The sequence below is a fragment of the Micromonospora polyrhachis genome (genome assembly GCF_014203835.1).
Taxonomy (GTDB): Bacteria; Actinomycetota; Actinomycetes; order Mycobacteriales; family Micromonosporaceae; genus Micromonospora_H; species Micromonospora_H polyrhachis.
Genome location: NZ_JACHJW010000001.1, coordinates 6,122,091 through 6,179,761 on the forward strand (window position 1 = coordinate 6,122,091; position 57,671 = coordinate 6,179,761).

Here is a 57,671-nt window from a genome sequence, read left to right on the forward strand (position 1 = left end):
GTGAGTCGTTCGTCGCCGCACAGCGCGATGCCGTCGCCGGCGACTCGGCGGTCGGACTTATCCTCAACGCGGTCCTGCTCGGCTACCTCGCGATCGCCGTGGTGAACACCCTGGTGATGGCGACCGCCGCACGCTTCCGGGAATTCGCCCTGCTCCAACTGGTCGGCGCCACCCGTCGCCAGGTGTACGCGATGATGCGCAGCGAGGCGCGGATCATCATCGTCGCAGCCGTGCTCATCGGTACCCTGGCCGCGATCCCATCGTTGGTCGGCACCAGCCTCGGGTTGACCCGGACGCTGATTCCGTCCATCCCACCGCTCAGCTACCTGGGAATCGTCGCGGTCGCCGCGCTGCTCGGCTGGGCTGCCATCATGTGTGCGACCCGGATCGCCATGCGTTCGCAGCCGGTCGACGCGATGGGCGGTCGCGAGTGATGTCGGTGCACTACAGCCTGCTGTACCACATATCCGGTGGCACGAGGTATCGGTCCACGTCGACGCCGCTCCTAACGTCAGTGGCATGCGATTGAACAGCAGGAACCTGTCGAGGCGGCGGGTCGCGCTGGCCGCGGTGGCGGGACTTGTCGCCCTCACGGTCACGGTCACCGGACTGAATGCGGCCGAGAAGGTCGGGAACGGTGCCGACCCCGCCGTCACCCGGTTGCAGCGGGACACCGACGCGATCCACGCCCTCGGGGTGACCGGGGTGCAGGCCCGGGTGACCACCTCCGACGGTCGGGACCTCGTCGCCACCAGCGGCGTCGTCGATCGTGGCACCGGACGTCCGGTGCCACCCCACGGACGCTTCCGGATGGCGAGCACCCGCAAGGCGTTCGAAGCCACCGTCGTCCTGCAACTGGTCGAGGAGCACCGACTGTCCCTCGACGACACCGTCGAGCGATGGCTGCCCGGAATGGTCCGGGGCAACGACAACGACGGCCGCCGGATCACCGTGCGTCACCTTCTGCAGAACACCAGTGGTATCCACGACGACCTGCCCGGCTACACGACGCCCGAGGAGTACCGTCAGCGGCGATACGACGTGTACACCCGCGAGCAACTCGTGGCGCGGGCGATGAACCACCGGCCGGATTTCGAACCCGGAGCGGGCTGGGCCTACTCCAACACCGGCTTCGTCCTGGTCGGCATGATCATCGAGCGGGTTACCGGCCGGTCTCTGCAACAGGAGGTCACCGACCGGATCGTCGGTCCGCTCGGGCTGCACCACACCACCTGGCCCGGGACCTCGCCGTTCGTGCCCCAGCCGCACGCTCGGGCATATCAACTGTTCGAGACCGGTGAGCTGGTGGACGTCACCGAGCAGGTGCTGGTAGATCCGGACTCCATGATCTCCAGCACCCGGGACCTCGACCGGTTCTTCCGGGCGTTGCTGGGCGGCCGGCTGCTGCGCCCCGCGCAACTGGCCGAGATGAAGCGAACGGTCGAGATCAACGAGGACATCAACGTGATCTGGCCGGGTGGCCGCTACGGGCTCGGCCTGGCCAGCCGTCCGCTGCCCTGCGGTGGCGTCTACTGGGGCCACGACGGCGGCGACGGCGGCTACATCACGGTCAACGGCGTCACCGACGACGGCCGGCGCAGCGCCGTGGTCTCCATGTCCGCCTCGCTCGGCGACTCGATGGACCACCAACTCCAGCAGCAACGCGGTGCCGACACGCTGATCCAGAACGCGCTGTGCGGCCAGGTCTAGTCGCACCGCGCAGCGTGTCGTGAACGATCGGCCCTGACCGGCGATCGCCACGCCGGCCAGGGCCGATCCGGAGGGGAACGGGTGGTGTGACTTGCGGCGGCCCGGACAGCAGCCCACAGCCGAGCGGATGACGTTGTCGAGAGCGGACCAGATCCAGGGAGAACTCACAGCGGGTGCCTTCTGCTCGATCGAGGCGCAGCAGGCGTTCTCTGCCGGTAGCCAGCCGTGGGGGGAGAGGCACTTGCCATCATGAGGTGTGTTACTCGACGAGCTCGGCCAGGTCGTCAATGGTGAGGCGAAGCCCGGCTGCGGCGATGTTGTCAGTCAGGTGGTCGAGCGAGCTGGTGCCGGGGATGGCCAGGGTCACCGGTGACGTCGCGAGTAGCCGCGAGGACCGTGAAGCGTTCGGCGAGTGATTCGTCGCCGGCTTTGCCCATACCGCCCACGCGTAGGTAGACCAGGTCGAGGTGGTCCTGGCCGAGGCGGCGCAGATCCTGTTCGACCAGACCGCGCAGCTGAGCGGCGGATGCCTCGTCAGCGGAGCTGACCTTGGTGGCGATCACCAGGTCTTTCGGATACGGCGACAACGCTTGCCGGATCAGCTCGTGCGCATGGAGGTCACCGAACCCATAGGTGCCGGCGGTGTCGACGTGGTTCACGCCGAGTTCCACGGCACGGCGCAGCACCGCGACGGCCACCTTTGGGATCGCGAGTGGAGCCACCGAGGGCCTCCCACGGCATGTCCGGATACCGGGCCGTGAGCTCGCGAAAACTGAAGGACGGCCGCGCCGCACCCGCGGGTCCGTGCACCCTTTCCAGCCTGCGGCATCCGTGGCTCACGGTAACCGTAGGGGCTGGATACGGAGCGATAGGTGTGGACGCGGGTCGCGGTGATACTCGGATGACGGCGATGGAACGGTCGAGGACGATGGCGCGGTGGATGAGCAGCAGGACGCCGAGCGGAGCCGCTTCCGCGATCCCTTGACCCCTCTGTACGCGCTGGCGGCCGAGGAGATCTACGTCGTGTGTCCCCGGTGCGGCCGTCGCGCCGTTGATGCTCCACGTCCGAACGGGACCAGGTGGGTGTTGACGTGGCCGCGCCGCCTCGCTTGCCGGAAGTGCGGCTACTCCGCGTCCTGGGCGCCCAGCAACCAGCAAGGTTCTGCCTGGGGCGGACCAGTGGATCCGTTCTTCCAGTTGCCGCTGTGGTTGAAGGCCGAGTGCTGCGGCGGGCACGTGTTGTGGGCGTTCAACCCTGCGCATTTGGACCTGTTGGCGGACTACGTCGCCGCGCGGCTGCGCGAGCGCGGGCCGGTGCCCGGCCGCATGAGTTTGGTGGAACGGCTGCCGGTGTGGCTGAAGGCCGCCAAGAACCGTGATGAGGTTCTGCACGTTATCGGCCGGCTGCGCGCATCGCTCGGTGAGTGCGAGGCGTAGTACCGGTAGATAGCCGTAGATATGCATGGTGGAGATGTGGGCATGAAGAGGGCTCCAGAACACGGTGAGGGTGGGTTCAGCGCCGTCGTTGGGCGCTTGGCGCAGCCGGCCACGTGCTCGCGGCGAGTGTGGCCGCCGCGATTCGGGTCGCCCTCCACCGATGGGCACAGCCAAGCGCCGCGAACCCCTCGACCGGTGGGCTCGTCGTGCCCTCCGGTTCACTGGCCGACCTGTTCACAAGGGCCGGAATGCGACAGGGCTCGAATACCGTCACTTCACCAGGTTTCGCAAACCCGGTCGGAGTGGGTACGGCGGGAGTGGGTACGGCGGAAAAGGCGGGGACCCGGCCGCCTGTCGACGACCGGGTCCCTGGAACCGGGGTGTTGATCAGACGTTCACCGGCTCGCGCTCCGGCTCCGTGCTCAGGTGCTCGCGGAGCCGCTCACCCTCGATGTCGACGTTCGGCAGCACCTTCTGCAGCCAGCGCGGCAGCCACCATGCGGCCTTGCCGAGCAGCGACATCACCGCTGGCACCAGCGTCATCCGGACGATGAAGGCGTCGATCGCCACGCCGACCGCGAGGGCGAAGCCCATCGACTTGATGATCGGATCCTCGACCAGGATGAAACCGGCGAACACCGCAGTCATGATCAGCGCGGCGGCGGTGACCACCCGACCACCGTGCCCCATGCCGTTGATGGTGGCCTGCCGGGGAGTGTCGCCGTGTACGAAGTCCTCCCGCATGCGCGACACCAGGAAGACCTCGTAGTCCATCGCCAGGCCGAACAGGATGCCGATGAGCAAGATGGGCAGGAAGCTCACCAGCGGACCCGGGGTGTCCAGGCCGACCAGGTCGCTCAGCTCGCCCGTCTGGAACGTCAACACGGTGAGGCCGAAGGTGGCGCCGACCGTCAGGAGGAAGCCCAGCGCGGCCTTCAGCGGCACCAGGATGGACCGGAACACCAGCATCAGCAACAGCACCGACAGGCCCACGACGAGCAGCAGGTAGACGGGCATCGCGTCGGAGAGCTTCTCGGACACGTCGATGCCGACTGCGGTCTGACCGGTCAGCGCGATGTCGGCACCATCGATCTTCGCGACCTTGGCCCGGATGTCGTGTACCAGAGTCTCGGTCGCCTCGTCGGTCGGACCGGTCTTCGGGATGACCCCCAGCAGGGCGGTCCGCTGATCGCGACTCAGATTCGGCGGGGTGAGGGTGAGCAGGTTATCGGTACCCTGCACCGCTGCGGTGACGGCACCGACGGCTGTTGCGGTCTGCTCCGGTGAGTCACCCGACACGATCATCGCCAGTCGACCGTTGAAGCCCGGGCCGAAACTCGCGGTGGTCAGGTCCGCGGCCTCGCGGGCCGGGGTGCCTTCGGCGCTGTTACTGGCGTCGGGCAGCGCCAGGCGCATGTCGGCGGCCGGGATGGCGAGTGCGCCGAGACCGAGCACGCCGACCAGGAGTACCGGTACCCGCAGCCGGATGACGATCCGCGCCCAGCGGAACCCGAAGCCTTCGGCGCGTATCGGGGCGTCGGTGCGCCGCTGCTTGCGGGACAGGACGCGTGGGCCGACGAACCCGAGCAGGGCGGGCAGCAGGGTGATGGCGACCAGGACAGCGATCGCAACGGTGGCGGCGGCAGCCAGACTCATCAGGGTCAGGAACGGGATGTTCACCACGGCCAGGCCAGCCAGCGCGATGACGACGGTGGCACCGGCGAAGACGACGGCGGAGCCGGCGGTACCCACCGCCCGACCAACCGCTTCCTCAGGCGACAGACCCTCGGTGAGGTACTCCCGATACCGGGAGGTGATGAAGAGCGAGTAGTCGATGCCGACCGCCAAGCCGAGCATGAGTGCGAGCACCGGCGTGACACTGGTCATTTCGATGGTGCTGCTCAACGCGTACAGGCCGGCCATGCCGACACCGACACCGATCAGCGCGTTGAGCATCGTCATGCCCGCCGCTACCAACGAGCCGAACGTCACGATCAGCACGACCAGGGCGATGACGACACCGATGGCTTCGGTTCCACCGATCTCCGGCTCGGTGGTCATCACCTCGCCGCCGTGCTCCACCTGGAAGCCGGCCGCCTTCGCCGCCGCACCGCTGCGCTGGTACGCCTCGCGCTGCGCGTCGGTGACCCCGTCCGCCCCCTCGATGAACTGCACCTGGATCATTGCGTGCCGCCCGTCCTGCGAGACGGCACCGGTCTGGAACGGGTCGAGCGCGGCCAGCACGCCGGGCAGGGAGTTGGCTTCCTGCACCAGGGCCTGCACCTGTGCCTGCACCGCTGCCGTCTCCATCGGCTTGGTCGGCTCCTGGCTTTCCGGCGCGGCCACCACGATTGTGCCGGTAGCACCGCTGGCCTCGGGGAACTCCTTCTTCAGCTGATCGATCGCGCGCTGGGACTCGGTGCCCGGCATCGTGAAGTTGCTTGCCGTCGGTCCCATGAACGTCAGCGCTGCGGTGCCGAGCGCCGCCAGCGCCGCGAGCCAGAGAACCAGCACCAGCTTCCGGCGTCGGAATGAGGCTCGGCCAAGCCGATAGAGCAAAGTTGCCATGTCTCTTCCTTGTCGAGGGACAGGGTTCGGTCGGTCGAAGTTCAGGTGCGGGGCAGCAGCGCCCGTCTCGCCACGTCGACGAGGATCGGGCGCAAGTCGGCGTCGCGCTCCTCGTCTCGGTCGATGACGATCGCGGCGATCCCGGCGAGCAGTACCTCGGCGGAGATCCGTGCCGCCGGGTCGGTCGATCGGCCGGCGACCACGTGGGTCAGGTTGTCGACCAGTGGCCAGTAGCCTTCGAACGGGGCTTGCTGGAACAGTTGTCGCGCGGTGTCGTAGATGAGCGCGACTTCCTGCCGATACCGGAGGACCAGGTCGACGAAGCCTTCGATGGCGGCCTCGCGAGCCGCCTCGACGTCAAGCTGACGTAGCCGTGTGTCGAGTTCGACAAAGTCTCTTGCGGCCGGTTCCATCAGCGTGACGAGGATCGCTTCCTTGCTGTCGAAGTGGTAGAGCAGGGTCGCCTTCGAACAACCGACCTCGACCGCGATGTCGTGCAGTGAGGTGCCCCGGAACCCGGTGTGCGCGAACTGACGGGCCGCGGCGGCCAGGATCCTGTCGCGGGTCTTACTCGGGACCATCGCGTCCACCTCCACCACGAAAGCATGCCTGACCGATCGGTCAGCAGCTGACCGATCGGTCAGAATGTGAGCTAGGTAACGGTGGGTAGTGGAACTTGTGGGGGCCGGTCCTTTTTTGGATCGATGGATATCATCCCCTCGGGGCGCCGATCGTCCTGACTGCTCCGTCCGCCTGCCAGGGGGTGCCCTGTGGTCCACCGCTCCTGTGACACTCCGCGTACGTCTGCCAGCCGGACCCTGTTGGCTGTGCTGCTGGCTGCGGTCGTCGTTCCGCTGGCCCTGGTCGCCGGGCCGGTCGACGCGTCGGCCGTTACCGTCGTCGACGGCAGTAGTAGCGTTCTGTTTCTCCGGCCCAACCTGGATCCGGTGCCGGACTCGGCCTATGCCGCGCCGGACCCGGGCAAGAACGGACCCCAACTCGGGGCCTATCAGGATCCTCGGCTGCGTGACGAAATCGCCGCGTTGGTCAATCTCACTGATCCGGGCTCCACCCTGTACGCCTCGCTGTACACCTTCAGCGATCAGGGAATCACCGACAACCTGCTGGCCGCCCACGCCCGAGGCGTCAAGGTCAGGTTGCTGGTCGAAGCCTGCACCGGCGGGGACCCGGCCACCTGCCGCCAGTCGACCCAGGTCGGTGCCCTGGTCGCCGGACTGCCCAGCTACACCCCCTCGGCGGTCGGCTCCTGGGTGAAGCAGTGCTACGCGTCCTGCGCGGGGGGTGGTGTGGGGGTCAACCACAGCAAGTTCTGGGTCTTCAGCGAGCTGTCCGACGGTCGTACCGACGTCACCGTCGTCACCTCGGCCAATCCCACCAAGCCACAGCAGCGGATGTGGCAGGACCAGCTACAGATATCCGGCAACAGCGCCTTGGCCGCCGCGTACCGCAGCTACGCCCATCGAAAACTCGCCGTTACCGGCACCAGCAAGGTGTACGAGACCGGGCACGTGGACGCCGGTGCCTTTCGGGTCTGGTTCTCGCCCCGCAACTCGCCGAGCGCTGCGGAGGACGCGACGATCAACGCGTCGTTCAACCCGCAGAGCATCCGGCACGACGTCTTCGCGGCGGCAATCGACGACGTACAGTGCTCCAGCAGCCGTACCGACGACATCATCCAGCTCGCCATGTGGGGGTTCCGCGCGGCCCGGCCCGAGGTGATCGACGCATTGGGGGACAAGCTGGCCGCCGGCTGCACGGTAGAGGTAGCCGCCGGTGAGCATCAGGACGCGCTACCCGCCCTGACCGCTCGCGGTATCCCGGTCTACTCGATGAATCCCGGCGGATGTCGACAGTCCTTCTTCGCAGTGGGCACCACAGTCAACTCGGAGTGTTCGGACGGCAGCATCCATTCGAAGTACCTGGTGGTCCAAGGGGTGTCGCGAAAGGACCAGCAGCTGCATCGGTACGTCTACACCGGCTCGCACAACCTCACCAACGGGGCGCTGAAGAAGAACGACGAGATCCTGATGCGAGTCGACGACCAGAGCCTCTTCGACGCGTACGTCGCGGACTTCACCGCGATCAGGCAGGCTGCGGTCGTCATCGCCCCGAACCGGTACCCGGACGCCACCTTCGCCACTGCCAACGCCGTCGACACCGGTGACCAGTTCGCCCCGGCAGTCGCCGCGTACCAGGACGCCGATGGCCGGCACCGGTCCGTGGCGGCCTATGCCTCCGGTTCCCGAAGCACGCTCAACAACGAGATCCGGTTGGGCCGGTTCGTCGACGGCGTACGCCAGTCCGACGTCGTGGTGCGCACCGGTGGCAGCAGTACGGCGTGGAACTATCGGACCCCGGACGTCGGCATCACCTCGACCGGGGATGCCGTGGTGGTGTGGGCCGACGACGGCAACGGCAACGGCGGGTACGAGATCCGGGCCCGTCGGGTGCGCGCGGACGGCACCATGGGCCCGGTGCTGAATGTCAACAGCCAGGCCGACGGCGACCAGAGCGAACCCTCCGTCGCGGTGCTGCCGGACAGCCGGTTCGCGGTCACCTGGCAGGACCGCTCCACGGCCGGCGCGAGTTCCATCCGGTACGCCAGTTTCTCCGCCACCGACAGTCGGCTCTCCCCGGTGGCCGGGGGCTACGACGTTCCGGTGCAGGCGGTCATCGGGGGCACCTACCGTAAGCCGGACCTGGCGGTCGACGCGGCCGGTACCGCGGTGGTGGCCTGGGAGGACGACGCGGACGGCAACGGCGGCTACAGCATCCGGGCCGCCACCGGCACCCTCGACGGGGTGTTCGGCGGCATCATCGCCGTGCACACCGGGACCTTCTCCGACGGGCAGCAACTCGAACCCGTGGTGGCCGCTACGGCATCCGGCACCTGGTATGTGGCCTGGACGGACTACTACGACCAGCGGACCGGGTACGACGGCCGACCCCAGTCGATGATCTACCTACGCGCCTTCGCCGGTTCGACGGCCCTCTTCGCGCCGAAGACGGTCAGTGGGCCGATCTACCGGTGGACCACGAGCACCTCCGGGCAGTACGTGGTGACCAGCCAGACGCCGTACCAGTCGGACCGGGTCGGCCGGCAGTCCCACCCGGACATAGCGGTGGACGCCGCCGGCAACGCGGTGCTGGTGTGGCAGGAGAGCGGCCAGTCCACCGGGCTGACCAGCGCCCGCAGCGGCACCGAGGTGTGGGCGCGAGGGATCGACGCGACCGGCAGCACCGACAACCTCTTCCCGGAGTACCGACTGAGCGTGTTCACCGCGAACCAGCAGGACGCCCCGGTGGTCGGGATGGACCAGTCGGGCATGCTGACCGCCGTGTACGTCGATGACTGGGACGGCAACGGCGGCACCCAACTGAAGATCAGGTACGGGTTCCGCAACTGTGCGCAGCGCTGCTGAGCCGGCTCGCGGCGGGCGCTGGTCGTTGATGGCGTGCACCACATCACCGCCCTGGACTTTGCCGAACTCCGCTGGTCGTCGTTTCCTTGACCGATGGACTATTCGTGGCTTCGCCGGCCAGCCGGCGAGGTGCCCGAGGCCGCACGGACCCTACTCGGTTGGGAGGTTTCGGCCGGCGGTGTCCGGATCAGGCTGACCGAGGTCGAGGCGTACGCCGGAACGGGGGAAGATCCGGCCTCGCACGCCCACCGGGGACCGACGCCCCGGACCAAGGTCATGTTCGGGCCGGCTGGACACGCCTACACCTACTTTGTGTTCGGCGTCCACTGGTGCCTGAACGTCGTCTGTGGTGACGACGGTGAGGCGGCGGCGGTGCTGCTCCGAGCGGGTGAGGTCATCGATGGACTGGACGTCGCCCGCGAGCGTCGCGGGGCGGTGGCCGACCGGGATCTGGCGCGGGGACCGGCCCGGCTGGTGGTGGCGCTCGGGATCACCTCGTCCGCGAACGGCACCTCCATGATCGACGGAAGCGGCCCCCTTCTGTTGACCCCGCCGACCCGGCCGGTCGACCCGGCACTGATCGTCGCGGGGCCCCGCGTCGGGGTGGCCGCCGCCCACGACGTGCCCTGGCGATTCTGGATCAGCGCCGACCCGACGGTCAGCCCATACCGACGGCACGTGCCCCGTCGGCGGGTCGCGAGACAGTCCGGTGGGGTTGCGTAGTCCGGTTTACTCGCCCAGCTCCGTAGCCGGACGGGCCAGGACATGGCGGCGCCGGTACTCGCTCGACCGTGACGCCGGCTGGCTCGACCCCATGCTGCTGCGCGGCGAGCGAAGCGTGCTGAACGACCATCTGACGATCGTGGACGACGGGCCGCTGCCGGTCGACGGTCCCAACACGCTCTTCGAGGTCGGCGACGAACGGGTGGCGGGGCGTGAGCTGGCCGGACGTGACCTCAACGGCGTCGAATGGCGGGTGGAGCGGATCCGGGTGGCGACGGACGGCACCCGCGAGGACGCGCTGCGGATCACGACGGAGATCGAGGACGCGGGCGACATCTACGTCGACAAGGAGCCCGACGACAACCCGATCGGTATCGGCGAGATAGTGACCGTGTGGGAGGACGAGCACGGGCAGTGGGACCTGGCCCTGGTCCGACTCTGACCGGCAACACACAAGTCCCGCCCTCGCGCAGCCGATGGCTGGGGGGTGTGTACCGCTAACGGAGCAGGTTTGTGACCTGGCGGAGGTAGTCGTCGACCTGGGAACGGTCGTACCCCCGGAACTTCACCAGCAGTCTGGTGTTGCTCAACTCGGACAGCACCGCAGACCGCTGGGCGGGGTCGGTGGACACTCGCGCTTCGGCGGCACGCCGTACGACCGCGTCTACCTGGGCGGGGTCGTAGCCGCGCAGCACGATGGTGAAGTTGGGCAGGGCATCGACAGGCATGGCGCAACGTTACCGGGTGAGCAGGCCGACCAGTTGCGCCGCGTCCAGCAGATCGACCCGGTTGGCATCCAGTTCCGCCCGGTGCAGGGCGTACACCTGCGCGCCGTCGGCCAGTTCGACGTCACCGCGCACCAGGGCGGCGAAGCCGGGCAGCGGCGCGCCGTCGGTGGTCTGCGGTCCGGCGGCGGCGGGATGGGGCTCATTGCCGGTGGGTACGCCGTCGGCCGGGCCGAGTGCCGTGAGTCGATGCGCGAACGCTGGCACGGATTCGTCCTCGCCTCGCCGGTAGGTCACCAGGCCGCCATCCCGGTGTCGTACGTGCACGGTTCGGGCACGGGCCGCCGCGTGCCAGCCGGCCACTTCCCAGAGGCTGATCCGGTGGCCGGCGGTGAAGTACCGGTTCACGGCGGCGGTGAGTCGCCCGAGGGTTCGCGAGTAACGGGCCACGCTGTGCTGGCCGCCGGTACCGCTCATGGTGGCGTCGATCCAGCGCAGGGTCTGGGTCTGCAGGTCGACGAGGAGCGGGGTGGCGATCTTGACGTTGCCGGTCAGGTCGAATCGCTGCTCGACCGCCTTCGGCTCGAATGGCTGGCCGCCCCGACCCGGGTCGCCCATGAACCCGGCGAACGCGTCGGTCATGGCCTCGAACGCGACACCGTCGTAGCTGAAGACGATCATCGTGAGGTACCGGATACCGCGCTTGCGTAGCGCGGGCAGGTCGAGGTCGACGAACTCGCTGGCGCCGAGCGGAGCTGGGGCCGAGGTGAGGTCACCGGAGTGCACGGCGGCGGTGCCGGCGAACCGGAGCCGGGTGTAGTCGCACCAGCCGACGAAACTCCCGCCACCGTCGAACAGCGCCACCGACAGGTCCAGGTCGACCCGGGTCCGCGCCGGCTCGGTCCAGTGCACGAACAACCGGACGATCCGGCCCCCCGGCAGCGGCTGACAGCTACCCCGGGGCAGCCGGACCAGCGACGGTGAGGCATTCCGTTCGGTAAAGGGCGCGACCAGGTCGGCCAGGGCCGCGTCCAGCAGGGCCGCCTCGACCGCCGGCAGGGTGCCGGCGCGAGCGAGTAGTTCGTCGGCCAGCAACAGGTCCAGTTCACCGCCGAGGTCGGCCGCAAGCCGGGGACGGCGGTCCGGCTCGGTGAACAGCCGGGCACTGCCGCCACGCGGGAAGTAGAGCCGGGTGCCGGCCGGCCAGGTCGCGGCGCGTACCGCCCCGAGCGCGGCCAGCAGCACGCCGGGCGCGACGGCCGGCACGGCCTCGGCGACCGCCGACACCAGGGCGTCACCATCATCGGTACGACCGGCCAGCGCCACCAGTCGGCGGAGCAACTCGCCCGGACGTTGCGCGGCCAGTCGTAGGGCGCTCGCCAGATCGTCGGCCGCCATGGCCGCCTCGACCTGTCCCGCCCAGCCGATCAGCCGCAGCCGCGTTCCGTCCCGGCGCAGCGCCCCCGAGTGCTTGTAGGCGGTTTGCGTCAGGAGCCGCCCGAGCGGGGTCGACTCGTCGATGGTGGTACGGCGTAGGACGGCGAAGGCCACCGCCGCCCGGGGGTGCCGGTGGGCCTGTTCGAACGGATGTAGCTGCTCGGTGGCGTGCAGCCAGGCGACATGGTGCCGGCGCAGGTCCGCCGCAACCGCGGGCAGCGGCAGTGCGTCGAGCCGGTCGAGTAGCGCCCGGCGTACCCGACGCGGCAGCGATCGGTGCCGTTGTGGCGGGTCGACCAGGCCGGGGTCGCCGCCGTGCAGCACGTACAGCAGGCGCAGTACGTCGGTGGCCGTACCGATGTGGGTGGCCAGGAGGTCGGGCAGTCGGTCGGCGAGGGCCGGGTCGGCGACCAGCCGACCGAGCACCACCGCCCGGGTCTCCCGGACGGGGATCCGCTCCGGCAGCCAGCCCAGGTCGCCGTGCCCCACCTGATCCAGCAGTACGGTCAGGTCGGCCCGGTCCTGCGGGGCCAGCGGGGTCTGCCGGTCCAGCAGCCCGGTGATCAGCTGGTACACGGAACGGTTCAGGTCGACGGCGAGTTCCAGTACGGCGGCCCGGCGCGGCATCGGGATCGGCTTGCCGCCCTTCGGCAATGCGGTGACCGGTAGGAACGGCTCCGCCAGGTCGATGCGGCGCTGGCACAGCGGGCAGCCGGAATAGTCGGTCATGTCCCAGCATGCGTGGCAAATCAGGTGGGCACAGGGTGCCACCGGCCGAACGGTGGAACACTTCCCACACAGGACACAAGGCTGGTGCGGTTCCTGGAGGAGCAGGGTGAAGACCCGCTGGACGTAGAGGTCGTAGGTGTCGGCCGGGACGCTACGCGGAAACCTCCGGAACAGGGGGACGTGCGGTACGTCCGCGCCGACCAGCCTCTCCAGTACGACCAGCAGGCCCAGCCCGGTGGCGGCGAGCTGCTCGGCCGGCTGCCCGGCCAGGTGGTCGCGAAGCCGAGGACCCATGAGCCAGCCCATCGACAGCAGGTCGGCTTCCAGCGCCAGCAGGCCCTCGGCGGTCAACGCGGAGCGGCGACCCGACTGCTTGGCCTTCTGGCCACCGCCGGTCAGTAGTCCGGGAGCGACCAGACCCGTCCGGCGGAGCAGGACCGCCGCCAGCGGATCACCCTTGGCATCCGTCGTCCAGGTCGCGATGGCCAGGCCGGACACGGTCAACCTCCGCTCACACGGGACGGACATGGGACGGACATGGGACGGCGAGGGCGGAGATCGGGCGTACTAGTTTTTTAAGAGAAAAAATAGAAGGAAGCACGCCCAGGAGCCGCCCTCGCCGTAGCACGGAAGGCTACCGGTGGACGCGGGACAGGCGCATCCGGGTATCTGGCCCCGGTTCTTCGGGACTCCCAGATTCCACTCGTACCGGTAGCATCCCGTTGCATGCCAGACGACCCTCCCGTCGCGGATGGGAGCAGTCCGGGTTCGACCATCCGGGTGGCGACGGCAACTGACCGGCGATACCTGCCGTACGCCGCGGCCATGGCACAGTCGCTGGCCGCCCACCGCGACCCGGCCACCCCGGTCGAACTGACGATCCTGCATGCGGACGTTTCCGCTGCCGAGCAGCGGCGGGTGGAGTGCGGAGCCGAGGGAATCACCGTCCACTGGATCCGGATGGACGCCGACGGCTACCAGCGGTGGGGGATCGACCCGGACCCGATGCTGCTGGCCCCGCAGTACTTCAGATGCCTGTTGCCCAGGATCCTTCCGGTCACCGTGCAGCGTGTGATCTACATCGACGCCGACACCCTCGTTCTCGACGATCTCCGTCCGCTCTGGAACTGGCCGCTGGACGGCCGGCCAGTGGCGGCCGTCGGCGACCTCGTCTCGGTCATCCGCGATGCCATCAGCCACTGGCAGGAGCTTGGCCTCGACGGGGGCGCCCCCTACTTCAACTCCGGGGTCATGGTGGCCGACCTGGCGATCTGGCGGAACGAGGGCATCGGCGAACGCGTGCTCCGCCGATGCCAGCTCGACCGGGACCGGCTCCTGATCCGGGACCGCTGGCCGCAGTACGACCAGTACGGCTTCAACGTGGTCCTGCAGAACCGGTGGAGCCGGTTGCCCGACCGGTGGAACCACTTCCCGGAGCGGGCCGCCACCCGCCCCGGGATCGTGCACTTCCTGGGGGACACCAAACCCGGGGCACCCCGGACCCGGCCGGAATTCACCCGCCTCTTCATGCGGGCGGTGGATCTGACCCCCTGGGCGGGCTGGCGTCCGACCCCGAAACCACCTGCTCTCTCCGTGCCCTGACCGCAGCGCCAGGGTGGATCACGGGACCGGCTCGTCCTGGTCGGTCTCGGCGAGGCGGTCCGGCTCTGCCGGAGAGAATCCGTTCTGGCCGGTCGGGGTGGATCTGCCCGGCCCGGCAGGGGCGAACTGGCCGGTGACCTCGTCGAGGATCAGGGCCGTGCCATTGCCGATCTCGAACATCATCCCGACCAGACGCAGCCGCCCCTCGGCTTCGGCACGTTGGACCGCCGGCAGTCGACGCAGGTTCTCCAACTGCTGCACCACGTTCAGCCGGCCGAGTTGGTCGACCGGGTTCTGATCGCAGTGGACCCGCCGGGCCCGCTGCACCGAGGGCAGTCCGTGTCGCAACCATCCGTCCACCGACGGCATGGCGGATCGGTCCTGGGCGCTGGCGAGTAGCGCCGTCATCGCCCCGCACCCGGAGTGTCCGCATACCACGATGGTGCGGACCCGCAGGACGTCGAGGGCGTACTCCACCGCTGCCAGGGTGGAGTCCCCGACCACGTGCGGTCCCGGGACGAGCGGACCGAGGTTGCGAACGGTGAACAGGTCGCCGGGCCCGCTGCTGGTGATGACGTTGGGTACGACCCGGGAGTCGCTGCAGGTCAGGAAGAGGGTGGAAGGCTCCTGACCGTCCTTCAGCTCACCGAGTACGTCGAGGATCAGTGGGGCGGTCCGACGATGGAACTCGTCCACCCCGGTGAGCAGTTGGTCCACCCCCTCCCGATGGCAGGCGGACTGCCAGCGGGACCAGGGTGCCAACCATCGGGGGACCGGAGCCTGACTTGCCCGACCCCGGGGTGGCCGACCGGCCCGGATGCTGCTGAAGACCGGGGAGGCCACCTCGTCGATGAACACGTCGCCACCACCGCGCTCGTGGCTGCGGATCCAGTTGTCCAGCATCTCGTACGCGGCGTGGTCCAGGTAGTCCACCAGCAACTCCAGGCATACCCGGCTGCCGGCCGGGATGGTGGCGAGTTGCCGGGCCAGACGGGGCAGGGAGAGGAAGGTCAGATTTCCCGCCACCACGACCCGCCACGAGGCGGTCGTGTTCTCCGGGGAGACGACCTGCACCGGGGCGTGCAGCGCGCGGTGCAGCGCGAAGAGCAGGGCCGCCGCGATGCCCAGCAGGATTCCCTGGAGCAGGTTGAGCAGCACCACGCCGAGCAGGGTCACCAGGTAGACCACCAGTTCGCCGTGCCTCGCCAGGGTTCGCATGTGGGCCCAACTCACCGCCAGCCGGAATCCGATCACGACCAGCAGACCGGCCAACGCGGCCAACGGAATCTGCCGGACCACCGGGACCAGCGCCAGGGCGAAGATGGCGATCCAGATGCCGTGCAGGATCGCGGAGCCGCGGGTGCGGGCTCCAGTCAGTACGTTCGTGGTGCTCCGTACGATCACCCCGGTCACCGGCAGCCCACCGGCCAGGCCGGACAGGGTGTTGGCCGCTCCCTGCCCGATCAGTTCCCGGTTGAGGTCGCCTGGTGGCCCCTCGTGCATCCGGTCCACCGCCATGGCGGAGAGCAGCGACTCCACGCTGGCGACCAGGGCGACGGTGAGGATGGCCAGCAGGATGGCACCCCATTGGCTGTCGGGTAGCTCCGGTAGGGCCAGCGAACTCAGCAGCTCCGTCGGCAGGGAGACCCGGGGCAGTGCCATCGGTAGCGAGACGAGGGTCATCACCGTGACCGCTGCCAGGGGCGGTGGGACCAGGTTCAACGGTCGGGGCAGGATCGGCCACAGTACGGTGAGCGCGACCGTGCCCAGGCCAACGATCGCGGCGGCCGGAATGTGCGCGGTGAGCTGCCCGGGCAGTTCGAGTAGGTTCGCCCGGGCGGAGGTGAACGGGTCGCCGCCGAGCAGGACGTGTAGCTGGCTGAGGACGATCGTGATGCCGATTCCGGCCAGCATGCCGTGGATGACGGCGGGACTGATCGCCATCGCCGCCCGGGCGAGCCGGCTGAGGCCGAGCAGGATCTGCACCACACCGCTGGCAAGGGTGATGAAACAGGTGACCCGCCAGCCGTAGAGGAACACCAGTTCGGCGACGACCGCGGTGAGGCCGGCGGCCGGGCCGGAGACCTGTAAGGGGACACCGCCGAGGACACCGACGACGATGCCACCGATCACGGCGGCGATGATGCCCGCCTCGACCGGTGCGCCGGAGGCGACCGCGATGCCCAGCGACAGGGGCAGCGCTACGAGGAACACGACCAGGGACGCGCCGAGGTCCGGTCGCCACGGCCAGTGACGGAACCTGGACCAGGCGGTGGCGTAGGACTGGCTGAGGCGACGGGCGATACGTGGTGGTGAAGCGGCGGTCACGGCAGCTCCTTCCAGGAATGGCGGGCCAGACCCGCCGAAAGGACTAACGCCCGGATCGGCCGTTCGGCGACGAGTCGCCGTTAACGGTGGGTGAAGTTTCAGCCGGAGTCCTGACTCGCCCCGGTCGATCGGCGGATCGGTATCGGTGGCCATGACAGCGGCCTGCACCGATCGGCGGGGCATCCGCTGATAGCCTCCGATCAGGCCCAGTACGAAGTGGGCTTGAGGTGGGCCGGGCGGCTGGCCGCCGGTCGGGTCGGGCGAACGCAACGAGGAGACCGATGAGTCTGCGACAGGATGCGAAGGCGCTTCAGGACGACCTGGTCCACCTGCGACGGGACCTGCACCGGATTCCGGAGATCGGCCTGCACCTACCCCGTACCCAGGAACGGGTACTCGCCGCGCTCGACGGCCTGCCGTTGGAGATCAGCACCGGCACGGAGCTGTCCTCGGTGACCGCCGTGCTGCGCGGTGGTCGCCCCGGGCCGGTGGTGCTGCTGCGCGGCGACATGGACGCTCTGCCGGTCACCGAACAGACCGGGTTGGACTACGCATCCCAGCACGACGGAGCCATGCACGCCTGCGGGCACGATCTGCACACCGCCGGTCTGGTCGGTGCCGCCCGGCTGCTCGCCGCCCGGCGGGAGAACCTCGCTGGCGATGTCGTGTTCATGTTCCAGCCAGGGGAGGAAGGCTGCGACGGTGCGGGGCACATGATCGCCGAGGGGGTGCTGACCGCCGCCGGCCGCCCGGTCGACGCCGCGTATGGACTGCACGTTCTCTCCTCGTTGCTACCCACCGGGGTCTTCGCCTCCCGGCCCGGCCCGCTGATGGCCGCCTCCGACGGGCTCTTCGTCCGGGTCGTCGGTGCTGGAGGGCACGGTTCCCGGCCACACGAGACACTCGATCCGATACCGGTGGCCTGCGAGATGGTGACCGCCCTGCACACCATGGTCAACCGGCGGTTCGACGCGTTCGAGCCGGTCGTGATCACGGTCGGCTCGTTCCATGCCGGCACCCGGCGCAACATCATTCCGGACGATGCAAGCTTCGAGGCGACGATTCGCACCTTCTCCACGGCGGTCAGCGACCAGATGGCGGAGGAGAGCGTACGGCTGTGCCACAACATCGCTGCCGCGCACGGTCTGCGGGCCGAGGTGCGTTACGACCGGGAGTACGGGGCGACGGTCAACCACGCCGCCGAGCACGACTTCGCCGCCGAGACCGTACGGGAGGTCTTCGGTGAGGAACGCTTCGAGCCGCTGACCAACCCGATGACCGGATCGGAGGACTTCTCCCGGGTGCTGGACCGGGTGCCGGGTGCCTTCGTCTTCCTCGGTGCCTGCGCGGCTGACCAGCCGGCTGCCGGCGCGCCCAACCACTCGCCCCGGGCCGCGTTCGACGACAGCGTGCTGGCTGACGGGGCGGCACTTCTCGCCGAGTTGGCCGTCCGCCGGCTCCACCGGCCGTCGGTGTCGGGCAGCACCCACCTACCGGACGTGCCCCGCCCACGAGGAAATTGGAGGGCGACGGAGCTGCCGCCCGGGTAGGTTGCCGCCCATGTCGATCATCGTTCGGGACTTTCAGCCGGCCGACGCCGAGGCGGCGGCCGAGACCAAACGGGCGGCGATCCCGTACCTGGTGCTCACCCCGGAGCTGGTCGCCTGGCAGGTGACCCATGCTCCCGGCAACCAGCGGCACCGACTGTTGGTCGCCGAGGTGGACGGGCAGGTCGTCGGCAGCGCCAGCACCGGCATCTTCGCCGAGAGCAGCAAACCGGGCCAGGCGTTCGTCAACCTCAGCGTCGCCCCCGACGCGCGGGGCCGGGGTGCCGGCACTGCCCTGCTGACCACCGCCGAGGGATACCTGACCGGGCTCGGGGCGAGTACGGCGTACGCGTGGGTGTTGGACGACGAGGCGTCGACCGGATTCGCGCAGCGGCATGGCTACCAGCGCAGCCGCTCGTCCTACTTCTCCCGGCTGGATCTCGCGGCCATCGCGCTGCCGTCGTTGCCGCCCCTGCCCGAGGGGGCGAGGTTGCGGACCGCCGCAGACTTCGCCGACGACCCTCGGCCGCTCTACGACCTGGACGTCGAGGCTGCGGCCGACGAGCCCGGCGACGTGGACAGCGACGCGATGAACTACGAGGACTGGCTCGCCCTCTACTGGCACCGCCCCGACCTGGATCGGGACCTGACCTCGGTGGTGGTGATGGACGGCATGGCGGTCGCGTTCAGCGTCGCTCAGACCGACCGGCGCGGGCGGTACTGGTCCGGGATGACCGGCACCCGCCGGGCCTACCGGAACCGAGGGCTGGCCAAGCAGGCGAAGGCCGACTCGCTGCGGCGGGCCCGACTGGCCGGCTGCAGCGAGGCGTTCACCGGCAACGACGCCGAGAACGCACCCATGCTGGCGATCAACGGGTGGTTCGGCTATCAGGTCGCCGCCCGCGAGTGGCGCTACCTGCGGAACCTGACCGACTGACCACGGATGCGCCGCGCGACCGGAGAGTGAAGCCGGCCAGCCGGACCGGGACACCGCGCACCTCGGTGTCCCGGTCCGGCTGAGCCGGCTTTTGCTCACCGGGACCGGCGAGCCAGCCGGATCAGCGGCGGATCGGTAGTCGGTAGACGCCGCCGGACTCGGTGCCGGCGAAGAGCCACCGGCCGTCGGGGCTGGCCGCCAGCGAGCGCACCGACGGGTCCGGCAGGCCGGCACCCATGTTCAGCCAGACCCGTCCACCATCCACACTGAACAGCACTCCGCGCCCGCCCTTGAGTAGTCCGGCCTCCGAGTAGGCCGTGGTGCCGGCGTAGAGCACCCCGCCGACCTCGATCACCTGGCTGACCCGCATCGGCAGGCCGTGTTGGCCGGTGCCGAGCTGGTGCGCTGTCGCGAAGTGCCGACCACCGTCGGTACTGACCCGGATCTTCGCTCCGCCGACCACCATCCGTCGGCCGTCGAAGTGGATCGCGGTGACCGGGCCGTCGAGCATTTTCACCCGGGTGGTCCCGCCGTCGTCGGAGCGCCACAGCCCGTTCTGGTCACCGAGCCACACCCGCTTCGGGTCGCGCGGATCGCCCGCCATCGCCGTGTACTGGGCCTTGTGGTCGATCTTCTTCCAACTCGTACCGCCGTCGCGGGTGACGAACAGGCCGGCGCCCGCGATGTCGCGATAGGAGATGAACAGTTGCCGGGAGTCGGCCGGATGCACCAGCAGACCGGATGGGGTGAGGTCGTTCTGCACCACCTGCGACCAGGTGTCACCGGCGTCGTTGCTGCGAACCAGCCGGATGCCGAAGTAGCCGTTCATGTACAGCTTCCACACCGTACGCGGGTCGTCCGGCGCGGCGGCCAACCCGCGAATGCTGTGGCCCACCCGGCCCTCGCCCTCCGAGCCACCCCAGTCCAGCTTGTCCGGACCGGACGGCAGCGCGGTGCGGTAGACATCGGTCGGGGTGCCGACCATCAGTTTGCCGTCGGTAACCAGCATCTGGTCGGCGGACATTCCGGGCACCCCGAGCCGTTTGTAGCTCACGCCGTCGGTCGTGGCGTAGACCCCGGTGTTGTCCATGCCGAAGAGCAGGGTTCGGTTGTCGTCCGGCCACTGGGCCAGGTCGTTCGTGATCGTCTCCAGCGGCTCGGTGATCTTCGTCCAGGTCCGGCCCCGGTCCCGGCTGAGGAAAGTCTGCCGGAATCCGTCCGCCAGCAGGTTGTCACCGGCACCGCTGAGCGTGAACAGGCTCGTCGGCTTCAGCAACTGTTGCCAGGTCCGGCCCTGGTCGGTGCTGCCCAGGACGGTGTCGTTCATCAGGGCCACCGCGACCGTGTCGCCGGCCACCGCCAGATTGGTGGGTCGGCTGGCGAAGTCGTCGACCGGTCGGACCAGTTGCAGCGCGCCGGTCAGGCCAGCCCACCGCCACAATCCGTCGTTGGTCGCCACGTACAGGTCGGCACCGGCGAACTCGACGGCGGTGACCGCACCCGCCCACGGCGCGGCGGTCGAGGTCCAGCTGTCGCCACCGTCGCGGCTGGTCCAGATCGTGTCGCCGGCCACCACGGCCAACGCCCCACCGGTCGGTGCCTGGACGAACGCGTCGAACGCGAGATCCGGCAGCGGCAGGGTACGCCAGGTCTTTCCAGCATCGTCGGTGCGTAGCACCTTGCCCCGGTAGGTCGGGTCACCCTCGGCCTTGACCGCCGCCCACATCCGGTCGGCCCGCTTCGGGTCGATCAGAACGGTGGGATGACCACCGGCGACCGGGGTGATCCGTTCGTAGCGCCAGGTGCGGGCCCGGTCCGTGGTGATCCACACGCCCGCCACGTACGGCAGGGTGACGGCGAGCCGGTTCGGGTCGGCCGGCGTGGTGGACATCCGGCCACCGGAGGAGTACGGCCCGATCAGCTCCCACCGGGTGCGCCCCGGCTCGGTGGCCACCTGGAACGAGGCCCGGCCGACCAGCTTCTTGCCGGTTGCCGTGGGCACGGTCGTGGTGACCGTGTAGACGCCGGGCACGTCACCGGTCACCTCGGCCCGCCACCACAGGTCGTTATCGTGCCGGACTGTGGCCGTACGCTGCCGCCCGTTCGGGCCCCGGACGGTGACGGTGGGGGTGCCGGCGGTCGGCTCGACCGTGTAGACGAACGCCTCGCTGCGCCCGTCACTCGGGTCGGGCGTGACATGGACCCCCGGGGTCCGTACCGGCATCAGGTACGGCACCCGCAGGTCGGCCACCCCCTGCGAGGTGGCGACGGTCAGCCAACCGGAGACGTCGGCGCTGCCCTGGTCGGGGGCGGTGGTGGTGGCCCGGAGGGTGACGGTGGCCTGGCCACCGGCGCGTACCGTCACCTGGCTCGGCTCGACCCGGACCGTACCGGGACTGCCCGTACTCGGGACGACCTTCAGCTTGAGTCGCTGGGACTGCTTGCTGTCGTTGCGTAGGGTCACCGTCCGGGAGACCCGAACCGGGGACCGGGACAGGTCGGCCAAGCCGAACGACAGCGCGGGCGGATCGGCGGTGACGCTGGCGGCCAGCGCGGCCGGCAGGTCGAGTCGACCGGCGCCGGCCACCCCTGCTGCGGCGTCCGGTACCGCCTTCGCCGACCCGATCAGCGCCGCACCGATCCGGTTCGCGGACGCGTCCGGCCAGAGTTGACGCAGCAACGCCGCCGCTCCGGCCACGTGCGGGGCGGCCATGCTGGTGCCGCTGAACCGGTAGACCCCGGCCGGCCACTGGTCGGTGGGCACCGACGAGCGGATCTCCACGCCCGGTGCGACGATCTCCGGCTTGAGCTGCCAACGTGGGTCGGGGCCGCGCGAGGAGAAGCTGGCGATCTGGTCGGTGACGTCCTCGCCGGACACGGTCACCCGGACCGGTCCGGCGGTCAGCAGCGTACGCAGTTGCTGGTATTGATAGGAGTCGGTGATGCCGAGCACCACCAGCCGGTCCAGGCGCAGATCGTCCTCGGCCCCCAGCTTCTTCGACGCGGTGGCGGGCAGCTCACCGGCCGCCGTCGGCCGGGTCGCGCCGCCGGTGTAGCCGATCGCGGCCAGCGCTCCCCGCCGCTCCACCTCGGCGAACCGGGCGGCGTCGTCCGAGTTGCCGGCCGGGTGTGGTGGGCCGGCGACCAGCACCACCTTGCCGCGCAGGTCACCGGCCTTGGCGTAGTCCTCCGGTGTCCCGTCGCCCAGGTCCACCAGGTCGGCGGTGACCGGCGTCACCGGCGGGTTCGCCGAGATCGGGGTGCGGTACGTCTCGATCCGCTCGCCCGCACGCGGGCCAGCCAGGTGGACGGCCGGGATACGCAGGCCACTGGTGGACGCGCCGACCGCGATCACCCCGTCCGCGGCGGCCGGCGTGCCGACCGTCCGCTCGCCCGGCCCGTTGTTGCCGGCGGCGGCGACCACCACCACGCCGGACTTCGCCGCCCGGGAGGCGGCCAGCCCGACCGGGTCGGTGCCGTCACCGAACCCGCCGAGACTCATGTTGACCACGTCGGCCCGGTACGGGTTGGCCGGGTCGACCGCCGCCTCGATGCCGGCGATGATGTCCTCGCTGGTGCCGCTGCCACCCGCGTCCAGCACCTTGTACGCGGTCAGCGTGGCGTCCGGCGCGACCCCGGTCACCGCCTTGTCGCCACCCGCGCCGCTGCCCGCGACGATGCCCGCCACGTGGGTGCCGTGACTGTGGTCGTCCATCGGGTCGGCGTCGTCGTTGACGAAGTCGTAGCCACCGGCGACCTTGTGGCCGGGGCCGAAGCCGCCGCCCAGGGCCGGGTGCCGGTAGTCCACTCCGGTGTCGACGACCGCCACGGTGACTCCGCCGCCCCGGGCCGGGTTGCCGGCCGGGTCCTTGCGCTGCCACACCTCGGGTGCGCCGACCAGCGGCACGCTGTCCACGGTACGGGCCTGGAACGTCGTGATGGCGTGCACCGCCTTCACCCCGGGCAGTCGGCGCAGGGCGTCGACCTGGTTCGCCGGCACCTCGATCGCCATGCCGGGGAGCAGCACCTGGAACGACCGCCGGTGGGTCAGCTTGATCCGGGCGCGTTCGGCGGCGGCGGTCACGCCCCGCTCGGCGTTGGTGACCGCTTCGCGGGCCACCCGCACCCGGTCGGCGGCCTGGGCGTCGACGATGCCCCGGGCCGGGGCGGCCGCGATGGTCGGGGTGGCGTCGAACTCGACGATGACGGTCTGGGCTGGGCCGGAGGCGGGGGCGGCGGTCGAGGGCCCCGGCGTGAGCAGGGTTGCGGCCAGCCCGGCGGCGGTCGCTGTCGCGACCCATCGTCGGCTGGCGGATAAGGGCTCGATCATGCCCTTGAGGGTCAGGGGCGGCTTCCCTTCCGGGCAACGGTTGCCGGCGTCACGTTTGTGCCGTTGGCACCTGATGGCCACAATCGACCGTGTCACTTGAACCGAATGCCCTGGCCGGTGCCGGTGTCCACGCCGACGAGGAGGCGATCCTGCGGGCATTGCTGACGCTGCCCCAGGCGACCGTCGACGAGCTTTCGATCGCCAGTGACCAACCACCGGAGCAGGTCGCCGGCGCGTTGGCCCGGTTGTCCGGGCGGGGCCTGGTCGCCCGGCTGGCCGGCGCGCAACCCCAGTACACGGCGGCGGACCCGCGGGCCGCGCTGGACGCCCTGATCCACCCCGCCGAGCGGGCACTACGCCGAGCCCGGGAAGCCGCCGCCGAACTCAGCGCGCTGTTCCACACCGCCCGTGCCGAACGGCCGGTGGCCGGACCGGTGGAGGTGGTCACCGGGCGGGAGGAGATCAGCCGGTACTTCGTACGGATCCAGCAGAGTGCCGTACGCGACGTCTGCGCCTTCGACCGGCCGCCGTACGTACACGCCGTCGGTAACCCGGTCGAACCGGCTATTCTCGCCAGGGGCGTACGGTGGCGCGTGGTCTACCACCCGGACGCGCTCGCGCTGCCCGGTGCCCTGGCCGACGTCCGTGCCCTGGCGACACTCGGGGAACAGGCCCGGGTGCTGACCGACGTGCCGTTCAAGATGCACCTGGTCGACGATCGGGTCGCCATGGTGGCGCTGGACACCGACACCGCCACCGTACGAGCCGCGCTGGTGTATCCCTCGGCGCTGCTGGAGGCGCTGTCGATCGTGTTCGAGTCGTGCTGGCAGCGGGCCACGCCGTTGGACGGGGCCGCCGGCGAGGAGGAGGTCTCCGACGAGGACCGGCAGCTACTGGCATTGCTGGCGGCCGGCGTCAAGGACGACGCGATCGGCCGCCAGTTGGGCCTGTCGGTACGCACCATGCGGCGCCGGGTGCGCCGGCTGCTGGACCTGCTCGGTGCACAGACCCGGTTTCAGGCCGGCATGCAGGCCGCCCGGCGCGGCTGGATCTGACACGCGGCTGCCGAAGTGGCAGGTCGTGGACCTGCGGTGCTACCGTCCGTCCGGTGATCGACACCGAAGTGCAGCTCGTCGCCCAGCCACGCATCGATACCCTGGCGACCAGGTATCCCACCGACGTCCGCCAGTTGCGGAGCGACTTCGCGGGAGTCGCCTGGATCGGCGACACGCCCAGTTCTGGCAGCGGCATGATGGGCCCGAGCTACCAGCGACGTTCGTTCGACACCCGGCTCTTCCTGCCGGACACCCACTGGTACGACGCGGACCTCCTTGGGAACGTCGTGGTGCAGGTGAGTGCCAGCGTGTTACAGGTCGCGAGCACCGCGCAGCAGACGCAGGGGCTGGTCGGCGCGGTGGCCGAACCGGTGGTGGAGTTCTACGAGCACCCCGAGGGGCTGGACGGGGTGGGGCTCTGCCTCTGGCTGCGGGGCACCATCTGGTCCAACATCGGCCTGTCGTACCGGGTGAGCGTACTGTCCGACCCCGACGCGGTGATCCGCGTCGGCACGGACGTGGACGTGGCCGACGAGGACGGCGACGCGGACACCGGCGGTAGCGGTGATGCCGACGGTGGTGGTGGCGAGTAGAGCCGCGCGGCCCGCATCCCGATGACGGAACGGGCCCGTTTCCATCGCAGTAAGCGATGGAACGGGCCCGTTGCCGTCGTACGGATCAGGCGGTGAGCATCTTGCGTGTGCCCGGCGCGGTTGGCTCTGACGCCTGGTCCAGCGGCGGCATCCAGCCGATCAGATCAGCAGGTCCTTGAAGTAAATGCTGGCCATGCGGGCCCCACCGAGTCCCGAGGCGAAACCGAAGCAGAGGCGGGCACTGTTCAGGTTGGCCGGGTCGGTGAGGTGCACCCCCATTCCCTCTGGTTCGCGGAAGGAGAGCGAGTATCCGGCCTTGGACCAGGCGCGCTGGACGACCGCGCCAGTGCTGAAGTCCACGGTGGTCAGGTAGGTGTTGCCGTAGTTGGCCTCGGTCGAGTCGTACGTACCGTAGGCGCTGCCTTCCAGTAGATAGAGGTATCGGCCGAAGCTGGTGTAACCCTGGAACGGCCGACTGTCGGCGACCACGCTGGGCTGATCCACGGTGGCGATCGGGGTGTAGTTCCCGCTCTTGAACGCGGCCAGGTCATAGGCGGAGATACGCATCCGGCCGCCGAGCGAGTAGCGCACGATGAGCTGCCCGTACGCGAAGTCGACCGATGCGGTGGTGTTGGTGGCCCCGGCGACCGGCTTGTGCTTCTCCATCGGTGAGGCCTTGGTCAGCACCGCCCGGTCGACGAACGGGAACCGGGCGATGGACGAGCCGCGCGCGGTCTTACCGTCGCTCACCGCGTCCGTCTCCGTCCACAGGTAGGTCGAGCTGCCGACCGGCTCCGCGCCCATCGACACACCGTGCCCGAAGCCCAACAGGTACATCTGCCCGAGCTGGTTGCCGGCGAAGTCGAGCTGGGTGACGCAGAGGTCGCCGGCGGCGTTGCGGGCCCCCCCGCTGACCGCAGCCGGCTCGGCGAGCTTCAGCCCACCCTGGAGCACCTGGGCGACGTAGATCCGCCGGTTGACGTTGTCGAAGGCGAAGGACTGGAGGACGGTGGCGTTGCGTAGCGGCTTTTCCCGGAACAGCGGGTCCGATCCGTCGGTCAGGTTGAACCGTCGTGACGCCGGCAGTTCCGCTGCGGCCAGCGCGGTCGCCCGGGCCGTCACCGGCGGGGCGGCCCCGGCGGGCTGGCTCAGGCCCAGTGTGCCCAGTGCGCCCAACGCCGTCCCGCCGCCGGCGACCAGCAGGCCGCGCCGTGAAACCGTGTCAGCCATATGGAGAACTCCCCGGGTTTGAAGAATCGTTGCAGATGCAACGGGTGCCGAGAAGGAAACTTTCATATATCGACATGGGTTCGCAAGGGTGATGCTGGCCCGGATGTTAGGAGGGCCCCTTCCTACGCAGAAAGCGGGCGGATTCCAGGGGTCGTTGCAACACAGGTGATCAACTGGCTTCGGTCAGAAGCTTAGCGATGCGCTCGGCTGGGGTGTCCCAGCCGAGTGTTTTGCGTGGTCGGCCGTTGAGTTCGGCGGCGACGGCGGCGAGGTGCTCCGGGGCGTGGACGGCGAGGTCGGTGCCTTTGGGGAAGTACTGGCGAAGCAGACCGTTGGTGTTCTCGTTGGAGCCGCGTTGCCAGGGCGAGTGTGGATCACAGAAGTAGACGGGAATGTCCGCAGCGGTGCTGAACTGGTGGTGCAGGGCCATTTCGGCGCCTTGGTCCCAGGTCAGGGATCGTTTGAGGTGGGCCGGCAGGGTGGCGACGGTGGCCTGCAGCGCGTCACGGACACGCTCAGCGGTACGACCGCGACCCAGGTGCACCAACAGGACGTAGCGGGTAGCGCGTTCCACCAGGGTGCCGATGGCCGAGGCGCTGTCCTTACCGATGATGAGGTCGCCTTCCCAGTGGCCGGGCACGGCCCGGTCGTCGGCTTCGGCGGGCCGGTCGCTGATCATCACCATGGGCGCGGTGAAGCGAGGCTGACGTTGTCCGGGTTGGCGGCGCGGGCGGCGGACCGCGCGGCCGGTACGCAGCGCCCGAGTCAGCTCGCGGCGTAGCTCACCGCGTCCCTGCACGTAGAGCGCCTGGTAGATCGTTTCGTGGGTCACGTGCATCCCTGGCTGGTCGGGGAAGTCTCGCCGCAACCGTTGCACGATCTGTTCCGGGCTCCACTTACGGTCCAAGCCGTCCTGCACTGCCTGGCGTAGCCGCGGGTTCGCGGCGAGCTTGCCCGTCTTCGGCCGTGGGCGCCGCTGTTCGGCCCGTGCCTGAGCCGCGTGAGGGCGGTAGTCCCCTGTCCCGGGATGGGCATTACGGCGCAGTTCACGGCTGATCGTGGACGGATCCCGCCCCACCTCGGCTGCGATCGACCGAAGCGACCTGCCTTCGCGCCGCAGGTCAGCGATCAGGATCCGGTCGTCCACGGACAGAAACCGACCGGAGGAAGTCCCGGGCCGGGCAGGAGGTTGCGCCTCCTGCCCGGCCCGGGACTTCCGCCCGTGCCGCCAACGATGGCCAGTACGCCGGTTGACCCCGACGATCCGACACGCCTGTGCGGTACCTACACCCTGCGCCACAAGATCAAGATAAGCCTGACGCTCAGCATGCAACTTCTTCCGGCCCTGAGGCGCCCGGTCCTTACGGATCTCGAACACTGCAACTCCTGAACAGATCAGGTGTTGCAACCACCACTAGAACTCAAGGCGATAAGAAGGGGCCCTTCCTTACAGCACAGCTCAGGCGGTGAGCATCTTGCGCAGGACGTACTGCAGGATGCCGCCGTGGCGGTAGTAGTCGGCCTCACCCGGGGTGTCGATGCGGACCACCGCGTCGAACTCGATCCCCGTGTCGGTGGTGACCTTGACGGTACGCGGGATCCGGCCCTCGTTGAGCGCGGTCACACCGGTGATGGTGAACGTCTCCGTGCCGGTGAGCCCGAGCGTGTCGGCGGTCACCTCGTTCGGGTACTGCAACGGCAGCACCCCCATGCCGATCAGGTTGGACCGGTGAATCCGCTCGTACGACTCGGCGATGACAGCCCGTACGCCCAGCAGCATGGTGCCCTTGGCCGCCCAGTCCCGCGACGAGCCCGAGCCGTATTCCTTGCCCGACAGGATCACCAGCGGTACGGCCGCCGCCTGGTAGGCCACCGAGGCGTCGTAGATCGAGGTCTGCTCGCCGGTCAGGTGGTTGACCGTGAAGCCACCCTCCACCCCCGGGACGAGCTGATTGCGCAGCCGGATGTTGGCGAAGGTACCCCGGATCATCACCTCGTGGTTACCACGCCGCGAGCCGTACGAGTTGAACTCGTGCCGGGCCACCCCGTGCTCGGCCAGGTACTTCCCGGCGGGGGAGTCGGCCTTGATCGCGCCGGCCGGCGAGATGTGGTCGGTGGTGACCGAGTCACCCAGCTTGGCCAGCACCCGGGCGGCGGTGATGTCGTTCACCGGCTGCGGGTCCTGGGCCATACCCTCGAAGTACGGGGGCTTGCGCACGTAGGTCGACTCGCCGGCCCAGGCGAAGGTGTCCCCGGTCGGGGTGGGTAGCGACTGCCAGCGCTCGTCCCCGGCGAAGACGTCGGAGTACGCCGCGCCGAACCCGGCCGCGCCGATGGCGGAGGCGATCACGTCCTGGATCTCGGCGGAGTTGGGCCAGATGTCACGGAGGAAGACCGGCTCACCGTCCGAGCCGTAGCCGATCGGCTCGTTGGCCAGGTCGATGTCCATCGTGCCGGCCAGCGCGTAGGCCACCACCAGCGGCGGGGACGCCAGGTAGTTCATCTTGACGTCCGGGTTGATCCGGCCCTCGAAGTTCCGGTTGCCGGAGAGCACCGAGACCACCGACAGGTCGGCCTCGTTGACCGCGGCGGAGACCGCCTCGGGCAGCGGCCCGGAGTTGCCGATGCAGGTGGTGCAGCCGTAGCCCACCAGGTGGAAGCCGAGCTTCTCCAGGTAGGGGGTGAGACCGGCCCGCTCGTAGTAGTCCATGACCACCTTGGAGCCGGGGGCCAGCGTGGTCTTCACCCACGGCTTGCGGGTCAGACCCCGCTCGACGGCGTTGCGGGCCAGCAGCGCCGCGCCGATCATCACCTGCGGGTTGGAGGTGTTGGTGCACGAGGTGATAGCGGCGATCACGACAGCGCCGTGGTCGAGCTCGTACTCGGCACCGTTCTCGTCGGTGACCCGGATCGGGTTGCTCTGCCGGCCGTTCGCGCCGGTGGCCGCCGAGATCAGGTCACGCGGCTTGTCAGCCGGGTCGATCTGGTCGTTGGCCGGCGGGTCGCTGGCCGGGAACGACTCCTTGCTGGCCTCGTCCGCCGGACCGGTGACCGGCCGCTTGTCGGTGTCCAGGTAGTTCTGCAACGCCGAGCGGAACAGCGTCTTGGCGTTGCCCAGCGGCACCCGGTCCTGCGGGCGCTTCGGCCCGGCCAGGGACGGCTCGATGGTGGAGAGGTCCAGTTCGAGCCGCTCGCTGTAGTCCGGCTCGGCGGCCGGGTCATGCCAGAGGCCCTGCTCCTTGGCGTACGCCTCGACCAGCGCGACCTGCTCCTCGCTGCGGCCGGTGAGCTTGAGGTAGCGGACGGTCTCCTCGTCGATCGGGAAGATCGCCACGGTGGAGCCGTACTCCGGGGACATGTTGCCGATGGTGGCCCGGTTGGCCAGCGGCACCGCGCTCACGCCGGGGCCGTAGAACTCGACGAACTTGCCGACCACGCCGTGCTGACGCAGCATCTCGGTGATGGTGAGCACCAGGTCGGTGGCGGTGGTGCCGGCCGGGGCCTCGCCGTGCAGCTTGAAGCCGACGACGCGCGGGATGAGCATGCTCACCGGCTGGCCGAGCATGGCCGCCTCGGCCTCGATACCGCCGACGCCCCAGCCCAGCACACCCAGGCCGTTGACCATGGTGGTGTGCGAGTCGGTGCCGACGACGGTGTCCGGGTAGGCCTGTCCGTTGCGCTCCATGATGGTGCGGGCCAGGTACTCGATGTTGACCTGGTGCACGATGCCGGTGCCCGGCGGGACGACCTTGAACTCGTTGAACGCGCTCTGGCCCCAGCGCAGGAACTGGTAGCGCTCCTTGTTGCGCTCGTACTCCAGCTCGACGTTGCGCGCGAAGGCGTCCTCGCGACCGAAGAGGTCGGCGATGACCGAGTGGTCGATAACCAACTCGGCCGGGGCCAGCGGGTTGACCTTGGTCGGGTCACCGCCCAGCTCGCGGACCGCCTCGCGCATGGTGGCCAGGTCGACCACGCAGGGCACGCCGGTGAAGTCCTGCATCAGCACCCGGGCCGGGGTGAACTGGATCTCCACGCTCGGGTCGGCGGTGGCGTCCCAGCCGCCCAGCTCCCGGATGTGGTCGGCGGTGATGTTCGCGCCGTCCTCGGTGCGGAGCAGGTTCTCCAGCAGGATCTTGAGGCTGTACGGCAGGCGGTCGTGCCCGTCCACCTTACTGATTTTGAAAATTTCGTAGCTCGCGTCTCCGACGCGTAGCTGGGTCTTCGCACCGAAGGTGTCGAGGCTCGCCACGTCGTACTCCTTCACACCAGCGACCGTGAGTAGTCCTGAGCAGTCTTTCGTACGGGGTACCGCACTGCCGGGCTTAGGTAACACTTACCGGCCGAATTCTCCGCTCAACAAAACCGTACGTCCGTCTTGCTATTGACGCAACTTCGGGTCAGGTTCTGAGACGAGAAGGCGGCAGGGGGCACCCCAGCTACGCCAGGCTGCCGATCTTGAGCACCAGCGTACGGCGGTCCTTGGTGGTGACGGTGACGAAGTCCCCGTCGAGGTACACCGCTTCGGGCAGGTCGGCACCGACGTTGGCCGCGCCGGTCGCCTTGCCGGTCGCCGCCTCCAGGACCCAGACCTGCCACTGTGAGTTCCGGCCGTCGTAGTTGGCCAGGACCATCCGACCGGCGGCAGTGGCGACGATGCTCGGGCTGTTGGCGAAGGAGCGCAGCTCCTTGCCGGTGAAGTCCAGCACCTTGGGGTCACGGATCGAGTCGAACGGGCCCTCGCCGAACAGGAGAACACCACCGTTGACCTGCCAGGTCTCCTGGTCCGACCAGTCGACCTTCACCCGCCAGCTCTCCTTGCCCGTGTCGATGTCCACGGCGACCGTGTAGTCGCCGTCGTCCTGCGGTGTGTCGATCGCCGCGCAGACCAGGCGCGGCCCGCACACCGCGACGTCCTCGATGTCGAAACCGGCGGTCAGCGGAAGGGACCAGGCCGGCTTGAAGTGGGGTACCGCGTAGGCGGCGAGGACGGCCCGGCCGCCGGAGGCGGACCGGTGCTGTTTGCCGATCGCCAGTTTGTCGAAGCCCACCCACACCGCTGCCTCCAGGGGCAGCTTCCCAGTGCCCAGGCGTGCGTTGGTCCGCGCGTCGAACGCGTAGCCGACCTGCTTGTCGGTGTTCAGTTCGACCATGGTGTCACTGGCGGTCATGGTCTCCCGAATCCCGCTCTTCGCGGTGGGCAGCAGACCGGGACCGGCGGGGGTGTCCGCCGAGGGGAGGATCCGCATCGCGGCGAGTCGGTGCTCCCCGGGTGTCAGCAGGTCGTCGTTGCCGGGCCGGTGCCACTTTCGCTTCCCGGTACGCAGGTCGACCCGTTCGGCGGCATTGTCGTAGATGCCGTCACGCACCTCGGTCACCACGTCGGTGCCGTAGTAGGCGATGTCCACCCGGTCTTCCCAGGGCTTCTGCCACAGCACTTTTCCGTCGGCGGCGGACAGCACCGCTCGGATGTCCCTGCTGTCGTGCGTCACCGAACGCTCACCGTCGACGATGATCAGATCGGCGACCGGGGTGAGGCGAACCTCGGTGGGCTCCATCCGTACGTTGGTGGTCCACCGCGGTGCCTGGCCCCCGCCCGCCAGTTGCGACATGACCTGGGTGATGCCGTTACCGGCATAGGCGGTGACGACGTGACCGTCCGCGATCGTCGTGGTGGTCGCCCCGGCCTGGGACGACGTGATCTCAGTTATCTGGTCAAGCTTGCCCTGGCCCGATCGCTGGCCACCGCCCTTGGCGTCGCCGCCGATGCCGAGGCCACCGGAGCCGCCCGTGCCGGAACCGGTGGAGCCCTCGCCGAGCGCGTCGGTGACCCACTGTCCGCCCTTGACCACCGCACCCACGCAGCCGGCCAGGACCGCCAGCAGCACGACGACGGTGACCGCACGGCGGACCGGCCGGCGAGGCGGGGCGATGGTCTTGATCGGCGGGAACGCCGGGCCGCCCGGTGGCGGACCGAATCCGGGGGACCAGCCGGGCGAGACCGGAGGCGGTGTGGCCGCCGGGGTGCCGGCTGGGGCAGGCGCGGGGGACATCGGTGGTGCCGGTGCGAACGTCGCTCCCGCTGGCGAGACTGGCGACGATGGCGATGGCGATGGCGATGGCGATGGCGGCGGCGGCGGGGCCGGTGGGGCCGGTGGGGATGGCGGCGGGGCCGGTGGGGGAGGCGACGAAGGGTTTGCGGGAGATGGTGACGGGGTGCCGGCGATGGCCGGGTCCCGGACGTCGGCCGTGCCGGCGGCAGTGGCGTACACCAGCGCGCCGTAGGCGACCGGCAGTTCCGGCTGCTCGGGCACCGAGGGCGCGACACCCAGCCGGGCGTGTAGCCGGGTGGCCACCAGGGGCATCCGGCTCGCCCCGCCGACCAGCAGTAGCCCGGCCAAGCTGCCCGGTGCGACCCCGGCCCGTTGTAGGACCCGGCGGATCTCGTCGACCCCTCGGGCGACGAGCGGGCTGGCGATCCGGTCCAGCTCCTCCCGTGTGAGGTGCATCGGCTCGTCGAGGCCCGGGATGTGCGCCGGGGCCACCGTCGTACGCGACAGCATCTCCTTCGCGGAGCGGACCTCGGTCCAGAAGCTCTGCCGGTCGCGGCGGTCGGCAGCAGTCTGCGGTTCGCGGAGCCGCTGCCACAGGTCGGCGTCCCGGATGCCGGCGAGCTGGCCGAGGTGCGCCACCAGTGCCTCGTCGATGTCCAGGCCACCCAGGTCGTCGAGCCCGCCGGTGGCCAGCACCCGCAGCCCGACCGCCTCACGCCGGACCACAGCCACGTCGAGGGTCCCGCCGCCGAGGTCGAAGATGCCGAGGTGACCGCCGACCGGCACCTGCTGCCCGAGGACCTGTACGCAGTAGGTGGCGGCGGCGATCGGCTCGTCGACCAGCTGCACCTGCCCGAGACCGGCCAGCCGGGCCGCCTCGCGCAGCACCTCCCGGCGGGGCTGCCCCCAGTCGGCGGGGCAGGTCAGGATGGTGCCGTCGGTCGCCGGCTCCACCCCGGCGTGCCGGGCCTCCTCGACGACCCGACGTAGGACGGCGGCGAGCAGCGCGGTGACCGCCAGTTCGGCCTCACCCAGCAGCACCCACCCCTCGTCGATACGACGCTTCGGGTGCGGCTCGAAGCGTTCCGGTTCGGCCGCCCCGAGCCGGGTGGCGTCCCGTCCGGTGTGCACCGTGCCGACGACGTCCACGAAGACGCCGGAGGCGAGCAGCGGCGAGCCGTCGAACAGCAGTGAACGCGGCTGCTGGTCGACCCGGTGCACCACGGCGACGGTGTGTGTGGTGCCCAGGTCGACAGCCAGCCGGGCCGGGTTCGCCACCATTTCACCTCCGGGCGGGCGCGGGCGGCACCGCCGGGCGGATCGTACTTGGCGGATGCCATTGGCCAGCCGGTCGACCCACGATCATCCGGCCGGTAGACATTGCTTCATATCCGCCCAAAATCGATTGACCGGTCGTTTTCGGTGGCTGAGGATCGGCGACCAGCATGCCGTACCGGTGTCGCCTACAGCGAGGAACTTGATGCAGATCAGATTTGCCGCGCCCGATGATGCTCCGGCCGTGGTGGCGCTGCGCGCCGAGGTCTACCCGTATCTGGTGAGAGGGGTCGAGTCGACCCGCCGGATGATCTCAGAGCCACCACCCGGGGAAGACTGGGTGGCGTTCGTCGTCGAGATCGGCGGTCGGCTGGTCGGTTGGACGTCGTCATATCGGAATGCGACGACGTCCCACGCCGACTTCGGGGATATCTCCCTGCTGCACGTACATCCGGACTACCGACATCGGGGTGCGGGCAGCGCACTGTTCGCCGCGGCCACGCGACACCTGACCGGGATCGGGGTCCGGCGCGTGCGGACCTGGGTGCAGGAACAGTCGCTGGAGTTCGCGCGGAAGCGCGGATTCGAGCCCAGCCGGCAGCTGCACTACTCGGCCCGGGCACTGCGGTCCCTACCACCCGTACCGCCCGCACCCCCGGAGGTTCGTCTGGTGACACTCTCCGAACTGGACCCCCGGCAGATGTACGCGGCCCACGTCGCGGCCAGCGCGGACGAACCCGGTGACGTGCCCTCCGATGCGATTTCCTACGACAACTGGCGGTATGAGGTCTGGGAGAACCTGGGACTGGACAGGGCCGCCAGCGTCGCCGCGATGGTCGACGACGACATCGTCGCGTTCTCGCTCGTCAAACGGGATGGCGAGCGCATGTGGTCGGACATGACCGCGACGCTGCCGCAGCATCGTGGTCGTGGCCTGGCGCGACTGGTCAAGTCCGCGGCGTTACAGCATGCCGCTGCGCGTGGCGTGACGGTCGCGTACACCTCCAACGACGAGTCGAACGCGCCGATGCTCGCGATCAACAGCCGGTTGGGCTACCGGCCGGTCGTCACCCAGTGGTCCTGCCTGACCAGCCTGGCCTGATCCGGCGGGCCCGCCGCCGAGGCATCGACCCGAGCCTGCCCGTGTGCTGCTAGCGGACCGGGCCCCCGCGGCGGGCGCCGTCGGGCCAGAGCACGGTCACCGGTAGCTGGCGGGCTCGGGCGGCACGTACCACGTCGGCGGTGTCGCCGGTACTGGCCGACGGGCGGCCGTCCCAGACCGCCAGCAGGTGGTCACAGCGGCGCAACAGCTCCTCACTTGCCGCCATGTACGCCTCCCGGCCCGACTCCGGATACGGCATGTAGGACACCGTCGTCGCCTTGGCGAGCAACTCGTCGAAGTCGACCAGGTTGTGCGCCTCGACGGCCCGTTCCCGATAGTCCGCCGCCGGAATGATCACCTCGTAGGTGCCGCCGATGGCGAGGATGGCGCGGGCGAAGAGCTGGTCGGCGCCGTCGGCCAGGCAGGTGACTCCGTGCAGCTCCTGTCCGGCGTACGGGGTGAGCTGCCGGACCAGACAGGCATAGATCAACTCGGCGGTCCCGCTGGCGAGAATGACGTGACCGGTGACCCCGATCCGCGGCATGGCACACCGTCCGTTCCTCGTTGCGCGTTGGCCCTTGTCGCGCACCGTCCTCGTCGCGAGTAGCTCCGTCACGCGTGCCGTACCCGGACGATCCGGAACCCGGCGTCGGCCAGGATGGCTGGCAGTTCCCGGATGGCGTCGTGGTTGCGCTCACGCATGTCCTCGTCCAGGCTCTCCCAGGTGCTCAACGCCGGATGCAGCCGGCGGGCATCGTCCCGGCTGTCGGCATACCGCCAGCCGGTGGCGACCCGCTCCGTCACCCAGCGCTGGTGTTCGAGTACGGCGAGCCGCTCGATCTCGTGGTCGGCGAGGACATGTTCGGCCCCGGGACCGACCCGGGGGGAGAGGGCACAGCCCAGCTCACGTAGTTTCCGGCCGATGTCGTCAGCCTGCGCGCGGTTGGCCTGGCGCAGCGTCTCCGGCAACTCGTCCCAGGGCACCAGGGCGGGATTGGCGGTGGACGTCTCGCCGTGCCGGTGCCGGGCCACCACGTAACTCTCGTGGATCACCCGGGCCAGTCGTTCCACCAGGTCGTCGCCGATCAGCGCCGGATCGCAGGCCGCGTGCACCACTCCGTAGAGGCGCAGCGCTCCGGAGAGATCGTCGAGCACCCGGTCGCCGTGCCCGACGTCGAACGCCTCCCGCAGGCTGGCCAGCCGGTCCAGGCGCACCACCACCGAGCCGGGGCCGCCGTGCCACAACTGTTCGGTGGTCAGCGCGGTCTTGAGCGCCTGCTCCTCGTCGTCGTAACAGATGAAGACCTGGTCCGGGGGGAGGGGAAACCCGGTGTCGAGCAGCTCGGCCAGCCCGCCGTCGTACGGCGTGATGTGGCAGACCCGGGAGAGGAAGGGGTAGCGGTGGGTCAGCTCGGCCGCCGCCCGGGTCGCCTCGTCGTCGACGAGTGCGATCGGCAGGAGGCTGTCGCCGCCCGGGTCCCGCATCCGCCACTGGCGGGCCAACTCGACCAGCGCCGCCCGACCGAAGACGGTGGCACCGAGCACCACCACCCGGGGTGGTCCACCCCGTACCGGCCGCAGAGCACTCCGGACGAAGAGGTTGCGGGCGGCCAGTTCGTCGATGTTGAAGAAGTCCAGCCGGGCCCCGGGGTGTTCGGCCAGCCCCAGGTGTCGGGCCTGGAGGGCGAGGCAGAGTTCCGGGTCGGAGACCTGGGCGTAGACCGCCAGCGGGGTCCGCCGATTCCGTTGGGCGGCGGCGAGCGCGATCGCGGTGTTGGTGGCGTTGTCGCTGGTACAGGCGTAGAGCGCCCGGGCCCGCCGGATTCCTGCCGTGCGGAGTACGTCCGGATCGCGGGCGGCGGCCGCTCGGGCGGTGAGGGTGTGGGCGGTGCCGGGGTGCGGTACGCCGGGCTCGGCCACCACCGCCTCGGCCGGTACGGTCACCACCCGCTCGCCGGCCGCCCGTAGTCGTCGGGCCAGGGTGCTGGCCACCAGCCCGTCCCCGCAGACGATCACGTGGTTGCGGGAGTTGCGGGCGCGTAGCCGCCGTAGTTCGGTGGCGAACAGCAGTCGCCCCGCTTCGACGAGCGCGTAGACGGTGACCGCAGGCGCGGTGAACCGGGCGATGTTCAGCAGGTCCGGTATCGGCCCGCCGTCGTCCAGCGGCGGCGACCCCAGCACGAACAGTTGCAGGTCGTAGTAGAGCAGGTCGAGCGGGGAGTGTTCGGGAAGGTACTCCTCGAAACCGAGGTATCCGAAGACGACCGAGAGCAGGCCGATCGTTCCGAAGATCAGTCTCAGCAGGTTCATGGTGGGCGCGCGGGGCGGCTCGCCGAGGCTGCTCCCAGGCACTGCATCCCCCTGTCGGGGTCGGGATGATGACGCAGCGCTATCGTACCGGCACGCGCCAACGGCCAGAAAGGGTGAAAGCGGTCGGTGCGCCGGTCCGGTCCGCGGGCCCCCTCCCGTGGCTGGTGGGAGGGGGCCGTCCCGATCAGCCGTAGACGAGTTCGGGCTGCCACTGGTCGCGTGGCTGGCTGTGCAGGCGCAGGTAGGCGGGAGCGACGTTCTTCGGGTCGAACACTCCGCCGTCCGGGACCATCTGGCTGGTGATGGTTACCGTGCTGACCTGGATGTCGGTGTCGACGTGTACGGCGTGCAGCAGGTGGGCCAGCGCCCGCAGACCGGCCTTGCCGACGGAGAGGGTGCTGAAGTCCGGCACCGGATGGAGGGCGAAGCCGCCGCCGGTGAACAGCACACTGCCGCGCCCGTTGCGCATCAGCGGTATCACCGTCGCCGCGCTGACCGCGGCGCCGGTGACGTTGACGGCGAGGCTCGTCGACCACTCCTCGGCGCTGACGTCGAGCGGTCGGTCTGGTCGCATCCACGCCGCGTTGTAGATCAGCACCTCCGGTGCGCCCAGTTCGTCGACGGCCCTGCCGAGCACGGCGCGCAACTGTTCGAACCGGGTTGCGTCGGCCTGGTAGCCGTGCACGGTGTGCCCCTCCTCGTTGAGGTCGGCCACCCACGTCTCGACGTCGGCCAGGTTCCGGTTGAGAACCGCGACCGGATGACCGTCGAGGGCGAACGTCCGGGCCAGTTCCCGTCCCAGCCCGGGCCCGGCGCCGACGATCAGTGCGGTGCCTTTGTTCATGGTGTTTCCCCGTTTCATCTTCGTTTCGGAACGAAGATCACCGTACGAATCTCAGTTACCAATCGGAAGAAGGCACTAATTAGTGGTATAGGTACCTGGTGGAAACCAACCCGCCATCTCGATACGACGTGTTCAACCTGGACTGTCCCTCTCGGAAGCTCTTCGACCGGATCGGTGAGCGCTGGACACCGCTCGTACTGCTGGCGTTGCAGCACGACATCCGACGTTTCTCCGCCCTGCTGCGGCGGATCGAGGGCATCAGCCAGAAAATGCTCACCCAGACCCTGCGAGGGCTGGAACGGGACGGGCTGGTCACCCGTCGCGCCTTCGCCACGGTTCCGGTCACCGTCGAGTACACCCTCACCCCGCTCGGGGAGAGTCTGTGCGACGCCATCGACGTACTACGCCGATGGGCGTTCGCGAACGTCGACGAGTTGGCCGCCGCGCGGGAGGCGTACCAGTCGGACCTGTCGGCGAGCACGCCGGCAGGTCCAGAGGTGCCCACCCCCCGGGCATTGGCCGACCGACCGTCGTGAATGGTGGTGGCTGCCTGGTCCGGCTCGCCACCTGGGCGGTTCTCTCGGGTCCACCGCCACCACCAGTGCCCTACTCGGGCAGGCGCGGTCCTGCCTCACGCTGCGCCGCGAGCCAGGTCTCGACCTCGTCGGCCTGCCGGGGCAGGCCCGCCGACATGTTGACGGCCCCGGCGGCGGTGACCAGGATGTCGTCCTCGATCCGGATCCCGACACCGCGTAGCTCCGCCGGCACCAGTTCGTCCTCGGGCTGGAAGTAGAGACCGGGCTCGACGGTGAGCACGTAGCCCTCGGCGAGTTCACCCTCGCGGTACGTCTCCTTGCGGGCCTGGGCGCAGTCGTGCACGTCGATGCCGAGCATGTGCCCGAAGCCGTGCAGCGTCCACCGCCGGTAGACGGTCGACTCGCGGTCCATCGCCTCGTCCACGCTGACCGGCAGCAGGCCCAGGTCGTGCAGCCCCTCGGCGAGCACCCGCATGCAGGTCTCGTGTACGTCCCGGAAGGCCACGCCCGGCTTGATGTAGTCGATGCCGGCCTGCTGTGAGGCGTACACGATGTCGTAGAGCTGACGCTGTAGCGGGCTGAACCGGCCGTCGACCGGCACGGTCCGGGTGACGTCGGCGGTGTAGAGGTGACGCCCCTCCACGCCCATGTCCATCAGCAGCAGCTCGCCGGGGCGGGTGGTGCCGTTGTTGCGTACCCAGTGCAGGATCGTGGCGTGCTCGCCGGCCCCGACGATCGAGCCGTAGCCCACGTCGTTGCCGTCGTGCCGGGCCCGCAGCGCGAAGATGCCCTCCAGCAGCCGCTCGGAGACACCCCGGTCAGCCGGCAGCACCCGGGCCACGTCCTCGAAGCCCCGGACGGTGGCGTCGATCGCGTCCTGGAGCTGGGCGACCTCCCACTCGTCCTTGACCAGCTTCAGCTCGGCGATCGCCGAGGCAAGCTCGCGGTCCCGGCCGACGGTGTCGTCCTGTCCCCGGTACGGGAGCACCGCTGCGTCCACGTCGGCGTCCAGCCCGCGCAGCACCCGGGTACGCCCCGGCGCGCAGCCGGCCAGCGCGGCGTCCAGCTCGGTCAGCGGAGCGGTCTGGACGCCCAGCTCGGTGGACTTCTCGTTGAGCGTGTGTCGGCGGCCCACCCACAGCTCGCCGTGCCGACTGCGGAAGAACTCGTCGCTCTCCTTCGAGCAGCGGGGCCGCATGTAGAGGACGGCGTCGTGGCCGCCGCCGTTGGGGCGTAGTACCAGCACGCTGTCCGGGTCGTGGTCACCGGTCAGGTAGGCGAAGTCGCTTCCGGGGCGGAACGGGTAGTTCGTGTCGTTCGCGCGTACCTTTTCCGGTCCGGTGGGGATCACCAGCGTCTCGCCGGAGAAGGCGGCCGACAGCGCGGCCCGGCGCTTGGCGTAGTTGGGCACCTCCGGCCGGGGCCCGACCGGTAGCGTGCTGTCCCGCCAGCCCTCCCGCATGAATGCGAGGAACTTTTCCGGGAAGTCGGGGTCGTGCGATTCAGTTCCCGCCGCCGTACTCTTGCCTTGTTCGTCGCTCATCGCCCGGTCCTCCCTCGCCCACCGTCGCTGCCGACGATATCGCGCCGACCGTACCGTGGCGATCGGGGCGATGGAGGCAGCGGTGCCGGCACAGCCAACCGGCGCGCGTGGAAAGATGACCGCCATGTGCGGACTTCTGGCTTTCTTCAGCGCGCGCGGTGACGCCGGCGCGCACCGCGATGCCATCGCCGGCGCGTTGGAATGCCTGCACCACCGAGGACCGGACGAGACCGGCGTCGAGTTGATCGCCGATGGTTCGGGTCGGTACGCGGACGCGGTCTTCGCCCACAAGCGGCTGGCGATCATCGACGTGGCGCTGAGCCACGAACCCCTGCCCTACGCCGACGGTCGCTACCTGCTGACCTTCAACGGCGAGATCTACAACTACATCGAGCTGCGCGAGGAACTGATCCGCGACTACGGCGCGCGGTTCGCCACCCAGGGCGACGGCGAGGTGATCGTCGCTGGGTTCCACTACTGGGGCGAGCGGGTGCTCGACCGGCTGCGCGGGATGTTCGCCTTCGTCATCTGGGACCGCAAGGAGCGGCGGGCGTTCGGGGCCCGGGACAACTTCGGCATCAAGCCGCTGCACTACCTGCAGACCCCGGACGGGGTCTACCTCGCCTCGGAGAAGAAGGCGCTGCTCCCGTTCGCGCCCTCGGCCTACGCCGGGGACGCCGGGGTGAACACCGCCAACCTGTCGCACTACCTGACCTTGCAGTACGTGCCCGAGCCGGGCACGCTGCACCAGGGCATCAACCGGATCGGGTCGGGTGAGTACCTGACCTGGCAGCCCGGCGGTCAGATCGAGATACGCCGCTGGTACCGCCCGGTGTTCCGGCCCACCCCGATCGACGACCCGCAGCGGCTCTACCACCAGATCCGCGAGACGCTGCGCGAGAGCGTACGGATGCACATGCGCTCGGACGTGCCGGTCGGCTCGTTCCTGTCCAGCGGCATCGACTCGACCGCGGTGGTCGCGCTGGCCCGGGAGTTCAACCCGAACATCCTGACCTTCACCGTGGGCTACGACGTGCCGGGCTACTCGGAGATCGACGTCGCCCAGGACTCGGCCCGCCACCTCGGGGTGACCACCATCCCGACCAAGATCGGGCCGCACGACATGATGGAGGCGCTGCCCCGGATCGTCTGGCACCTGGACGACCCGGTCGCCGACCCGGCGCTGGTGCCGCTCTACTTCGTGGCGAAGAAGGCGGCCGAGTACGTCACCGTGGTCCTCTCCGGTGAGGGGGCCGACGAGTTCTTCGGCGGCTACACCATCTACCGCGAGCCGCTGTCGCTCGAAACGGTGAACGGTCTGCCCAGCGGGGTGCAGAAGGGGCTGCGGGCGGTCTCCAAGGCGATTCCGCAGGGGGTCAAGGGCAAGAGCTTCCTGGAGCGCGGCACCACCCCGATCGAGCAGCGCTACTACGGCAACGCCCGGATGTTCACCGAGGAGGAGAAGCAGCACCTGATGCGCCGCTACAACCCCGCGGTGCGCTACACCGACGTCACCGCGCCGGTCTACGCCGAGTGCGTAGAGCTGGACGACGTCACCAAGATGCAGTACATCGACCTCTACACCTGGCTGCGGGGCGACATCCTGGTCAAGGCGGACCGGATCTCCATGGCGCACTCCCTCGAGGTGCGGGTGCCGTTCCTGGACCGGGAGGTGTTCAACGTGGCGTCGATCATCCCGGTGGACCTGAAGCTCCCGCCGCGCTCGGACGCCACCAAGTTCGCCATGCGGCAGGCGTTGCAGGGGGTGGTCCCGCCGGCCATCGTCAACCGACGCAAGCTGGGCTTCCCGACCCCGACCCGGGTCTGGCTGCGGGGCGAGATGTACGAGTGGGTTCGGCACATCATCGCCACCTCCGGTGCCGGTGACCTGCTCGACCTGAACTACGCCATCCGGCTGCTGGACGAGCACAAGCGGGAGGAGGCGGACCACTCCCGCAAGGTCTGGACCGTGCTGATCTTCTGCATCTGGCACGCCATCTTCGTGGCCAAGACCCTCGACCCGGGCATCCAGCGCAACCAGTCGGCGCTGCTCACCAAGCCGGTGGTCGGCTCGATGGTGGCCTGACCGGCCGCCTGCTTCGTCGATCAGGAGGTTCGCGTCCCCGAGCCGCAGCCCGGCTGACGCGAACCTCCTGATCGGTTCGTCGGGTCAGCGGGTCACGGACTGGTGCAGGTCACGGTGGGGGCACCGTTGGTCGCCCCGGCGCTGGCGGTGAAGCCGAAGGTCGTACTCCCGTCCGGCGGTACGGCCCCGTTGTACGCCGCGTTGCGGACCGTGACGCTGGCCCCGTTCTGGGTGTGCGTGCCGTTCCACAGCTGGCCGATGCTCTGCCCGTTGGGCCAGTTCCAGGTGGCGGTCCACCCGTTGAACGTCGAACCGCCGTGGTTCATGATCGTGACCTCCGCCTGGAAACCACCGGACCAGGCGTTGACCACCCGGTAGCCGGCCATGCAACTGACCGGACCCGGCGGCGGGGTGGTCGGCCCCGTCGTCGGCGGTGGCGTGGTCGGGTTGGGGGTCGGGGTACCACCGGGCCCGACGCCGGTCACCTCACCGTTGCCGCCGTCGAAGACCACGTCCGAACAGCCGAAGAAGTTCTCCTGGCTGTCCGAACGGACCCAGCGGGAGTAGATGATGTGCCGGCCGCTCTTGCCGGATGGCAGCTGCCCACCGAAGTAGTAGTGCCCCTCGTTGCTGCCGGGCCCGCCGTTCTGCGGTGGGTTGGTCACCGTCAGGAACGGTTCCTCAAGATCGCTCCAGGCCAGCGTCCGGGTCGGGCTCCAACTGTCCTTGGTCACATAGAAGTAGAACGTGCCCGGATGGTGGGCCCAGTTGCTGTACCTGAAGCTGAAGTTGGCCCCCGAGGTGAGGTGGGTCAACGGCCAGTCGTTACGAGCCAGGTCGTACCCACCGAAGCCGGTGTTGCCGCCGCTGCACAGCTGACCGTCCGGGATGAAACCCACCGTACGGCCGTTCGCGTCGGAACGCAGCACGCTGAACCAGTTGTAGAGCGAATTGGCACCGCTCTGCGCGACAGCCGCCGCGCAGGCCGGGTTGTTCGGGCGGATGTCACCCTGCGGGCTGAGTCCGTCCTTCCAACACAGGTAGGTGCGGCTGCCCGGGGCCATGGCGGCACCGTGTGCCGAGGCGGAATGGGGAAGGACCACCGTCACGACGGCGGCGGTGACGAGGATGGCCACGGCGGAGAGGACCGTGAGCCGACGTAGGGGTTTCACCGGGTTCTCCTTGCTGGACCGAGTCCCGCCAGCCGGGCACGCGGCGATGCGAACGACCCGGTACGGCGGGAATGAACGGGGGGCATGTCCGGAGCGCGGACGGATGGTGGCGGTGTGCGGTCGCCCGGTCCGCATATCGACGCCGCTCTCGTGGCCCCTTGCCGGCTCCCGACCAGCGCGTCAGCCCTCGCGCTGTCTCGGCAGCGCTATCCCAACACGGATCGGACATCAACTCAATAGTCATATCTCGATCAATTCGCCATCCTGGGATGGGAGTCGCCGGGCGGTGCGGTGGCGATGCCCACCCGGGCCGAGGTGGCCCGGCGTTCACCGATCAGGTGCCGTCGGTCAGCTCGGCGTAGCCCCGGCGTACCGCCACCAGGGCCGACTCCGGACCGAACGGGGCCTGCGCGGCCACCCGCTCTGCCGGAACGTGGTCGCAGTGGCCCTCGCGGATCAACCAGCCGAGGGCGGTGAGCTGGTCGTGCTGGGCCCGCACGAAGTCCCGGTCGACGACGGCACCATGTCCGGGCACCACCCGGGTCCCGGCGGTGGTGTGACGCAGCAACTCGGCCAGGGTGCCGGCCCAGTCCAGCGGGTAGCTGTCCGCGAAGGCGGGTGGGCCGCTCTCCTCGACCAGGTCACCGGCGATCAGCACGTCGGCGTCGGGAACACGCACCACCAGGTCGCCCTCGGTGTGTCCCCGGCCGAGGTGGCGCAGCGTGACCGGTCGCCCGCCGAGATCCAGGGCGGCTTCCCGATGTACGGCATGGCTGGGCGCGAGCACCGGCGTCCGGCGGAGCTCGGCGGCCAGCTCCGGCTCACTGGCGAGCATCTCCTCGTACGCCTGTCGGCGTACCTCGTCAGGGTGGTCGCGTAACAACGCCAGGGTGGTCTCGTGGGCGTACACCGGACGGTCCGGGTCACCGGCCAGTGTGGCGTTGCCGAAGCAGTGGTCGAAGTGGTGGTGGGTGTTGACGATGGTCCACGGATAGGCCGTGATGGCCCGGACCGCGACGGCCAGGTCGGTCGCCTGGTCGGCGGTGGAGAGCGTGTCCACCAGCAGTGCCGCCTCGTCGCCGAGCACCAGGGTGACGTTGACGTCGAGCACCGGGTGCCGCAGCACCCAGATCCGGTCGCCGACCTCGGCGAAGCGGATGCTCATGCCGACCCGGTAGCCCGCTCCACGAACCGGTGCCGGTCGACCAGGGCCCGCTCGACCCGGCCCTCGGCCACCGTCGTCGCGCCGTCGGTGACGGTCACCTCGAACAGCAGCCGCCGGCCGTCGACCTTGGCCAACCGGGCCTGTGCGGTGACCGTACGACCGACCGGGGTGGGGGCGCGATGGTCCAGCTCCACCCGTAGCCCGACGGTGGTCATGCCCGAGGGCATCCGGGTGGCGGTGGCGGCGACGGTGGCCGCCTCGGCCAGCGCGAGCACCCGGGGAGTGCCCAGCACCGGCACGTCACCCGAGCCGACCGCCTGCGCGGTGTCGGAGTCGGTGACGGTCAGTTCCACCCGGGCGGACAGCCCCGGTGTGAAAGCGGATTCCGGTTGCTGCCCCGATCCCGCCGATGTCGCCGTGAGATCAGGACCTGGCTGCTCTTCCATGCGACCAGGATAGGCGCTCGGTGCGGGCCGGCGCTGGCGTGTACGAACCGCCCGAGGCGGGAAGATGGTCGATTTCAGGCGGGATGCGGTCGCCGTTAGTCTGGTCAGCGATGGTTGCCAACGTCACCGAACCCGCCTCCACCACGCCTTCCGGGTCGCCACCCGCCCCCGTCGACCGGCGTCGCCGGGTGCGTGCCATGTCGATCTGGTCGGTCGCGTTCGTGGCCGGCTGGTTGCTCATCGGCCTGCCCACCGACCCGCTCTATGCCTTCGTCTGGCTGTGGGCCGCGACGATCGCCTGGAACAGCGATCGCCCCTGGCGCAGCCATCTGCGATTCGCGCGGGACTGGCTGCCGATCGTGGTGCTACTGGCCCTCTACAACCTGTCCCGAGGGTTCGCCGACAACGGGGCCATCCCGCATGCCATGGAACTCGTCGTCGCCGACGTCTGGATGTTCGGCTGGGCCACCGGCGGTGAGGTGCCCACCATCTGGCTCCAGGAACGGTTCTACGATCCAGCCGGTATCCACTGGTGGGACGTGGTGGCGAGCTGGGTCTACTTCTCGCACTTCGTGGCCGCGCTGGCCGCCGCCGTGGTGCTCTGGCTTCGTCACCGACCCCGATGGGCGGCGTTCATGCGACGCTGGGGTTTCCTGTGCGCGACGGGTCTGGTGACCTACTTCGTCTATCCGGCCGCGCCGCCGTGGTGGGCCGCGCAGTACGGCCTGATCGAGGACGTGGCCCGCATCTCCACCCGGGGTTGGAAGGCGTTCGGCATGCACGGCGCGGGCAACCTGCTCAATGCCGGCCAGATCGCCTCCAATCCGGTAGCGGCGATGCCGTCGCTGCACACCGCGTTCGCACTCTTCGTGGTGGTCTTCTTCATCACCGGTGTCCGGCGGCGGTGGTGGCCGTTGCTGCTTGCCTATCCGCTGGCGATGACCGTCACCCTGGTCTATTCCGGCGAGCACTATGTGATCGACGTCCTGGTCGGCTGGGCGTACGTCGGGATGACCTTCCTGGTGGTCGGTTTGGGCGAACGGTGGTGGGCGGCCCGGAAGGCCCGCCGGCAGGCGGCCGACGCACCGGCGCCGGCCGGTGAGATGCGGCCGGAGACGGGTACGGCGGCGGTGCCGCCGCAGCCGACGGATGCGGCGAACGGCGACGACCCGGCTGACGACGACGACCCGGAGAGCCGGCCGGACGAGAAGCCGGTGCCGGTCAGCGGGTGATCCGAGCGGCGCGGGCCCGGGCCGTCAACTCGGCGGCCATCGCCCACGCCTCGGTCAGGTCCCGGTTGTGGGCTGCCGCGCCGCTGCCACCGGCGGTGTCCGCGTGCACCGTGGCCAGTCCCAGCCGGCGTTGCACCGGCCCCTGCACCACCCGGACACTCTGGATCCGCGCGTACGGCACCAGTACGAGCTGCCGGGTGATCAACCCGCTGCGCACGGCGAACACCTCCGGGGAGAGTGCTGCCCCGAGCAATGGTTGGACCAGCGGGTCCAGCCATCGGGCCCGGCGGGGCGGCGGGGTCAGTGCCAGCCGGGCGAAGTCGACGCCGGGCAGCACCTCCCAGACGATCATCCGGCCGGTGTCCTGGAGGCCGACGGGAAGCAGCCGGTCGGCTCGGTTCCGGCCGTCCTGCTCGGGGCCGGCCGCATAGCCGGCCACGTCCATCCGTAGCCGCAACCACCCCTTCACCCGCCAGAGCAGCGGCCAGGTCACGGTGACCGCCTGTACCCGATCGAGTGGCACTGTCTGCGCGCGGGTCTCCAGCAGGCCGTTGTGCGCCCGTACGGCGTTGTCTTCCCGGGCCAGCCGGAAGTCCCAGTCGTCGAGCACCCGGCGTACCGGCTGCAGCAGCACACCGGCGGTGGCGGTGACGGTGCTGGCCACCGCGATGAACGAGAACGAGCCCTCGTAGAGGAACTGGGACAGCACGAAGGCCACCCCGAACGGCAGGAAGAACGCCTGCGGGGTGAGGAGCTGGCTGATCAGGAGATCCCGGTTGACCACCGCGTGCAGCAGGCGGCCCCGGGCCGGGGGAGGGGTGCCGGTGGCTACCGCCTCCGGGGCGACGCCGACCGGCGGTTGGGGCGCGTGGCCGGCGAGGCCCAGCAGGCGGCCCCGCAGCGCGACCGCGTCGGCGAGCGAGACGTACGCCAGCGGGGCCTCGGTCTTTCCACCACCGACCACCTCCAGCCGCAGTTCGGCCAGGCCGGTGAGCTGGGCCAGCAGTGGCCGGACCACCTCGACCGCCTGCAACCGTTCCAGCGGGATCGCCCGGGTACGTCGCCACAGCAGACCATCGTGGATGCGTAGCTCCCGGCCGACGATGTGGTAGCCGGTGTAGTACCAGCTGACCACGGAGAGCACGACGGCACCGAGCAGCAGGACCGCCACCAGTAGGGCGAACCAGCCCAGCCCGATCCGGGAAAGGGTCGACCAGGAGAGCGCTGCGACGATCACCACCAGGGACTTCGCGCTGTGTAGCAGGGGGCTCAGGGGATGCAGCCGTTGCCGTGGCTCGGGAGCGCCCGCTGGCCCCACCGGCCCTGGCTGCCTCGGTGGGCCAGATGGTGGCCTCGGCGGGCCAGGTGACGGCCCCGGCTGCCCTGCTGGGTCGGCCGGCGGACCCGGTGGCCTCGGTGGGCCAGGTTGGCTCATCGGACCGGTCCTCGACCGGCCGCAGAACGGGCGGAGTGCTTCACAGGCCCTCCACCCGGTCCTCGCCGAGGGCGGTGAGCCGGTCACGTAGCCGGGACGCCTCCGCCGGACGCAGGCCGGGGACCCGGGCGTCGCTCGCCGCCGCCGCGGTGTGCAGTTGCACCGTGGCGAGGTTGAACGCCCGCTCCAACGGCCCCGCGCTGACGTCGACGAACTGCATCCGGGCGTACGGCACGATCGACAGTCGGCGGATCAGCAGGCCGTGCCGGACGAGCAGGTCGTTGTCGCGTTCGGCGTATCCCCAGGCGTGTACGGCCCGTACGATCGCGACCACCCGCAGGCCGCCCAGCAGCACCACGGCCACGATCGCCAGACCGAGGAACCAGCGACCGGTCAGTGCCCAGCCGATGCCGAGGCCACCGAGCACCACCACCAGTCCGAAGCCGAACTGGATCAGCTCGACCCAGATCAGGTCGCGGGACACGGGCTGCCACCGTACGGTGTCGGGCCAGGGCTCCAGCGGGTCGTTGGGGCCGGTCCTCGGGTCAGGTGCCGGGACGTCGCTCAACCGGTCACCTCACTGTGCTCGTCCACGTCATCGAGGGTAGGTGATGGTGGGACCGGTGCCACCTCACGCAGGAACCCGCGCGCGTCCAGGAAGTCACCGAGCGAGCCGCGGTGATCCGGGCAGGCGAGCCAGGTCTTGCGCCGGTCGGGATCGTGCAGCCGAGGGTTGTTCCACCGCAGTGCCCAGACACCCGGTGCCTGGCAGCCCCGGGCCGAGCAGATCGGCGGGGCGGGTCGTGCGAGGGGAGTGTCTGTCACGCCGGCGAGTCTACGGTCCGGTTCACCAACAGAGCTGCGGGTGTTTGCCGGAGCCAGGTCCGGGTTGTCGAGGAATGCCGGCTCACGGGGATTTGAAGCGCCGGGCGGCCACGGGGGGAGCCGCCCGGCGACGGCTGCATCGTACACCTGGAAAACCCCTCCATGTCCACTCGCGCCCGACGTTTCGCGTTGCGACGCGCCGGTACCGGAAATCGGGTTCTCCCTTTCCGTGCTTTCCGGCGGACGTGCAAGGCTTAAGGCGGCAGTAGTTTCCACTCATCTGACCCGTTGTGGAGGACCGGTGGCCCAGCCGACCACGCCCGACACCCCGACCCCGCCCGTAGCCGGCACCCCGACCCCGCCGTCGGCCGGCGACGCTCCGGCCCCGGGGTCCACCCCGGCCGAGGACGCCACCCTGCTCGAACGTGCGCTGTTCGAGGTCAAGCGGGTGATCGTCGGGCAGGACCGGATGGTGGAGCGGATGTTCGTCGCTCTGCTGGCCCGGGGGCACTGTCTGCTGGAGGGGGTGCCCGGAGTGGCCAAGACCCTCGCCGTGGAGACCCTCGCCAAGGTGGTGGGCGGCAGTTTCGCCCGGGTGCAGTTCACCCCGGACCTGGTACCGGCGGACATCGTGGGCACCCGGATCTACCGTCAGTCGAGTGAGAAGTTCGACGTCGAACTCGGTCCGGTCTTCGTCAACTTCCTGCTCGCCGACGAGATCAACCGGGCTCCGGCCAAGGTACAGTCGGCGCTGCTGGAGGTGATGTCCGAGCGGCAGGTGTCGATCGGTGGCCAATCGCACCCGGTGCCCGATCCCTTCCTGGTGATGGCTACCCAGAACCCGATCGAGCAGGAGGGCGTCTATCCGCTGCCGGAGGCACAGCGGGACCGGTTCCTGATGAAGATCCTGGTCGGCTACCCGAGCGACGCCGAGGAACGCGAGATCGTCTACCGGATGGGGATCGCGGCCCCCGAACCGTCGCCGGTGTTCACCCCGACCGAGCTGATCGCCCTGCAACGCAAGGCCGACCAGGTGTTCGTACACAACGCCCTGGTCGACTACACCGTACGGCTGGTGCTGGCCACCCGGTCGCCGGCCGAGCACGGCATGCCGGACGTCGGGCAGCTCATCCAGTACGGTGCCAGCCCCCGTGCCTCGCTGGGCATCGTCCGGGCCACCCGGGCGCTGGCCCTGCTGCGCGGTCGGGACTACGCGTTGCCGCAGGACGTCCAGGACATCGCCCCGGACATCCTGCGCCACCGGTTGGTGCTCAGCTACGACGCGCTGGCCGACGACGTACCGGCCGACCACATCGTCGGCCGGATCATGAGTACGGTTCCGCTACCGTCGGTCGCCCCCCGACAGAACGCCGTCGCCACACCACCGGTCAGCCCGCCGCCGGGGGCCGGCTGGCCCGGACGGATGCCGTGACGGCAAGCGGTGCCTGGCCGACCGGTGGGTCGACGGCCAGCGGGTCGACGACCGGAAACACCTCTGGCCGAGCCGAGGCGGTGCTGTCCCGACTGCAGTTGCTGGTCACCCGCAAACTCGACGGCCTGCTTCAGGGCGACTACGTCGGGCTGCTGCCCGGACCCGGCACCGAGGCGGGGGAGTCACGGGAATACCGCCCCGGTGACGACGTACGGCGGATGGACTGGCCGGTCACGGCCCGGACCACCGTGCCGCACGTCCGGCGGACGGTCGCCGACCGGGAGTTGGAGACCTGGCTGGCGGTGGACCTGTCGGCCAGTCTCGACTTCGGCACCGGTCGTTGGCTCAAACGGGATCTGGTGGTGGCCGCCTCGGCGGCCGTGGCGCACCTGACCGTACGCGGTGGCAACCGGATCGGCGCGGTGGTGGCCAGCGGGGGCAGCGGTGCCGCTCCGGCCACCGGAAGATCGGCCAGGTCGGCCTCCGGCCGGTCAGCCGGCGCAGCTTCCGGCGGGTCGGCCGGGGTCGACGGGATATTGCGCCTGCCCGCCCGGCCCGGCCGCAAGGAGGCACAGGGACTGCTGCGGGCCATCGCCGGCACCGAGGTCCGCCCCGGTCGCAGCGACCTCGGCGCGTTGATCGACATGCTCAACCGCCCGCCGCGTCGGCGGGGGGTGGCGGTGGTGATCTCCGACTTCCTGGCCCCGCCCGAGCAGTGGGGTCGTCCGCTGCGCAAGCTGGCGGTACGGCACGACGTGCTCGCCATCGAGGTGGTCGACCCACGTGAGCTGGAGCTGCCCGACGTCGGGGTACTCGCGTTGGTCGACCCGGAGACCGGTGAGATGCACGAGGTGCAGACCGCCGACCCCCGCCTGCGTCGCCGCTACGCCGAGGCGGCCTCGGTGCAGCGCTCCGCCATCGCCAACGAACTACGCGCCGCCGGGGCGGCGCACCTGCGTCTGCGTACCGACTCCGACTGGCTGCTGGACATGGTGCGGTTCGTCGCCGCGCAACGACACGCACGTACCCGAGGGACGACACGATGATCCGTTTTCTGCAGCCATGGTGGCTGCTGGCCCTGCTGCCCGTGCTCGCCATTGCCGGGTTGTACGTCTGGCGACAGCTGCACCGTCGGTCGTACGCGATGCGGTTCACCAACGTGGACCTGCTCCGTACCCTGGCCCCCAAGGGGTTGGGCTGGCGGCGGCACGCGGCCGCCGGGGCGTTCCTGCTCAGCCTGATCGCCCTGGCCACCGGCATGGCCCGGCCGTCGATCGACACCAAGGAACCGCTCGAACGGGCCACCATCATGCTGGCCATCGACGTGTCCCTGTCGATGCAGGCCGCCGACGTGTCGCCGAACCGGTTGGAGGCGGCCCAGGAGGCGGCCAAGCAGTTCGTCGCCGAGCTGCCCCCGACGTTCAACCTCGGCCTGGTGGCCTTCGCCAAGTCCGCCAACGTCCTGGTGCCGCCCACCAAGGACCGGCCGGCGGTGACGCAGGCCATCGACGGTCTGGTGCTGGCCGAGGCCACGGCCACCGGCGAGGCGGTCTTCACCTGTCTGGAGGCGATCCGGTCGGTGCCGGCCGATGGCACCGCGGAGATCCCGCCGGCCCGGATCGTGCTGCTTTCTGACGGTTACCGCACCTCGGGACGGTCGGTGGAGGAAGCGGGCGCGGCGGCCCAGACGGCCAACGTGCCGGTCTCCACCATCGCCTTCGGCACCGACGCCGGCATGGTGGAAATCGGTGGCCAGGTCCAGCGGGTGCCGGTGGACCGGCAGGCGCTCGCCCAACTCGCCGAAACCACCCAGGGCTACTTCTACGAGGCGGCTTCGGTCAGTGAGCTGAAGCAGGTCTACCAGGACATGGGCAGCTCGATCGGGTTCCGTACCGAGCCCCGGGAGATCACCCAGTGGTACGCCGGCATCGCCCTGCTCTTCGCGCTCTCGGCGGCCGGCATGAGTCTGCTGTGGACGTCCCGGATGCTGTGACGTCCGATGGTCGGACGCTGTGTTGGCGGTGCCGGTGACCAGGATGCCGGCACCGCCCACCGGCCGGACCTGCTAGGTGTCGATCATCGCCAGACTGTCGATGGCCGCGGGGGAAAGTGTTGATTTATCCAGGCCTGCCAGGGGTATCCAGCTGACGGCACAGGTGGAGTCATCGGTCCTGGTGACCGTAGGTGGCCCGGGTGCGACATCGACGACGTAGAAGAGCCCCACCAGATGCCAGTTCACTCCGAGTCGACGAGCCGTGTACGTCCGCGCCTCCACCAGTCGGGCATCAAGGAGATCGAGGCCGGTCTCCTCGTACAGTTCACGGGTCAGCGACTCCTGCGGCTGCTCGCCCGGGTCGATCCCCCCACCGGGTAAGTGCCACAGCCCGGGCAGGAAGACCGGTGACGTACCCGAGAGCTGCGTCAGCAGCAACCGGCCCTCCGTGACAGCGATCGCATACGCCGAGACGCGCGAACGTACCTGATCGGCCACACTGTCGATCCCGTCGACGTCGTCCTTCATTGTGTGCCACTGACCAGGACGAATAGCACCACGACCCAGACGGCGGCGAGGGTGAAACCCAGTGGGGCGGCGTAGCGGTTCATCGGCGTTCTCCGGCGGCGACTCGGACGGCCCGGCCGGCTGGACAGCAACCAGCGGGGCCTCAGGAGGACAGGACGCGCACACGACGTCGTAACCGGGCCATTCCGCCGCCAGCCGGAGCAGGCCGGTGCGGGCGCACACCACGACGGCCCCGGCGAGACCGGGGCGGCGGGAGTGCGATGGGCGAGCGGGGACCGCTCGGATCATCCGCTGAGTCGTTACTCAGCGGGACCGACGATCGGCCCGGCCACGACTCGGGGGATCGCTATTTCGCACAGCGATCACCTCCACAGGTCGGCCGGGTCCGGAACGTCCGTCATCGTACACCCGGCCGGCGAGCGCTCCGCGCTGTGGCCGTACGGGCGGCCACACCAGTAGGGCCAGCCTGCCGGCGCCCGGTACGGGCAGGCCAGATCCGCCCGGGACCCAGCCCGAGCAGGCCCGGCGGCAGGCCATGAGCGGTTGACCGTCGGTCCATGGTGGACACCTGCTGACCGGTGTGGACCGAAGGAGGCCGGACCGGCGGGCTTCACTACAGCACCTCACCGAGCAACCTGCGGGGTGTCATGCAGAACTATTCGCCCGCTGCGACCAACCCCGACTCGTAGGCGACGACCACCGCCTGCGCCCGATCGCGTAGGCCCAGCTTGCCGAGCACCCGACCCACGTGGGTCTTGACGGTCTGCTCGGCGACCACCAGTTCGGCCGCGATCTCGCCGTTGGACCGGCCCCGGGCGATCAACCGGAGCACCTCGGTCTCCCGGGCGGTGAGGGCGGCCAGCGAGGTGGGCCGGGGGCGGTCCCGGCTGGGGCGGGCGGCGAACTCGGCGATCAACCGCCGGGTCACCGCCGGCGCGAGCAGCGCGTCACCGGCGGCGACCACCCGTACCGCGTGGACGAGTTCGGCGGCCGGGGCGTCCTTGAGCAGGAACCCGCTGGCTCCGGCCCGTAACGCCTCGTAGACGTAGTCGTCGAGGTCGAACGTGGTCAGGATGAGCACCCGGGGCCGGGTCGGCTCCCGCCGGTCGCCGATCAGTTGTCGGGTGGCGGCCAGGCCGTCGAGTACCGGCATCCGGACGTCCATCAGCACGACGTCGGGATCCAGTCGGCGAGCGGCGGCGACGGCCTCCTGCCCGTTGGCGGCATCCCCGACGACCAGCAGATCCGGCTGGGCAGCCAGTAACGCTCCGAAGCCCTGCCGCACCATCGCCTGGTCGTCGGCGATCAACACCCGGATCATCGGTTCCCGTCCTTCCCGTCGTACGGCAGTTCGGCCTCGACGGTGAACCCGCCGCCGGCCGGTGCGGCGGTGAACGTACCGCCGAGGAGGCGGGCTCGTTCCCGCATCCCGGTCAGCCCGTGCCCGGCACCCCGGGTCGGTGCGCCGGTCGGAGTGCCGGTGTCGTCGTTCTCGACCCGTACCGTGATCATTTCCTGCTCCGGGCGGAGGGTGACCCGGACCGCCGCGCCGGGGGCGTGCCGGGCCGCATTGGCCAGGGCCTCCTGCACGATCCGGTACGCGGCCAGCCCCACCGCTTCCGGCGGCCCGGCGTGCCCCGTCTCCTCCGGTGGCCCGGCCTGCTCCGCCGTCTCCGACGGCCCGGCCTGCTCCGTCGGAGGCGGGGATTCGTCGAGGGTGACGACCATGCCGGCCCGCCGGGCGGCCTCGACGAGCTCGGCGATGTCGGCCAGTCCCGGCTGGGGGGCGGTCTCCGGGCTTGCCGACTCGCTGCGGAGCACACCGAGCAGTCGGCGCATGTCGGTGAGTGCCTGCCGGGCCGACCCGGCGATCGCGGTGAACTCGGCGCGGGCTGGCTCCGGCAGCGTGTCGAGTCGGTACGGCGCGGTCTCCGCCTGCACCGCGATCATCGACATGTGGTGCGCCACCACGTCGTGCATCTCCCGGGCGATCCGGGTGCGTTCCTCCAGCACCGCCCGACGGGCCTTCTCCAGTTCGCTCAGCTCGGCCTGTTCGACGAGGGCCCGCTGGCTCTGCCGCCGCCGACGAAACTGGTCGCCGAGCAGCAGTACGACCGCGAAGAGCACGATGATGCCGTACCCATTGGCCGGAGTCTCGGCAAACAGGAAGACCGGGATCAGGGTCAGCCCTGCGGCCCAGGTGGAGACCCCGGTGTCGGCGCGGACGGCCAGGATGCCGAAGACGAACAGGGTGCCGATGACCTGCATCGGATGCCAGGGCCAGGCTTCCCTCGGCGAAAAGTCGACGACTCCCAGGTAGAGCAGCGGGTAGCAGATTCGCCAGGCGAGCAGCGGGCGGCGCAGGGCGACCGCCATCGGCAACGTGCTGCCGAGAGCGAGCGGAATGGCGAGCAGCTCCGGTAGGTTCCGTTCGTCCTGTAGGTAGTTGACGGCGGCGACGGTCAGCCCGATGAGGAGCAGCAGACCGGCCTGGACGAGGGGGATCCGCCAGCGGGGCCACCAGCGGGGTCGCCAGCCGCTGGTCGGCGGCTGGTCCGGGCCGGCGATCAGGTGCCACAGCGGCCGTACGACGCCCAAAGACGAAGGAATACTCACTTTCCGCAGGCTACGTTGGATCGCCCGTGCGCTCGTACTCCCGAAGTGCCATTCCGCGTGTCATACCCCGGTACGACCTGGCCCGGGTTACTACTTACCTGCGGGTAGCGCCTAGTCTCCATCGCGCACCGTCCGATCGTGAGAGAAGAGGGACACCGTGGCCCGTACCGTGTTGGTGACCGGCGGTAACCGGGGTATCGGCCTGGCCATCGCCCAGGCCTTCGCCAAGCAGGGAGACCGGGTGGCGGTGACCCACCGGGGCAGCGACGTGCCAGCCGACCTCTTCGGCGTACGGTGCGACATCACCGACTCGGCCCAGGTCGACGAGGCGTTCTCGACGGTCGAGGCGGAGCTGGGCCCGGTCGAGGTGCTGGTCGCCAACGCCGGCATCACCGACGACACGCTGCTGCTGCGGATGTCCGAGGAACAGTTCACCCGGGTGATCGACACCAACCTGACCGGTGCCTTCCGGGTGGCCAAGCGGGCCAGCGCCAAGATGCTGCGCGCCCGCTGGGGCCGGATGATCTTCATCTCCTCGGTGATCGGCCTGTACGGCGGCCCCGGCCAGGTCAACTACGCGGCGAGCAAGGCCGGCCTGGTCGGCGTCGCCCGCTCGATCACCCGGGAACTGGGCAGCCGCAACATCACCGCCAACGTGGTGGCACCCGGCTTCATCGACACCGACATGACCGCGGCCCTCTCCGAAGAGCGGCAGGCGGAGATCCGCAAGGCGATTCCGACCGGCCGGATGGCCACCCCCGACGAGGTCGCCGGACCGGTCGTCTGGCTGGCCAGCGACGCCGCCAGCTACATCTCCGGCGCGGTGATCCCGGTCGACGGCGGCCTCGGCATGGGGCACTGAACCCCGGATCAGGCATCCTCCGTGGCGGTGCTGCGGTCACCGGCACGGGTCACTGACAACGAACAACGGAGGATCTGTACGTGTCTGGACTGCTGGCCGGAAAGCGGCTACTCGTCACCGGCGTCATCACCGACCAGTCGATCGCCTTCTCGGTGGCGAAGCTCGCCCAGGAGAACGGCGCCACCGTCGTACTCACCGGATTCGGTCGGATGTCGCTGGTCGAGCGGATCGCCAAGCGCCTGCCCGAGCCGGCCCCGGTGATCGAACTGGACGTGGCCAACACCGAGCACCTGGCCAGCCTGGCCGACCGGGTACGGGAGCACGTCGACGGGCTCGACGGCGTGGTGCACTCGATCGGGTTCGCCCCCGCGAGCTGCCTGGGCGGTGGCTTTCTCGACGCGCCGTGGGAGGACGTGGCCACGGCGGTGCACGTCTCGGCCTACTCGTACAAGTCGTTGGCCATGGCGGCGCTGCCGCTGATGGGGCCGGGTGGATCGGTCGTCGGGCTCACCCTCGACGCGACCAAGGCGTGGCCGGTCTACGACTGGATGGGTGTGGCCAAGGCCGGGCTGGAGTCCGCCTCCCGTTACCTGGCGCTGCACCTGGGACCGAAGGGCATCCGCAGCAACCTGGTCTCGGCCGGTCCGCTGCGCACCATGGCGGCCAAGTCGATTCCCGGGTTCGAGCAGTTCGAGACCGCCTGGACCGAGCGTGCCCCGTTGGGCTGGAGCCTGACCAACCAGGAGCCCGCTGCCCGGGCCTGCCTGGCGCTGTTGTCCGACTGGTTCCCGGCCACCACCGGTGAGATCGTCCACGTCGACGGCGGCTACCACGCGGTAGGTGCCTGACCGGCCACCGCACCCGCCGCCCGCACCGCCCCGCCTTGCCTTGCGGTTGGGAAGGGCCCCTTCCCATGCAGAAAGCGATAAGAAGGGGCCCTTCCTCCGCCGAAGACGGGGAGCGGCAAGATGGGGGCATGGAGTACGACGCGCTTGTCCTGGTCTCCTTCGGCGGTCCGGAACGACCGGACGACGTGCTGCCGTTCCTGGCCAACGTGACCCGGGGCCGGGGAATCCCCCCGGAGCGGCTGGCCCAGGTGGCCGAGCACTACCAGCAGTTCGGCGGGGTGTCCCCGATCAATCAGCAGTGCCGCGACCTGATCGCCGCGCTGGAGGCGGACTTCGCCGCGAACGGGCTCGACCTGCCCGTCTACTGGGGCAACCGGAACTGGCACCCGATGCTGGCCGACACCGTCGCCCAGATGCGCGACGACGGGGTGCGCCGGGCGTTGGCCTTCGTGACCAGCGCATACGGCGGCTACTCCTCCTGTCGGCAGTACCAGGAGGACATCGCCGCAGCCCGGGCCGCAGTCGGACCGGATGCTCCGCTGATCGACAAGCTACGTCAGTTCTGGGACCACCCGGGCTTCGTGGAGCCGCACGCCGACGCGGTACGGGCCGCGCTGGGCACCCTGGACCCAGCCCGCCGGGACAGCACCCGACTGGTGTTCACGGCGCACTCCGTACCGGTGACGATGGCGGCGGCCTCCGGCCCGGAGGGCGGCCGGTACGAGGCCCAGCTCCACGAGGTCGCCCGCCTGGTGGCCGGGATCGCCGCGCCCGACCTGCCGTACGACCTGGTGTGGCAGAGCCGATCCGGACCACCGCACGTGCCGTGGCTGGAACCGGACGTCAACGACCATTTGGCGGTGCTCGCCGCCGACGGGGTCACCTCGGTGGTGATCAGCCCGATCGGGTTCGTCTCCGACCATCTGGAGGTGGTGTGGGACCTGGACACCGAGGCGGCGGGCACCGCACAGCGGCTC

At 69.9% G+C, this 57,671-nt stretch carries 45 protein-coding genes (2 of these 45 cut by a window edge); 21 read left to right on the forward strand and 24 right to left on the reverse strand.

From position 1 onward, the window contains the following. Positions 1–434 carry the 3' portion of an FtsX-like permease family protein gene (locus tag FHR38_RS27175; RefSeq protein ID WP_184537537.1) on the forward strand. Its footprint begins 2,149 nt before the window's first position, so 434 of the gene's 2,583 nt are visible here — the last part of the coding sequence; the start codon falls outside the window, past its left edge; its stop codon occupies positions 432–434. A gap of 85 nt (positions 435–519) precedes the next feature. Further along, a complete protein-coding gene (locus tag FHR38_RS27180) occupies positions 520–1,710 on the forward strand; it encodes a serine hydrolase domain-containing protein (protein WP_184537539.1) in 1,191 nt (396 codons plus the stop codon). A gap of 320 nt (positions 1,711–2,030) precedes the next feature. Here the strand turns inward: FHR38_RS27180 and FHR38_RS27185 are convergent, their stop codons facing one another. Continuing rightward, entirely contained in the window at positions 2,031–2,432 is a 402-nt protein-coding gene (locus FHR38_RS27185) for an aldo/keto reductase (protein WP_312882433.1), read from the reverse strand. Positions 2,433–2,889: 457 nt separating this feature from the next. Here FHR38_RS27185 and FHR38_RS31695 point away from each other — a divergent pair, with 457 nt between their 5' ends. Beyond that, the gene (locus FHR38_RS31695) at positions 2,890–3,147 is read left to right on the forward strand and encodes a hypothetical protein (protein WP_221449206.1); all 258 of its coding nucleotides are present in this window, start codon (positions 2,890–2,892) and stop codon (positions 3,145–3,147) included. A 387-nt stretch (positions 3,148–3,534) separates the two neighbouring features. Here FHR38_RS31695 and FHR38_RS27195 read toward each other — a convergent pair whose 3' ends face one another. Together FHR38_RS27195 and FHR38_RS27200 are read right to left on the reverse strand one after the other, a co-directional pair. Further along, positions 3,535–5,715 (reverse strand): MMPL family transporter, encoded by a 2,181-nt coding sequence (locus tag FHR38_RS27195; protein WP_184537541.1) that lies wholly within the window; start codon positions 5,713–5,715, stop codon positions 3,535–3,537. A 41-nt stretch (positions 5,716–5,756) separates the two neighbouring features. Then, positions 5,757–6,296, reverse strand: coding sequence for a TetR/AcrR family transcriptional regulator (locus tag FHR38_RS27200; RefSeq protein ID WP_184537543.1), 540 nt, complete (start codon positions 6,294–6,296; stop codon positions 5,757–5,759). Positions 6,297–6,542: 246 nt separating this feature from the next. Between FHR38_RS27200 and FHR38_RS27205 the strand changes: the two genes are divergently transcribed. The 3 genes from FHR38_RS27205 to FHR38_RS27215 all read left to right on the forward strand — a co-directional run bounded on the left by FHR38_RS27205 (position 6,543) and on the right by FHR38_RS27215 (position 10,323). Next, the gene (locus tag FHR38_RS27205) at positions 6,543–9,158 is read left to right on the forward strand and encodes a phospholipase D-like domain-containing protein (protein WP_184537545.1); all 2,616 of its coding nucleotides are present in this window, start codon (positions 6,543–6,545) and stop codon (positions 9,156–9,158) included. 93 nt (positions 9,159–9,251) lie between these two features. Continuing rightward, complete coding sequence (locus FHR38_RS27210) at positions 9,252–9,881, forward strand: DNA-3-methyladenine glycosylase (RefSeq protein WP_184537547.1); 630 nt, start codon at positions 9,252–9,254, stop codon at positions 9,879–9,881. Further along, positions 9,874–10,323 carry a hypothetical protein gene (locus FHR38_RS27215; RefSeq protein WP_184537549.1) on the forward strand — a complete coding sequence of 150 codons (450 nt, stop codon included), beginning with the start codon at positions 9,874–9,876 and terminating at the stop codon, positions 10,321–10,323. The genes FHR38_RS27210 and FHR38_RS27215 overlap by 8 nt, the downstream gene beginning before the upstream one ends. A 55-nt stretch (positions 10,324–10,378) precedes the next feature. On the opposite strand, the gene FHR38_RS27220 is transcribed toward FHR38_RS27215, so the two are convergent. Both FHR38_RS27220 and FHR38_RS27225 read right to left on the reverse strand, forming a co-directional pair. Beyond that, entirely contained in the window at positions 10,379–10,609 is a 231-nt protein-coding gene (locus FHR38_RS27220; RefSeq protein WP_184540285.1) for a DivIVA domain-containing protein, read from the reverse strand. A 9-nt stretch (positions 10,610–10,618) separates the two neighbouring features. After that, entirely contained in the window at positions 10,619–13,270 is a 2,652-nt protein-coding gene (locus tag FHR38_RS27225; protein ID WP_221449207.1) for an MXAN_6230/SCO0854 family RING domain-containing protein, read from the reverse strand. A gap of 228 nt (positions 13,271–13,498) precedes the next feature. Between FHR38_RS27225 and FHR38_RS27230 the strand changes: the two genes are divergently transcribed. Beyond that, complete coding sequence (locus FHR38_RS27230) at positions 13,499–14,374, forward strand: glycosyltransferase family 8 protein (protein WP_184537553.1); 876 nt, start codon at positions 13,499–13,501, stop codon at positions 14,372–14,374. An 18-nt stretch (positions 14,375–14,392) separates the two neighbouring features. On the opposite strand, the gene FHR38_RS27235 is transcribed toward FHR38_RS27230, so the two are convergent. Further along, a complete protein-coding gene (locus FHR38_RS27235; RefSeq protein WP_221449208.1) occupies positions 14,393–16,702 on the reverse strand; it encodes a SulP family inorganic anion transporter in 2,310 nt (769 codons plus the stop codon). 281 nt (positions 16,703–16,983) lie between these two features. Between FHR38_RS27235 and FHR38_RS27240 the strand changes: the two genes are divergently transcribed. Both FHR38_RS27240 and FHR38_RS27245 read left to right on the forward strand, forming a co-directional pair. Continuing rightward, on the forward strand, positions 16,984–18,252 hold the full coding sequence (locus FHR38_RS27240) for a M20 metallopeptidase family protein (protein WP_184537557.1): 1,269 nt from the start codon (positions 16,984–16,986) through the stop codon (positions 18,250–18,252). Positions 18,253–18,262: 10 nt separating this feature from the next. After that, positions 18,263–19,186, forward strand: a complete 924-nt coding sequence (locus FHR38_RS27245; RefSeq protein WP_184537559.1) for a GNAT family N-acetyltransferase — start codon at positions 18,263–18,265, stop codon at positions 19,184–19,186. 121 nt (positions 19,187–19,307) lie between these two features. Here the strand turns inward: FHR38_RS27245 and FHR38_RS27250 are convergent, their stop codons facing one another. Continuing rightward, the gene (locus FHR38_RS27250; RefSeq protein WP_184537561.1) at positions 19,308–23,516 is read right to left on the reverse strand and encodes a S8 family serine peptidase; all 4,209 of its coding nucleotides are present in this window, start codon (positions 23,514–23,516) and stop codon (positions 19,308–19,310) included. 89 nt (positions 23,517–23,605) lie between these two features. On the opposite strand from FHR38_RS27250, the gene FHR38_RS27255 reads away from it, so the two are divergent. Both FHR38_RS27255 and FHR38_RS27260 read left to right on the forward strand, forming a co-directional pair. Then, on the forward strand, positions 23,606–24,571 hold the full coding sequence (locus tag FHR38_RS27255; protein ID WP_184537563.1) for a TrmB family transcriptional regulator: 966 nt from the start codon (positions 23,606–23,608) through the stop codon (positions 24,569–24,571). Between the two features lie 53 nt (positions 24,572–24,624). After that, positions 24,625–25,164 (forward strand): hypothetical protein, encoded by a 540-nt coding sequence (locus tag FHR38_RS27260; RefSeq protein ID WP_184537565.1) that lies wholly within the window; start codon positions 24,625–24,627, stop codon positions 25,162–25,164. Between the two features lie 159 nt (positions 25,165–25,323). On the opposite strand, the gene FHR38_RS27265 is transcribed toward FHR38_RS27260, so the two are convergent. From FHR38_RS27265 to FHR38_RS27280, 4 genes are all read right to left on the reverse strand, one after another. Continuing rightward, the gene (locus tag FHR38_RS27265; RefSeq protein WP_184537567.1) at positions 25,324–26,394 is read right to left on the reverse strand and encodes a phage baseplate protein; all 1,071 of its coding nucleotides are present in this window, start codon (positions 26,392–26,394) and stop codon (positions 25,324–25,326) included. Between the two features lie 169 nt (positions 26,395–26,563). Then, positions 26,564–27,772, reverse strand: coding sequence for an IS30 family transposase (locus FHR38_RS27270; protein ID WP_376771379.1), 1,209 nt, complete (start codon positions 27,770–27,772; stop codon positions 26,564–26,566). Between the two features lie 81 nt (positions 27,773–27,853). After that, positions 27,854–30,658 (reverse strand): aconitate hydratase, encoded by a 2,805-nt coding sequence (locus FHR38_RS27275; protein ID WP_184537570.1) that lies wholly within the window; start codon positions 30,656–30,658, stop codon positions 27,854–27,856. Between the two features lie 172 nt (positions 30,659–30,830). After that, positions 30,831–33,722: an Hsp70 family protein gene (locus FHR38_RS27280; protein WP_184537572.1), complete on the reverse strand. Its 2,892-nt coding sequence runs from the start codon at positions 33,720–33,722 to the stop codon at positions 30,831–30,833. 202 nt (positions 33,723–33,924) lie between these two features. Between FHR38_RS27280 and FHR38_RS27285 the strand changes: the two genes are divergently transcribed. After that, positions 33,925–34,821 (forward strand): GNAT family N-acetyltransferase, encoded by an 897-nt coding sequence (locus FHR38_RS27285; RefSeq protein ID WP_184537574.1) that lies wholly within the window; start codon positions 33,925–33,927, stop codon positions 34,819–34,821. Positions 34,822–34,870: 49 nt separating this feature from the next. Here the strand turns inward: FHR38_RS27285 and FHR38_RS27290 are convergent, their stop codons facing one another. The 3 genes from FHR38_RS27290 to FHR38_RS27300 form a co-directional block, all read right to left on the reverse strand. After that, the gene (locus FHR38_RS27290; RefSeq protein ID WP_184537576.1) at positions 34,871–35,365 is read right to left on the reverse strand and encodes a vWA domain-containing protein; all 495 of its coding nucleotides are present in this window, start codon (positions 35,363–35,365) and stop codon (positions 34,871–34,873) included. Positions 35,366–35,433: 68 nt separating this feature from the next. Beyond that, positions 35,434–37,173, reverse strand: coding sequence for a RyR domain-containing protein (locus tag FHR38_RS27295; RefSeq protein WP_184537578.1), 1,740 nt, complete (start codon positions 37,171–37,173; stop codon positions 35,434–35,436). A gap of 142 nt (positions 37,174–37,315) precedes the next feature. Further along, positions 37,316–37,975 carry an SDR family NAD(P)-dependent oxidoreductase gene (locus FHR38_RS27300; protein ID WP_184537580.1) on the reverse strand — a complete coding sequence of 220 codons (660 nt, stop codon included), beginning with the start codon at positions 37,973–37,975 and terminating at the stop codon, positions 37,316–37,318. 98 nt (positions 37,976–38,073) lie between these two features. On the opposite strand from FHR38_RS27300, the gene FHR38_RS27305 reads away from it, so the two are divergent. Then, on the forward strand, positions 38,074–38,511 hold the full coding sequence (locus FHR38_RS27305; RefSeq protein WP_312882434.1) for a winged helix-turn-helix transcriptional regulator: 438 nt from the start codon (positions 38,074–38,076) through the stop codon (positions 38,509–38,511). 70 nt (positions 38,512–38,581) lie between these two features. On the opposite strand, the gene FHR38_RS27310 is transcribed toward FHR38_RS27305, so the two are convergent. Beyond that, complete coding sequence (locus FHR38_RS27310) at positions 38,582–40,054, reverse strand: aminopeptidase P family protein (RefSeq protein WP_184537582.1); 1,473 nt, start codon at positions 40,052–40,054, stop codon at positions 38,582–38,584. 124 nt (positions 40,055–40,178) lie between these two features. On the opposite strand from FHR38_RS27310, the gene asnB reads away from it, so the two are divergent. Next, positions 40,179–42,140: an asparagine synthase (glutamine-hydrolyzing) gene (gene asnB / locus FHR38_RS27315; RefSeq protein ID WP_184540290.1), complete on the forward strand. Its 1,962-nt coding sequence runs from the start codon at positions 40,179–40,181 to the stop codon at positions 42,138–42,140. A gap of 92 nt (positions 42,141–42,232) precedes the next feature. On the opposite strand, the gene FHR38_RS27320 is transcribed toward asnB, so the two are convergent. The 3 genes from FHR38_RS27320 to FHR38_RS27330 form a co-directional block, all read right to left on the reverse strand. Then, positions 42,233–43,276 (reverse strand): lytic polysaccharide monooxygenase auxiliary activity family 9 protein, encoded by a 1,044-nt coding sequence (locus FHR38_RS27320; protein ID WP_312882603.1) that lies wholly within the window; start codon positions 43,274–43,276, stop codon positions 42,233–42,235. 370 nt (positions 43,277–43,646) lie between these two features. After that, a complete protein-coding gene (locus FHR38_RS27325) occupies positions 43,647–44,477 on the reverse strand; it encodes an MBL fold metallo-hydrolase (protein ID WP_184537586.1) in 831 nt (276 codons plus the stop codon). After that, the gene (locus FHR38_RS27330) at positions 44,474–44,923 is read right to left on the reverse strand and encodes a thioesterase family protein (RefSeq protein ID WP_184537588.1); all 450 of its coding nucleotides are present in this window, start codon (positions 44,921–44,923) and stop codon (positions 44,474–44,476) included. Before FHR38_RS27330 ends, FHR38_RS27325 begins: the two co-directional genes overlap by 4 nt. Before the next feature lie 110 nt (positions 44,924–45,033). Between FHR38_RS27330 and FHR38_RS27335 the strand changes: the two genes are divergently transcribed. Further along, a complete protein-coding gene (locus FHR38_RS27335) occupies positions 45,034–46,155 on the forward strand; it encodes a phosphatase PAP2 family protein (RefSeq protein WP_376771438.1) in 1,122 nt (373 codons plus the stop codon). Here FHR38_RS27335 and FHR38_RS27340 read toward each other — a convergent pair. Genes FHR38_RS27340 through FHR38_RS27350 form a run of 3 tightly spaced genes read right to left on the reverse strand, consistent with a single transcriptional unit; the run spans position 46,145 to position 48,415 of the window. After that, positions 46,145–47,590 carry a PH domain-containing protein gene (locus tag FHR38_RS27340; protein WP_184537592.1) on the reverse strand — a complete coding sequence of 482 codons (1,446 nt, stop codon included), beginning with the start codon at positions 47,588–47,590 and terminating at the stop codon, positions 46,145–46,147. The two genes, FHR38_RS27335 and FHR38_RS27340, sit on opposite strands and share 11 nt — an antisense overlap. 40 nt (positions 47,591–47,630) lie before the next feature. Further along, entirely contained in the window at positions 47,631–48,158 is a 528-nt protein-coding gene (locus FHR38_RS27345) for a PH domain-containing protein (protein WP_184537594.1), read from the reverse strand. Then, positions 48,155–48,415, reverse strand: a complete 261-nt coding sequence (locus tag FHR38_RS27350; protein ID WP_184537596.1) for a hypothetical protein — start codon at positions 48,413–48,415, stop codon at positions 48,155–48,157. Before FHR38_RS27350 ends, FHR38_RS27345 begins: the two co-directional genes overlap by 4 nt. Positions 48,416–48,716: 301 nt before the next feature. Between FHR38_RS27350 and FHR38_RS27355 the strand changes: the two genes are divergently transcribed. From FHR38_RS27355 to FHR38_RS27365, 3 genes are read left to right on the forward strand one after another with little or no spacing between them, the layout of a single operon-like run. Continuing rightward, positions 48,717–49,847, forward strand: a complete 1,131-nt coding sequence (locus FHR38_RS27355) for an AAA family ATPase (RefSeq protein WP_184537598.1) — start codon at positions 48,717–48,719, stop codon at positions 49,845–49,847. Then, positions 49,826–50,893: a DUF58 domain-containing protein gene (locus FHR38_RS27360; RefSeq protein WP_221450121.1), complete on the forward strand. Its 1,068-nt coding sequence runs from the start codon at positions 49,826–49,828 to the stop codon at positions 50,891–50,893. The genes FHR38_RS27355 and FHR38_RS27360 overlap by 22 nt, the downstream gene beginning before the upstream one ends. Next, complete coding sequence (locus tag FHR38_RS27365; RefSeq protein WP_184537602.1) at positions 50,890–51,840, forward strand: VWA domain-containing protein; 951 nt, start codon at positions 50,890–50,892, stop codon at positions 51,838–51,840. Before FHR38_RS27360 ends, FHR38_RS27365 begins: the two co-directional genes overlap by 4 nt. 72 nt (positions 51,841–51,912) lie before the next feature. Here the strand turns inward: FHR38_RS27365 and FHR38_RS27370 are convergent, their stop codons facing one another. The 3 genes from FHR38_RS27370 to FHR38_RS27380 form a co-directional block, all read right to left on the reverse strand. Then, complete coding sequence (locus FHR38_RS27370) at positions 51,913–52,368, reverse strand: NUDIX hydrolase (RefSeq protein WP_221449209.1); 456 nt, start codon at positions 52,366–52,368, stop codon at positions 51,913–51,915. Between the two features lie 655 nt (positions 52,369–53,023). After that, positions 53,024–53,689 (reverse strand): response regulator, encoded by a 666-nt coding sequence (locus tag FHR38_RS27375; RefSeq protein ID WP_184537604.1) that lies wholly within the window; start codon positions 53,687–53,689, stop codon positions 53,024–53,026. Continuing rightward, positions 53,686–54,984, reverse strand: a complete 1,299-nt coding sequence (locus FHR38_RS27380; RefSeq protein ID WP_312882435.1) for a sensor histidine kinase — start codon at positions 54,982–54,984, stop codon at positions 53,686–53,688. Before FHR38_RS27380 ends, FHR38_RS27375 begins: the two co-directional genes overlap by 4 nt. A 157-nt stretch (positions 54,985–55,141) precedes the next feature. Here FHR38_RS27380 and FHR38_RS27385 point away from each other — a divergent pair, with 157 nt between their 5' ends. From FHR38_RS27385 to FHR38_RS27395, 3 genes are all read left to right on the forward strand, one after another. Then, positions 55,142–55,846 carry a beta-ketoacyl-ACP reductase gene (locus FHR38_RS27385; protein ID WP_184537606.1) on the forward strand — a complete coding sequence of 235 codons (705 nt, stop codon included), beginning with the start codon at positions 55,142–55,144 and terminating at the stop codon, positions 55,844–55,846. Positions 55,847–55,926: 80 nt separating this feature from the next. After that, the gene (gene fabI, locus FHR38_RS27390; RefSeq protein WP_184537608.1) at positions 55,927–56,694 is read left to right on the forward strand and encodes an enoyl-ACP reductase FabI; all 768 of its coding nucleotides are present in this window, start codon (positions 55,927–55,929) and stop codon (positions 56,692–56,694) included. Between the two features lie 128 nt (positions 56,695–56,822). Then, a protein-coding gene (locus FHR38_RS27395; protein WP_184537610.1) for a ferrochelatase crosses the window boundary here: on the forward strand, positions 56,823–57,671 show its 5' portion. The gene runs 228 nt beyond the window's last position; only the first 849 of its 1,077 coding nucleotides appear in the window; its start codon is at positions 56,823–56,825; its stop codon lies off the right edge, out of view.

Coding starts and splice junctions, on each gene's coding strand:
- FHR38_RS27180 (WP_184537539.1), top strand. CDS start 520: ATGCGATTGAACAGCAGGAACCTGTCGAGGCGGCGGGTCGCGCTGGCC.
- FHR38_RS27195 (WP_184537541.1), bottom strand. CDS start 5,715: ATGGCAACTTTGCTCTATCGGCTTGGCCGAGCCTCATTCCGACGCCGG.
- FHR38_RS27200 (WP_184537543.1), bottom strand. CDS start 6,296: ATGGTCCCGAGTAAGACCCGCGACAGGATCCTGGCCGCCGCGGCCCGT.
- FHR38_RS27210 (WP_184537547.1), top strand. CDS start 9,252: ATGGACTATTCGTGGCTTCGCCGGCCAGCCGGCGAGGTGCCCGAGGCC.
- FHR38_RS27220 (WP_184540285.1), bottom strand. CDS start 10,609: ATGCCTGTCGATGCCCTGCCCAACTTCACCATCGTGCTGCGCGGCTAC.
- FHR38_RS27230 (WP_184537553.1), top strand. CDS start 13,499: ATGCCAGACGACCCTCCCGTCGCGGATGGGAGCAGTCCGGGTTCGACC.
- FHR38_RS27240 (WP_184537557.1), top strand. CDS start 16,984: ATGAGTCTGCGACAGGATGCGAAGGCGCTTCAGGACGACCTGGTCCAC.
- FHR38_RS27245 (WP_184537559.1), top strand. CDS start 18,263: ATGTCGATCATCGTTCGGGACTTTCAGCCGGCCGACGCCGAGGCGGCG.
- FHR38_RS27250 (WP_184537561.1), bottom strand. CDS start 23,516: ATGATCGAGCCCTTATCCGCCAGCCGACGATGGGTCGCGACAGCGACC.
- FHR38_RS27265 (WP_184537567.1), bottom strand. CDS start 26,394: ATGGCTGACACGGTTTCACGGCGCGGCCTGCTGGTCGCCGGCGGCGGG.
- FHR38_RS27285 (WP_184537574.1), top strand. CDS start 33,925: ATGCAGATCAGATTTGCCGCGCCCGATGATGCTCCGGCCGTGGTGGCG.
- FHR38_RS27290 (WP_184537576.1), bottom strand. CDS start 35,365: ATGCCGCGGATCGGGGTCACCGGTCACGTCATTCTCGCCAGCGGGACC.
- FHR38_RS27300 (WP_184537580.1), bottom strand. CDS start 37,975: ATGAACAAAGGCACCGCACTGATCGTCGGCGCCGGGCCCGGGCTGGGA.
- FHR38_RS27310 (WP_184537582.1), bottom strand. CDS start 40,054: ATGAGCGACGAACAAGGCAAGAGTACGGCGGCGGGAACTGAATCGCAC.
- asnB (WP_184540290.1), top strand. CDS start 40,179: ATGTGCGGACTTCTGGCTTTCTTCAGCGCGCGCGGTGACGCCGGCGCG.
- FHR38_RS27325 (WP_184537586.1), bottom strand. CDS start 44,477: ATGAGCATCCGCTTCGCCGAGGTCGGCGACCGGATCTGGGTGCTGCGG.
- FHR38_RS27330 (WP_184537588.1), bottom strand. CDS start 44,923: ATGGAAGAGCAGCCAGGTCCTGATCTCACGGCGACATCGGCGGGATCG.
- FHR38_RS27335 (WP_376771438.1), top strand. CDS start 45,034: ATGGTTGCCAACGTCACCGAACCCGCCTCCACCACGCCTTCCGGGTCG.
- FHR38_RS27340 (WP_184537592.1), bottom strand. CDS start 47,590: ATGAGCCAACCTGGCCCACCGAGGCCACCGGGTCCGCCGGCCGACCCA.
- FHR38_RS27365 (WP_184537602.1), top strand. CDS start 50,890: ATGATCCGTTTTCTGCAGCCATGGTGGCTGCTGGCCCTGCTGCCCGTG.
- FHR38_RS27370 (WP_221449209.1), bottom strand. CDS start 52,368: ATGAAGGACGACGTCGACGGGATCGACAGTGTGGCCGATCAGGTACGT.
- FHR38_RS27375 (WP_184537604.1), bottom strand. CDS start 53,689: ATGATCCGGGTGTTGATCGCCGACGACCAGGCGATGGTGCGGCAGGGC.